Genomic DNA, 57671 nt, shown 5'->3' with positions numbered 1-57671 from the left:
TAGCCCTTGCCACCGCTCGGATTTCGCGTGTGGAAGGGATGGAGGGGCATGCACGGGCGGCCGATGTACGCCTCGCCAAGTATTTCCCGGATGAGGAATTTGATCTGCGTGCCGAGGGATGATCGGTCCAACCACCACCTGCCAAACTGTTCTCTGGCCTTGATACCGCACTGGGTACTATCCTTGGCTTGATAGGGCCGACCGGGCCGAAAGGAGTTTGACATGTACAAGAAAGTTCTCGTTCCAATGGCGCTGGATCACGATATCTCGCAACACACTCTGGAAGTGGCGCGTGCCTTGTCTCAGGGCGGCGGAGAGATCATTGCTCTGCATGTTTACGAAATGCCGCAGGGCTCGGTCAGTGCGTTTCTGGACAAGGATCTGGTGGCAGAAGGATATCGCCGCGCCCGACTGGAGCTGTCGCGCAAAGTCGAAGGGCTGGATGGGGTAAGTTCCGAACTCGTAAAGGGCCACACGGCGCGCACGATCATAGATTATGCGGCAGAGAAAGGTGTCGATTGCATCGTCATCGGGTCTCACAAGCCCGACCTCAGCGACTATTTCCTGGGCTCCACAGCGTCGCGCGTTGTGCGTCATGCCCCTTGCGCGGTGCATGTGTACCGCAGGTGATAACCGTCAATCACGCCCTTGGGCGACAACAATAGGACTGACAGCCGGAAGATGAATATAGACAAGAAGATCACTGACGATCTGGTGGCGAACGACATTTCGTTCGTGACCACCGTCCCCTGCAAGCAATTGGCCGGTGTCATTGATGAGATCGACCAGCGCGAAGGCATCTATCACATCCCTTCGAACAAAGAGGACGAGGGGATGGGCCTGTGCGCGGGGGCATGGATGGGTGGTAAGCGCCCGGCCATTATCATGCAGAACACAGCGATCGGTGTGACGATCAACACTTTGGCGACCCTGATCCAGTATTATCGGATGCCACTGCCGATGCTGATCTCGTACCGGGGTGAGCTGCGCGAGCCAATTGCCTGCCAGGTCGAGATGGCTGTTCACACCAAGGCGTTGTTGGCGCAGCTCAATATCCCGACTTACCATTTTCACCATCAGGCGGATGTGGCCGAGCTGGATGCGATCCTGAAATACACGTTCATGTGCAACAAGCCGGTCGCCATTCTGACCGATGCCAACTTCTGGGGAGGCTATGGCGACCAATGATCCGTTCTGAAATCCTGAAAGAAATCGCTCCGATCCTGCGGGATCAACTGGTGGTTTGCAACATCGGCATTCCCAGCCAAGAGCTGCACGCAATAGATGACCAGCCAACGAATTTCTACATGCTGGGCACGATGGGGTTGGCTTCATCCATAGGTCTGGGGTTGGCCCTGTCCCAGCCCAAGCCGGTGATCGTGATCGACGGGGACGGGTCCGTTCTGACCAATCTGGGAACGCTGCCGACCATCGCGAACAACGTGGCTGACAATTACATCCTGCTGATCGTCGACAATGGCTCATACGGATCCACCGGGGATCAGCCGACCTATGCCGGGTTGAAGACGTCATTGGCGAAAATGGCGGCTGCGGCAGGATGTGAGCACGTGATTGAATGCGCCGCCGAGGACACAGGTCGCGTGTTACAAGAGGCGTTGGACGCCCGGCAGATGACCATCATCGTCAGCAAATGCGAAAGCGGCAACGCCAAGATGCCGCCGATCACGATGGACCCAGTGGTGATCCGAGATCGGTTTATGAAGGCCGTACAGGCCTAAACACTTCTTCGGTTTTGCCGAATGCACTGATCAAAGCCGTCCTTTGCGGGCGGCTTTGGCACTAAATGTCTAGCGCGACAGAAGACGCCGTTTCTCGGCCATAACCTCGCGGCGCTGCTGTTCTATCCCCGTCCTGAACGAGCGCTCGACAAAGTCGATATGGTCCAGCGCGGCCTGTTCGGCGCGCTTTTCGTCTCCGTCAATCACCGCTTGACCCAGGGCAAGGTGCTGATCCAGCAACTGTTTGCCCGAACCGTCAATCGATTTCAGGAAACTGCGGTTATAGAAAACGCCGCGCTTGGTCAGTTCGTAGATCGAGGCCATCATATGGATCAAAGTGGCGTTCTGGCTGGCGTCGACAATGGCCGCATGCAGGGCGAAATCCGCCTCGCGTGAGGCTTGCGCATCGTTCGCCTCCCACGCCCGCACATTTTCGTCGAGGATTTCGGCGATCCTCTCCTTGTCGGCCTTGGTGGACCTACGGGCGGCAAGACGGGCGGCAAAGCCTTCTTGTTCGCGGCGGTATTCCAGGTGGTCGAAAAAGGCGGGCTCGTGCCGTTCGTAGAGCGCCAGAAGGGCCGGCAACATCGCTTGCCCGGTTAGGGCGGCGACAAAGGTCCCCTCACCATGCTGAGTGGTGACCAGCCCGCGCTCTTCCAGCACGGCCAGTGCTTCGCGCAGCTTCGGCCGTGAGACCCGAAGCATCTCGGCCAGATCCCTCTCGGACGGCAGCTTGCGGCCCTGTTTCAGAATACCCGACGCGATGAGGTCTTCGATTTGCGCCACCACGGCGTCGGCCAGCGATTCGTGTCCGACCGGTTCAAAAATCGCTTTGGTGTTCATGGGGTATACCTAAGTAAGATGCCGACGTGAGATATATTGGTAAATAAATGTAACCATATTGGTGCGTTTTTCAAGCATTCAGTCCGAGCATGGAAATGCATCTTAATGCGTTCAACCAAATAAGAATTTCCGAAAACACGTAGGTTTCCATCGAAACGGAGTGCACCCAGCCAGGAACACTTCTGCAGTTCCAGTGGTAAATAAAATTATTGACTGAGCAGCACTGGTAAAGTTAGTGAACCACTAATGCAAACCCGCAGGGGTCTGCGTTTGTGTTTGAGGCAGATGCCCGACCCACCCAGGAGGAGACATTATGAAAAAGACCCTGACGAGCCTTGCCGTAGCCGCCAGCCTGATGGCCGCACCTGCGGTTGCTAAAGACAAGCTGCTGTTGAAAACCCCGATTGCATTCTCGACCGAACTGCCCGGTCTTGGTTCGCCAATCCCGCGCGTTGCCGAGCAGTTGGACCTGATGTCGGGCGGTACGCTGAAGATGAAGGTGTATGAGCCGGGCAAACTGGTTCCTCCGTTCGAAATTCTGGACGCGGTTTCGACTGGCAAGATCAACTCGGGCTACACCACCGCGGGCTACTGGGCGGGTAAAATCCCGGCTGCTCCGCTGTTCTCTGCCGTTCCTTTCGGCCCTGAGGCGGGCGAATACATGGCCTGGCTCTACTACGGCAACGGCATGACGCTGTACCAAGAGATGTATGATCAGGCGGGCTACAACGTCCACGTGATCCCTTGCGCTGTCATTGCTCCCGAGACATCGGGCTGGTTCGCCACAGAAATCAACTCACCCGAAGACCTGAGCGGCCTGAAGATGCGTTTCTTCGGCCTGGGCGGCAAGGTTATGCAGAAACTGGGTGTTGCGACCTCGTTGCTGCCCGGTGGCGAGATCTTCCCGGCGCTGGAAAAAGGTGCGATCGACGCGACCGAATTCTCGATGCCCGCCATCGACGCGCGTCTGGGCTTCCACAAGCTGGTCAAGTTCAACTACTTCCCCGGCTGGCACCAGCAAGCGACCGTGTTCGAATTGATGATCAACAAAGACGTCTGGGCAGAGACCAGCGAGCAGCACAAGGCGATCATCGAAAACGCCTGTAAGGCTTCGATGGCCGACAGCTTTGCCGAAGGCGAAGCGATCCAGCACGCGGCTCTGATCGACAACGTTGAAAACAACGGCGTCACCCTCAAGCAGTGGTCACCCGAGATGCTGGATACCTTCCGCAGCACTTGGGAAGAGGTCGCCGCCGAAGAGGCCGCAAATGACGCTTTCTTTGCCAAGGTTCTGGCCGACATGACCGAGTTCCGTGACGGCTACAACCTCTGGAAGACCAACGCCTTCCTCCCACGTCAGTAACTTCCTCACTGACGTCTCTGGGGCAGCGGACACTGCTGCCCCAATCGATTTCTGATCTTCGGATTTTTCCAAACTTTCACCGCCCTTGCACAGGGCTGCCGGGCGAGGAATGACCATGAGCAATCCAAATACCACCAAAGATCCGGTTGAGGCCTATGAAGGCATCCTGGAGCATCCCGATACCGACCGCCAAAAGATCGCCGTAGCCATTGATGCCGGCGTCAAGGCTGTCGGCCATGTCGTCATGTGGGCGAACGTGCTGCTGATGGCGGCGATTTTTTCGCAGGTCGCGCTGCGCTATCTGCTCAGCCAGAACTACCCCAAACTGGATGAGATCCAGTGGCACTTCTACGGCATCGTTACGATGATCGGCATCTCATATGCCTTGATCACGGACAGCCACGTGCGCGTCGACGTGCTGCATATGCAATTGTCCCGCCGGGCGCAGCGGATCATCGAGGTGATCGGCATTCTGACCCTGCTGACCCCGTTCATCTATCTGATGATCGATCAGGGCTATGACTATTTCTACGAAAGCTTCCGCGTCAACGAACGCTCGGATAGCCCCACCGGTCTGCCTGCGCGTTGGGCCTTCAAGGCGGTCATTCCAATCAGCTTTGTTCTGTTGGCGTTGGCTGCGCTGGCGCGGCTGATCCACGACGGGCACGCACTGATGTACGGACCGGCCTCAGAACGCGAAGGGGCTCCGCTGCGTCGTATCCTGCTGGTGCTGGCTGTATTTGCCGCCGTCTGTGTGGGTCTGACCTTCCTGGTCGAAACGACCGAAGAAAAACTGGTCATTGCGATGTTCCTGACCTTCATCGCGCTGCTCTTCACCGGCTATCCGGTGGCCTGGGTGCTGGCTGGTGTAGGTGTTGCCTATTGCGGTCTTGCTTACCTGTTCGACAATGACCTGATGCTGTGGACCGGGTTGGAGAGCACCTTTACCGGGCTCGATTATTTGACCCTCGGCGCGGTGGTGAACCGGGTCTACGCGACCATGTCCAACGCGGTTTTGGTTGCCCTGCCGATGTTCATCTTCATGGGCCTGATGCTGGACGAATCCGGTGTGGCCGAACGTCTGATGACCTCGATGCAGCGCCTGTTCGGCACCGTGCGAGGTGGCCTCGCCATTACTGTGACCCTCATCGGGATCATTCTGGCGGCCTCGACCGGTATTATTGGGGCCTCCGTCGTGCTGCTGGGCGTGCTGTCTTTGCCGTCGATGATGCAGCAGAAATATCAGCCGACGCTGGCAGCGGGCGTGGTCTCTGCTTCGGGCACGCTGGGTATCCTGATCCCACCCTCGATCATGCTGGTGATTATGGCCGACCAGATGGCTCTGTCCGTCGGAGACCTGTTCATGGCCGCCGTCTTTCCCGGTGTGATCATCGGGGGGCTATACCTGACCTATATCTTCATCCTCGCACAGGTGAAGCGCGACGCGGCCCCCGTGCCCGAAGGGGCAAAGGCGCCCGACTGGGATGCTGTCAAAGACGTTCTGATCGCCGTCATTCCAACACTGCTGCTGATCCTCGCGGTTCTGGGCTCGATCTTCGGAGGTTTGACCACCCCGACCGAGGCCTCTGGCATCGGTGCATTGGGCGCGACGCTGTTGGCGCTGGGATATCGCAAGCTGACCTTCGCGAAACTGTGGAACGTGCTGGTTTCGACCTTCAACACCACCGCCTACATCTTTGCGATCTTCCTTGGCGCGACGGTATTCTCCTATGTTCTGCGGGAACTTGGCGGCGATGAACTGATCGAGCACGTGGTCCAATCCACCGGCTTCGGTGCCAATGGCACGATCCTGTTCATCCTGTTCATCGTATTCCTGCTGGGTTTCGTGTTGGACTGGATCGAGATCACCCTGATCGTGCTGCCTCTGATGCGTCCGATCGTGAACGGCTTGGGCATCGATATTCCGGGCTTCGGAGTGCTGGATGAACCCGCACTGGTCTGGTTCGTGATCTTGGTGGCGGTGACGCTTCAAACCAGCTTCCTGACACCGCCGGTTGGCTTCGCGCTCTTCTACCTGAAAGGCGTCTGCCCGCCCGAGATCAAGCTGATGCATATCTACAAAGGCATCATCCCCTTTGTGCTGCTACAACTGACCGGATTGGCGCTTGTCTTCCTTTGGCCGACACTCGCCACCTGGCTGCCCTCTGTGGCGTATTAAGGAGATCACGTTATGCGCCTGACAGATTGCCACAACTTTCACGACTTCCGGCAGCTGGCCAAGCGCCGCCTGCCGGGGCCGATTTTCAACTATATCGACGGCGGTGCGGATGATGAGGTGACATATCGCCAGAACACCGCCGCTTTTGACCGCTGCGATCTGCTACCTTCGGTGCTGCGCGGGGTGAAGGACGTGGACATGTCCGTCACCGTGATGGGCCAGAAGCTGGATATGCCGTTCTACTGCTCGCCCACCGCTCTGCAGCGGTTGTTCCACCATCAGGGCGAACGGGCTGTGGCGGCAGCGGCCGAGAAATATGGCACTATGTTCGGTGTGTCTTCGCTGGGCACCGTCTCGCTTGAAGAGCTACGCAAAAAACACAAGAACCCGCAGGTCTATCAGTTCTATTTCCACAAGGATCGCGGCCTGAACGCAGCGATGATGCAGCGTGCGAAAGAAGCCGGGGTTGAGGTCATGATGTTGACCGTCGACAGCATCACCGGCGGCAACCGGGAACGAGACCTGCGCACCGGTTTCTCGATCCCATTCCGCCTGACACTGGGCGGCATGATCCAGTTTGCGATCAAGCCGATGTGGGGGATCAACTACGTCACCCACGAAAAATTCCGCCTGCCGCAATTGGAAGAGCATGTGGATATGGGCGGCGGCGCCAGCTCGATCGGCGGCTATTTCACCGAGATGCTGGACCCGTCGATGAATTGGGATGACGTCGCGCAGATGGTGCGCGATTGGGATGGTCAGTTCTGCCTCAAGGGGATCATGACTGTTGAAGATGCCAAGCGCGCGGCTGAAATTGGCTGTACCGGGATCATTCTGTCGAACCATGGCGGGCGGCAGCTGGATGGCTCACGCACGCCGTTCGATCAACTGGCCGAGATCGTAGATGCGGTTGGCGACAAGCTGGACGTGATCATGGACAGCGGCATTCAGCGCGGTACTCATGTTTTGAAGGCGCTTTCGATCGGCGCGAAAGCGGTCGGTGTTGGACGTCAGTACCTGTATCCTCTGGCTGCCGCTGGTCAGCCGGGTGTCGAACGCGCGCTGGGTCTCATGCGGGCCGAGATCGAACGCGACATGAAGCTGATGGGTGTGACTAGAATCGACCAACTGAGCCGCGAGAATATCCGTTTCCGCGCCGCATAAAGACACGAGGAATGCCATGACCAATGACGCGTTGATTGAACATTTCCGCTTGGTCGTTGGTGCGCGGCATGTCCTGACTGGCGAACGCGCGACCGAACGGTTCCGGCGCGGTTTCCGCTCGGGCGAAGGCGAGGCGTTGTGCGTCATTCAGCCCGGCAGCCTTGTGGAGCAGTGGAAGGTTTTGCAGGCTTGCGTTGCAGCCGATAAGATTGTCATCATGCAGGCGGCCAACACCGGCCTGACCGAAGGGTCGACCCCCTCGGGCAGCTATGACCGGGACGTGGTACTGATCAACACGCGCCGCATGGACACTCTGGTACCGCTGAACGACGGCGAGCAGATCGTCAGCTTTCCCGGCGCCACTTTGTTTGCGCTGGAAAAACTGCTGGCCCCATTGGGGCGAGAACCGCATTCGGTGATCGGCTCCTCATGTATCGGCGCGTCGATAGTGGGCGGGGTCTGCAACAACTCGGGCGGGTCACTGGTGGAACGTGGCCCCGTTTACACCGAACTGTCCGTCCATGCGCGGATTTCCGAGAAGGGCGAGCTGGAGCTGGTCAACCATCTGGGAATTGATCTGGGCGACACGCCGGAAGAGATCCTGGCAAATCTCGATGCAGGTACGTTCGACCGGAACCCGGGGGCCACGAACAAACGCGCCTCGGCCAGTGACTACGCGCAGATCGTGCGTGATGTCGACGCAGAAACGCCAGCGCGGTTCAATGCGGACAAGGCGAAGCTGTTCGAATCCGCTGGCTCGGCTGGCAAGCTGGCCGTCTTTGCCGTTCGGCTTGATACGTTCCCCAAGAACGAGGCCGAGAAGGTCTTTTACATCGGAACCAACAGCCCCGATGATCTGGCCGCCCTGCGCCGTCATATCCTGTCGGAATTCAAGTCGCTGCCGGTGTCCGCTGAATACATGCAGCGCGAGGTGTTCGACATAACGGCGCGATACGGCAAGGATACGGTCGTGATGATCGACAAGCTGGGCACTGACCGGCTGCCGATGTTCTTTGCGCTCAAAGGCGCAGTCGATGCCCGCCTGCGCCGAATTCCCTTCCTGCGCAACTTTACCGACCGATTCATGCAGATGGCGGTCTCGGTCTGGCCGCGTGTCTTGCCGAAACGGATGTTTGCGTTTCGCGACCGTTACGAACACCATCTGATCCTGAAGATGAAGAACGAAGGGATTGCCGAGGCTGCCGAATGGCTGCCCATATTCCTGAAAGATCGTGACGGCGATGCTTTTGAGTGCACCCCGCGAGAGGCCAAGATCGCGGGCTTGCACCGCTTTGCCGCCGCCGGGGCTGCCGTCAGGTACATGGCGTTGCATGGCAATGAAGTCGAAGACATCATTGCGCTCGATGTGGCTTTGCGGCGTAACGATCAGGACTGGCTTGAGACGCTTCCGCCCGAGATTGAGGATCAACTGGTCCATAAGCTCTATTACGGGCATTTCATGTGCCATGTGATGCATCAGGACTACGTGGTCAAAAAAGGCGCCGACCCAAAGGCTTTGAAAGCCGCAATGCTGGAGTTGTTCGACACGCGAGGCGCGGAATATCCGGCTGAACATAATGTGGGGCATTTGTACAAGGCCAAACCCGATCTGGCCGCCCATTACAAATGCTGCGACCCGACCAATTCCTTCAATCCGGGGATCGGTAAAATGTCCAAAGCACGAAACTACGCCGAGCCCGAATAAATCGGACGCATGTTGCCTATGGTCAGGGCACCGATCGCCCCTCAAACCTGAGGTCAGGCGCAGGTTTCACTGCTGCGTTGAGGCAAAAAAATCCAGCCCTACGGGAATCCCCCAATTTCGCCATATGTCGCGGCCCGCTAAACAAGAGACAACAACTGGCCACGATGGGCCACACAGAGTTTCCCCGATGAGGGGCTGGTCCATACCCCCTCGGCCGGCCCCTCAATAATTTTCAGGGTATGCACTGAGGCCTATTTCACCTGAGCAGACATCTGCAGCATCTGCGCGACCAAGGACGGAATCTCGTCCGCCTTGTCATAGGCAATGTCATGCGGAATATCTGTCACGGGCGACTTCCGATAGCCCTGCGTGAACAGGAGAAACGGGATCTCGGCGCGCTCGGCTGTTTCTGCGTCCACCTCGCTGTCGCCCACGAAAACACGCGACCCATGAGCTGGCAATGCGTCGAAGCTTGCAAATAGATGCTGAGGGTCGGGTTTCCTGGTGGTAAGGCTATCGCCACCCAGAACCGCATCGAAGTATTGCGACAGGTCCAGTACGTCGAGAATATGCCGGGCAGGGGCCTCGGGCTTGTTGGTGCAGACGCCCAGTATGTGCCCCTGCGACTGCAAGCTGGCCAACGCCTGAGGAATGCCGGGATAGGGCACCGTCGTCTTGCTGGCCCCTGCCGTGTAATGCGCGAGCGTCACCTTCGTCAGTTCGCCAAGACGATCCAGAGGCAGCTCGCAGTGCCGGATCATGCGCTCGACCAGCTTGGGGAGACCGTTGCCTACGAATCGCCCGATCACTTCGCGCGGCAGGGGGGGCAGGTCGAGATCGCTCAGCGTCTGGTTCGCGGCTGCAACGATGTCACCTAGGCTGTCGACCAGAGTTCCGTCCAGATCAAATACAATTGCCGCGCCCATTGTGACCTCAGTGTTTTACCTATGCGTTCAGGCCTAACCTGCCCGTTAAGAAGGCGCAATATTGCATCTTTCGGCAACCGCAAATGCGCGGCTTGACAATCCTTACTAAAATAATAAGAATAAGAGCAGAAGCCGACAGCCACCCCAGACTCGGGTCAGCCAGGTCATTGAGAAAGCGAACAGTTCAGGTCCTTGCCTGAGATACTCCGGAGTTGTCAAATGAACGCGCAGACCCCTATCGCCACCCAGTCCTTTGCCGTATCCATGCTGCCTTCGCACAAGGCCGAAGAGCTGACCAAAGGGGGCAATCTCGCCCATATCGAACTGGGTGATCAGCTTTATACGCTGCGCATCACCCGCGCCGGCAAACTGATCCTGACAAAATGAGCAGCCCGTCGTCGCGGGGCGGCGCACCCGTCGGACGTCTGACGGACCTCGCCCCGATCGAGGCAGGCGCGGTGATGTATCTGCGCCTCTGGAGCGAAGGTGCCAGAGGCCGCGCCGACGCTGCCAGTGATTTTGATATCGCCTTTGGCGCGGATCAAGGGCGTGCCGCGATGCTGACCCTGGATCGTCTGTGCTCGCTCTGCGCCAACCACGGTCGCCGTCCCTTGATCCGCCATGGATTGGGATGTGCCTGTCTGGGCGCGGACGAAAACTGTTTCGCCCAGATGATTGCCGCCGCATCGGAAGGCGCGCGCGAAGACGCGATGATGATGGCCTCACTGATCGTGCGCCCGGATTTTGCGCCCGCCCTTGCCTCTTTATCAGAAGAGCTGGGGATGGCCCTGCGCCGCATGACAGCCGCCGTTCCAATGCCGACAACGGGTCATCAAACCCCCTCGGCCGTGTTGCATTGATCGGCAAATGAAACCCCGGCGGTTGCGCCGGGGTTTTTCACTAGCAGCAGCCACAACCTGCGTGATGGTGGTCGTGGTCGCAAACCGGGGCAGGGGCGTAATCGCCGACACCTTTCAAGACATCCCGCAGCGCCCAAAGGATCATGTCCACATCCTCGGCTTCGATGGTCAGGGGCGGGCGGATTTTCAGGATATTGTCTTTGGGACCTTCGCTGCCAATCAGGATGCGATGATCGCGCATCCGGTTCTTCACGAAGCTGCAGATCTCGGTCCCTTCCGAGCCATCCGGGTTGATCAGTTCAACCCCCAGAAACAGCCCCATCCCGCGCACGTCGCCGACGCAGCCAAACTCGGATTCGATCTGCCGCAGACCCGCCATCAGACGGTCGCCCATGACGCGGGCATTGTCCTGCAGGCCTTCGTCATCAACGATGTCCAGAACCTCTTTCCCAATGCGGCAGGACAGGGTGGAGCCGCCGAAGGTCGAGAAGAACTCGATCCCGTTGTCAAAGCTCTGGGCGATTTCCTTGGTTGTGGCCAGCACGCCCAGCGGGTGGCCGTTGCCAATCGGTTTACCCATGACAACGATATCGGGCAGCGCGCCTTGGTGTTCGAAACCGAAATAGTATTCGCCCAGTCGTCCAAGTCCGGTTTGCACCTCATCAGAGATGCAGACACCACCTGCGGCGCGGATTATCTCATAAACTGCAGGCAAATAGCCTTTCGGCGGAATAATCTGCCCGCCGACCGAAGGGAAGGTCTCGGCGATGAAACCAGCCACACCCTGACCTTTCTCTTGCAGAGCAGCAATCGCCGGGTCCACGAGATCTGCGTATTTTTGCGCGCGGTCGGCGTCATCACGTTTGAACGAGCCTCGGTAGTCATCCGCGACCTCAACCAACTCAACCCAATCAGCCTGACCGATCCCGCCGGGTTTGTTGAACTTATAGGCCGAGATCGCCACGGCCGCGTTCGTGTTGCCGTGATAGCCGTGATCCGGCGTCACGATCCCCTTGGCGCCGGTATGGGCGCGGGCCAGACGCAGGGCCAATTCGTTGGCTTCGGTGCCCGAGTTGACGAAAAAGCAGACCTCGAAATGATCCGGCAGTTTCGATAGCACCTTGTTGGCAAACGCGGTCTGCGCCGGGTGTAGATAGCGGGTGTTCGAGTTCATCCGCTTCAGCTGGTCCGCCGCAACGGCCTGAATGCGCGGGTGGGCGTGGCCCACATGCGGGACGTTGTTATAGGCGTCCAGATAGGGGCGGCCCCATTCGTCGAACAGGTGGTGTTTCCAACCGCGCACCAACATGACCGGGTCATTGTAGGTCAGGCTCAGGTTACCGCCGAAATGATCGTGACGCCCTTGCAGAACTGCCTGTTTGTCAGTCGGCTGATAGCAAACCTTGTCATCGGCGAGGTTCAGCAAGGCCGCCGGGTTCGGACAGACCGCGTTCCACAGCTCCAGCTCATCAGGGTCGGCGACACCGGGCCAGTCGGCCTCCATGCCATCGGTTGTCAGAGCGAGTTGGAAATGCACATGCGGGGCCCAACCACCGTTCTGCGTGGCATCCCCAAGGCGTACAAACGCAGCGCCTTGTGCCACCGGATCGCCCGGATTCAGACGATCGCAAACCTCTGGGTCCAGATGGCCGTAAAGCGTATAGAGCGGATCCCCTTCGGGCGTTTCATGGTGCAGGATCACCACGCCGCCATAGTCAAGATGGCTGTCGCGATTTTCGACCACTTCGACCCGACCGCTCATCGGGGCGTGCAAAACCGTGCCAGCGGGCGCAAAGACGTCCACGGCCAGATGCACCGTGCGCCGGTCCGAGGCTTTCCACCGCCCCTTGCGGAACCCGGGCTCCGCGTAGATTAGTCGGGGTTCGTTGTAATAGCCCAGCCACAGGCCCTCGCCGAATTCCTCACCCACCCGCGCGGCTTCTTCGAGAGGCATATGGAACGGGTTCTCTGGCCATGTGGAGTTCTCAACGGAAAGAGACCCCATGGGCACATCGCTCAGGTCCTGGCCAAACATCTCGGCAAAGTGGCCGCGATGGTCCGTGAGGTAAGCATGAATGCGCTCGGCCCCATCGACCACCGGGAAGCCGCAGGCGCTGCGTAAACGAGCGGACATCAGGCCGCCATTGACGGCCTCGTTCTCAAGGAACCGCCATGCCGGGGCCTGACTGATGGTCACATAAGGGTCGTCAGGGTTTTCCGCCGCCATCAGGGTCGAGTTCACTACGGACACCGCCAGCCGCAACCGCAACAGGGGCCAAATCAGATCGACCTCCTCAGCGCTCAGCCGATTGGCGGCGTGATAGCCTCGGACCAGAGCGGTCAGCGCGCGTTCGGGTTTCGGGTGATCCAGAACGACATAAGCCCCAGCAATGGCCACCTCACAAATACGCGGCGCGGCGCACATGTCGCCTAGGTCGATCAGGCCGGATACGGTGCGCCGTTCGTTCAGCTCACCTTCGACGAGAATGTTGTAGTCATTGGCGTCGTTGTGAATGGCTTGCGTGGGAAGACTTTGCAGCGCATCTGAGACGGCAGTGAAACCCTGCACAATTTCGCCCAATAGCGCGCGGCGGGCCGGGTCACTGACTGCATCCAGCTGATCCGCGATCCAGTCACCTTGCATCAGGTCCCATTTGAAATCGTCCCGCTGCAGGCTGTCATGCGCAAACCCGGCCAGAGCGCGATCGGTCGCGCCCAGTACACGCCCCAGCTTCAGGATCAAATCTTCGGATTTCGGCTCGACCTTGGCGTAACACTTACCCGGAAGGCGCTCCAACAACCAAGCCAAACGCAGGTGACCGTCCTGATCTTCGATCTCGGGCAGGACAGCACCATCCAACGAGGGGAATACCTTGGGGAAGGGCAGCCCCGGAGCCTCAGACGCGATATGTTCGAGCGCCTTGACTTGAAGGTCGACGAACTCTGGCTCGCACCCCGCGCGCATGACTTTCAGAACGTAGTCCTGTCCGTTCTTCGCTTCGACCAGAAAGTTCAGGTCATACTCTCCGTCCAGCCGTGTCAGACGGGCATCCAGCCCCCAATATTTGCGCAGGGCATCTGCCCAAAAATCACTCATGTCTTTCATTCCCATCCCTATCCGCCGCGCAACGCGGATCTCTTCATCTGGCTAAAAATATCTTCGGGGGTGAATTGACCAATAGGGCCAAGAGGGGGCAGACAGCCCCCTTAATCCAACGCCCGCAACCGCTTGATCAGCGACGAGGTATCCCACCGCCCACCACCAAGTTTTTGCACATCCTTATAAAATTGATCCACCAGCGCGGTGACGGGCAAAGATGCGCCCGTCTCATTAGCTGTGTCGAGACAGATGCCCAGATCCTTGCGCATCCAGTCTACCGCAAAGCCGTGGTCGAAATGGTCGTCCAGTATGGTCTCGTACCGGTTGGCCATCTGCCAGCTGCCCGCCGCACCCTGGCTGATCACCTCAACCACCGCGCGCCCGTCCAGACCAGCCTTTTCGGCGAAATGCAGCGCTTCGCTGAGGCCCTGCACCAGACCGGCAATCGCGATCTGGTTGCACATTTTGGTCATCTGACCGGCACCGCTGTCGCCAATCCGGCGGCAGATTTTCGAATAGACCTGCATGATCGGCTTTGCCGCATCAAACACCGCCTGATCACCGCCGCACATGATCGAAAGCACGCCATTCTCGGCCCCGGCTTGACCGCCGGAGATCGGCGCGTCAACAAAAGAGATCCCTTGCCCTTTGGCCGCCTCGTAAAGCTCGCGCGTCACCTTGGCCGAGACGGTCGTGTGATCCACAAAGGTCGCGCCTTCAGACATTCCGGCAAAGGCGCCATCCGTGCCGGTGCACACCATTCGCAGGTCGTCATCATTGCCAACACAGGACATGACGAATTCTGCCCCCTCCGCAGCTTCGTTGGGAGTTGTCGCCATTGCGCCGCCATGTTGGGCCACCCAGGCTTCGGCCTTGGAGGCGGTCCGATTGTAAACGGTAACCTGATGACCTGCAGCCTGAAGGTGCCCAGCCATGGGATAACCCATGACACCCAAACCAAGAAAAGCGACTTTTGCCATGGGATGATCCTCTCCGCTGACCGGCATTGCTTGATTGCCGGAGTGTTTGGCACTGACAAAGCAAAGCCTGCGCGAAAGGGCAACCCCGTGTTAGCTGTTCCCACCCAGATCCTTCAGGATCGGGCAGTCCGGTCGGTCGTCTCCGGCGCAGGCCTCGATCAAATGGCTCAGCGTGTCACGCATCGCCTTGAGGTCGGCGATTTTTGCGTCGATCTGCGCCAGATGATCCCGTGCAACTTGCTTTACATCCGCGCTCGCCCGGCTTTCATCTTCATAGAGCGCCAGCAGCGTGCGGCAGTCTTCGATGGTAAACCCCAAGGCGCGGGCGCGGCCCAGAAAGGTCAGCTTGTGGATGTCCTGTTCGCGAAACCGGCGATAGCCGTTGTCATCGCGCAGAGGTTTGATCAGCGCGATATCCTCATAGTAGCGGATCGTTTTCGCAGGCAGTCCGGTGCGGGTTGAGACATCACCGATATTCATGCGTGGGCCTCCTTCGCTGCTTTCTGCGCACCTTCCGCGACGTTGGAGCGGACCCATCGCAGACGCAGCGCATTGGTAACGACAAAGACGCTGGACAGGGCCATCGCGCCCGCCGCAAGCACCGGGGACAGCAATGGCCCGCCAAAGGGGTACAACATTCCGGCGGCCACCGGGATCAGCAATGTGTTGTAGCCAAACGCCCATCCGAGGTTCTGGCGGATGTTGCGCATGGTCCGGTGGCTGATATCGATTGCGTTCACGACGCCGCGCAGATCGCCGGACATCAGAACCACATCTGCGGCCTCGATCGCGACATCCGTTCCGGTGCCGATAGCGACGCCGACATCAGCTGCCGCCAGTGCCGGTGCGTCGTTTATCCCATCGCCCACAAAGGCGAGCGCGCCGAATTCGCGGCCCAAGCCCTCTAGCGTTTTCTGTTTGTCACCGGGCAGCAGGTCGGCGGCCACGTGATCAAGGCCCAGCCTGTCTGCCATCGCTTGCGCCGTTTGCGCGTTGTCTCCGGTTACCATGGCAAGCGTCAGGCCCATATCGTGTAGCTTGGCCAGCGCCTCGGCCGTGCCCGGCTTCACAGGGTCCGAGACAGCCAGACTGGCTGCCGCCACCCCATCAATGGCTAAGAACAGTGGGGTCGCCCCCTGCGCGGCCCGTGCATCGGCGTCTGGCTTCAGATCCGAGGTATCCACACCCTTCTGATGCATCAATTTGTATGAGCCAATCAGCAGGTCATGCCCCTCTGCGCGGCCCTGAAGGCCAAGACCGGTGAGGGACTGAACCTGAGAAACCTCGGGCAGATCAGAAGGCCCGGCGCGGGTGATAGCAGTGGCAATAGGGTGTTCCGACCGGGATTCGATCGCGGCCGCCAGCCGCAGCACCATATCCCGCTCAAACCCGTTGGTGGTTGTCACGTGGTCAAGTTCGGGTCGTCCAAGCGTCAGCGTACCGGTTTTGTCGAAGGCGATCACCTTGGTCTGCTGCAAGTGTTGCAGCGCATCGCCCTTGCGGAACAAAACACCTAGCTCCGCCGCACGGCCCGTCCCCACCATGATCGAGGTCGGCGTGGCCAGACCCATCGCGCAGGGGCAGGCGATGATCAAGACCGATACCCCGGCCACCAGTGCCAGCGGCAATGAGGGAGAAGGCCCGAAGATCAGCCAAGCAGTGATGGTCAAAGCCGCCACCAGCATCACTGCAGGAACAAAGCGATAGGTCAGCTGGTCGACAAGGCTTTGGATGGGCAGTTTGGCCCCCTGCGCCTGTTCCACCATCGAGATGACTTGGGCCAGAACCGTGTCCGCCCCAACGCGAGTCGCCTGCACACGCAGCGGGCCGGTTCCGTTCACGGTGCCGCCCACCACCGGGTCGCCAGCGGATTTGCCAACTGGTACCGGCTCTCCCGTGATCATGCTTTCATCGACGTAAGAGGTTCCGTCGAGGATATCTCCATCCACCGGAACGCGCTCTCCGGGACGAATTTGCAGCACGTCACCCACGGCTATTTCGGCAATGGGGCGATCCTCGGTTGCGCCATTTTGTTCGACGCGCGCGGTTTTGGGCTGAAGCCCGATCAGCGCGCGGATGGCCGCGCCGGTTTTGCCTTTGGCGCGCGCCTCCATCATGCGGCCCAGAAGGATCAGCACAATGATCACGGCTGCGGCCTCAAAATATACATTCGCTGTACCCTGTGGCAGCAGGCCGGGCGCGAAAGTCGAGATGATGGAGAACAGATAGGCCGCCCCCGTCCCCAAAGCGACCAGAGCATTCATGTCCGGCACCCCGCGCAGCAGGGACGGAATGCCCTTGGCGTAGAACACGCGTCCCGGGCCAATCAACAGGGCCGTTGTCAGGGCAAACTGGATCAGATAGCTGGTGTGCTGTCCGAGAGTTGCGTGAACCCAATGGTGGAATGGGGGAAGCATATGCCCGCCCATCTCGAGAACAAATACGGGCAGGGCCAAAATAGCGGCCAGCACTGTCGCACGCTTCAAGTTGCGCGCCTCATCCGGCGTATCATCGGATCGGGTTTCCGACCCCGGAGATGTCTTAAGCTGCGCGGGAAACCCAAGCTGAGTTGTGATCTGTGCCAGCGCCTGCGGCGTGGTCGCGCCCTCGATGTAGGTGACCGATGCGCTTTGGTTGGCAAGGTTCACACTCGCCTCAAGAACGCCGGGGCTGTCTTTCAGAGTGCGCTCGATCTTGGCCACGCAAGAGGCGCAATTCATCCCGGTGATCTGTAAAGCGGTCTGATGCATTGCCGCAGGATAGCCGGCGGCCTGCAATGCATCACTGAGGGCCGAGACCGGTCCGTCAAACGTAACCTGAGCCGTCTGGGTCGCAAAATTGACCGAGGCGTCCTGTACGCCGGGGACAGACTGCAAGGCAGCCTCGGCGCGCCCAACGCAAGAGGCACAGTTCATGCCCGTGATTTTCAATTGAGTGCTCTGGGTCATGCGACTCATCCCGACAGATATCTTACCGACCACATGGGGGTTCCAGTGACGGGAAGGTCAAGAGGTGTTGCGTGGTTTTTAGCGGCCCTCGCGCCGAAATAGGCTTTCAAGCAAGGTTTGGGCATTGGGGCTCTCGGGGGCCGACCGCACCGCATTGGGTGAGGCAAAGAAGCCAAACAGCACAACAAGGAACAAAAAGGCAGATCCGATGATCAACGCCGAGGCGATCTGCAAAGCTGAGCGTATCATACTATCGCCTGTTCATGTGGCCACCGCCGCAGTCAGCAAATCGAGCACCAAAATGATCGGCACATATCGCGGGGCAACAAAGCTGGAGTGGCGTTTCATCGTCAGATCCTTGGGTGTACAGATCGGTAACTCTTTAAAAAGTGTTCTCACTGGCTATGATTTGCAAGAGCTCGCGTTGCAAAAAAGTGAAGTCGTTGTGATGCTTTGGGTTCACGACGTTCAGTGACGTGAAGAAACCGCAATGGAAGTGGGATAAAAATGTACAGGCCGGTACACTCAGGTGTTTTCTGATGCGCCCTAACAAACGCGATGAACTGGTGCGCAAAGCGATGGAGGTCTTCTACCGAGACGGGTTCCACGCGACCGGCATGGATAAACTGGTGGTGGAAACCGGTGTGTCCAAGACCTCGATGTACAAACACTTTCGCACCAAAGAAGATCTGATCCTGGCCGTCCTGCGCCTGCGGGATGAGAGTTTTCGCAATCGGATCGTGCGACGGGTTGAGCAGATTGCAGACACGCCAGCCGGGCAATTGATTGCCACTTTCGACGCTTTTAAAGAGTGGTTCGAAGAGGACGACTTTCGCGGATGCATGTTCCTGAAAGCCGCGGCCGAGTATCAGGACGCCAGCCATCCGATTCATGTGCAGGCGGCAGAACATAAACGGGTTATGTTGGAACATCTGACCTCATTGGCCCACCAATCCGGCGCGCATGCGCCAGAGCTTCTGGCCCGTCAGATCGTTTTGCTGCAAGAGGGCGCGATCGTCTCGGCCGTTTTGTTGAAAAACGGCAATCCGGCTGAAGACGCAAAGGCCGCAGCGCAAATGCTGCTGGATGCTGCGCTGACCCGAAAGAACGCTGCGTTGCATTGACGGAACGCGGCGTTACGTGGATTGGCCTATCTACGGTGCCGCGATAGCCTTTCAGGTAACACCTGATCGGAGAATACCACATGTCGCTTTTTACCTCGACCGCAGCCTGGGTCACTGACGAACACCGGATGTTTGCCGAAATGGCGGGGCGGTTTCTGGATGATGAACTGGTCCCTAATGCGGAAACCTGGGCCGCGAATGGCATCGTAGACCGGGCATTCTGGCACAAAGCCGGGGAAACCGGTCTGATGGCGGGTGCGATCCCGGAAGAATATGGCGGCGTCGGTGGGGACATGGGGTTTGACTCGGTCACTCTGTACGAACAGACGGCGCGTGGGGACGCCGGATGGGGATATGGGATCCAGTCAATCGTGACGCACTATATCACGGCCTATGGCAGCGAAGACCAAAAGCAGCGTTGGTTGCCCAAGCTGGCCTCGGGCAAGATGGTAGGGGCTTTGGCCATGACCGAGCCGGGCACAGGTTCGGATGTGCAGGCGGTGCGAACCTCGGCTGAAAAGGACGGCAATTCCTACCGCCTGAACGGGTCTAAGATCTTCATTACCAACGGTCAGAGCGCGGATCTGATCATCGTTGCCGCCAAGACGGACAAGACCTTGGGTGCCAAGGGGGTATCTCTGATTGTGGTTGAGACGGACGGGGCCGAGGGTTTCCGGCGCGGGCGCAACCTCAAGAAGCTGGGTATGAAGGGCAATGACACCGCCGAGTTGTTTTTTGAAGATGTCAAAGTGCCGATGACCAATCTGCTCGGCCCAGATGAGGGGCAGGGGTTCTACCAGTTGATGAAACAGCTTCCGTGGGAGCGTTTGACCATCGGCATCATGGCACTGGGCGCGATTGATTTCGCCATCTCTGAGACAGTGAAATACGTGCAGGAGCGCAAGGCCTTTGGTCAGCGCGTCATGGATTTCCAAAACACGCGGTTCAAACTGGCCGAGTGCAAAACCAAGGCGGAAGTGCTGCGTAGTTTCGTGAATGATTGCATTGGCAAGTTGGATGCGGGCGAGTTGGATGCCGCCACCGCGTCCATGGTCAAATACTGGGGGTCTGAGGTCCAGAACGAGATCATGCACGAGTGTCTGCAACTTTTTGGCGGCTATGGCTTCATGATGGAATACCCGATCGCCCGCCTTTACGCCGATGCGCGCGTGCAGATGATCTATGGCGGCACCAACGAGGTCATGAAGGAACTCATCGCGCGTTCGATAGACGTCTGAGGCCCTCCCGCCCGTCGTCGAAGTTCCTGTCGGAACATCTCCTCCCGTTGGTTCGGGGAGGGGGGGGCTGCGCCCCCGCCTCCTCTCGCCCCCTGCCGTCCGCAAGACGCAAGGCCAAAGGCCGCGCAGTTTTTTACTTGGCGGCTTGTTCGGATATCTATGTGATTTCCGGGTCCAGCTGCCGTTCGAGCCATGCTCGAAATGACTTCAACGGTTCGGATTCGATCCTGTTCTTGGGCCATACCAGATAGTACGCGCCCAAGCTGACCTCTGGCCCGTCCCAAGCCAAGGCGAGGCGGCCGGTTTTGAGGTGCTCTTCGACCAAATAGCTGGGGAACAAGCCAACGCCCAACCCATGGATCGTGGCCTGTATCATCGTTGAAAACTGATCGAACAGCATCCCACGCGACCCGCTGACAGGATGGTCCTGCGCGGCAAACCAGCGCTCCCACCCGTCGGGGCGCGTTTCCATGTGCAAGAGGGGTGCCTGCTCCAGCCAGTCGATTTGATCGCTCTGGTCGGGCAGAAGGTCAGGGGCGCAGACGGGCACGACATACTCTGTCATGATCTTCAGGTAATTCACACCGCTCCAATTCTGGCGACCAAAGTGAAAACCCGCGTCGAAGGCCTCGGTCTCGAAATCGAAGGGTCGCAGCCTTGTGTTCAGGTTGACTGTGACTTCTGGGTGATTGCGGGCGAAGTCCTGAAGGCGCGGGGCCAGCCAATGCATCCCGAATGCCGGCAGAATGGAAAGGTTGAGGGAGCCGCCGGTTGGGTTGGCCTTCAGTTTCAACGAGGCCTGCGCCAGTTGATGCAGCGCTGTGCGGGCCGTCTGGACATACTCTTGCGCAGCCGGGGTCAGGTGCAACCTCATCTGAGTGCGTTGGATCAGTTCGATGCCCAACTGCTCCTCCATCGTTTTCAGTTGGCGGCTGATGGCGCTTTGGGTCAGCGATAGCTCCTCGGCCGCAGCCGAGGCGCTGCCCAACCTGTCCACAGCCTCAAGCGCGAGCAGGGATGAAATCGACGGAAGAAAGCGGCGGGGCGCGATCATATTACATTTCCTCATACCTTTGGGTTTGATTATCACTGGCTTTTTCCCGACACCAGCCGGATATACTGGCCTGTGACGCGCGCGCCCGCGCCGTTCGAAAACAAGACCCGCGGACAGCCCCGCACTATTTGAAAAGGCCGAGCTATGGATCGCGCGCAGATCGTCCATGAGAATTTCCTATCCCGCGTGGCAAACCGGGATTTCCCCGAGGGCGCGCCCCCGGTCGGTGGCTTGCGCCATGCAGATGCGGTGTCGCTGTATCGTTCGCAAGTTCTCAGCCGGGCGCTGGATCGCACGAGCCGGGCGATGCAGAAGGCAGGGCAGGGGTTCTATACCATTGGCTCATCGGGTCATGAGGGCATGGCTGCCGTGGCCCACGCTTTGCGCCCGACGGATATTGCCTTTTTGCACTACCGCGATGCGGCGTTCCAGATTGCCCGGGCCGAGCAGGTACCGGGCCAACAGATTGCCTGGGATATGCTGCTGAGCTTTGCCTGTTCGAAAGAGGATCCGACCTCGGGCGGGCGTCATAAGGTGCTTGGCTCGAAGGCTCTGACGATCCCGCCTCAGACCTCGACCATTGCCAGCCACCTGCCCAAGGCGGTCGGCGCGGCCTATGCGTTAGGGGCCGCGCGGCGGCATGACCCCGAGCATCGGGTGTTGCCCGAGGATGGCATCGCCATGTGTTCGTTCGGGGACGCCTCGGCCAACCATTCGACCGCGCAAGGGGCGATCAACACGGCGGGTTGGACAAGTGTCCAATCCACGCCGCTGCCCTTGCTGTTCGTATGCGAAGACAACGGTATCGGGATATCGGTGAAGACACCCAAAGGCTGGATCGAGGCGTCGATGGCGCATCGTCCGGGGATCAAGTATTTTCAAGCCAATGGGCTGGACATCTATGAGACCTACGCCGTGGCACAAGAAGCCGCGCATTATGTCCGCACGCGCCGTAAGCCCGCCTTCCTGCACCTGCGGACCGTACGCCTCTATGGCCATGCCGGGGCGGATGTGCCGACCACATATCTAAGCAAGGCCGAGGTCGAGGCGGATGAGGCAAATGATCCGCTTCTCCATTCCGTTCGCCTGTTGGATCAGGCGGGGGCGTTGGCTCCGGAAGAGGCGTTGAAAATCTATCAGGACAGCTGCGCCCGAACGGATCGTGTGGCTGCCGAGGCTGCTACGCGCCCGCATTTGTCGACCGCGCAGGATGTCATGGCAAGCCTGATCCCGCCCAAACGCACCTGCAAGCCGACAAACGGCCCCAGCGCGGATGCGCGCGCAAATGCGTTCGGGGGCGACATGCGCGCGATGGCTGACCCGCAGCCCATGAGCCGCCTGATCAACTGGGCGCTGACCGATCTGATGCTGGAACATGGCGAGATCGTCTGCATGGGCGAGGATGTGGGCCGCAAAGGTGGCGTTTATGGCGTGACGCAGAAACTGCAGCAGCGGTTCGGTCAGGACCGTGTGATCGACACTCTGCTGGACGAGCAGTCGATCCTCGGCCTCGCCATCGGCATGGGCCACAACGGGTTTGTGCCGATCCCCGAAATCCAGTTCCTCGCCTATCTGCACAACGCTGAGGACCAGATCCGCGGTGAAGCCGCAACCTTGCCCTTCTTCTCGAATGGGCAATTCACCAACCCGATGGTGCTGCGAATTGCTGGGCTTGGGTATCAGAAAGGCTTTGGAGGGCATTTCCACAACGACAACTCTCTGGCCGTTTTGCGCGACATTCCGGGTGTGATCATTGCCTGCCCCTCGACCGGGGAGGACGCGGCGCAGATGCTGCGTGAATGCGTGCGGCTGGCGCGGGAAGAGCAGCGGGTCGTCGTGTTCCTTGAACCGATTGCGCTCTATCCTATGCGGGATCTGAACGCGGCGCAGGATGGGGGCTGGATGACAACCTACCCCTCTCCTGACCGGCGGATTGCGCTGGGCGAGGTTGGGGTGCATGGGGACGGCTCTGATCTGGCCATCGTGACCTACGGAAACGGCCACTACCTGTCGCGTCAAGCGTTGCCTGAGTTGCAGGCGGCCGGGGTGAACGCTCGTATCGTCGATCTGCGCTGGTTGGCCCCACTACCGGCCGAGGCGCTGCTGAACGCGACCAAGGACTGCAAGCATGTCCTGATCGTGGATGAGTGTCGCCGCACAGGCAGCCAATCAGAGGGGCTGATGACCCTCTTCCGCGAAGAAAGCGCCCAGACGCGGGTCGCCCGCGTTGTGGCAGAGGATTGCCTTATCGCGACCGGCCCGGCCTATGCCGCGCCCCTGCCGTCCAAGGACGGTATCGTTGCTGCGGCCCTGACCCTGACCGGAGTGCGGAAATGACCCGAACAGCTGTCGTGATCTGCCCCGGTCGGGGCACCTATAACAAGCCCGAGCTGGGCTATCTGCACCGTCACCATGCGGACAAGATACCGATGTTCCAGCGCTTTGACGCCATGCGCGCCAAGGCCGGGCAAAAGGGGGTAACCGCGCTGGACGGGGCCGCGCGCTTTGCGGTCAGCACCTATTCGCGCGGCGATGTGGCCTCGCCACTGATCTATGCGGCCGCGCTCGCGGATGCGCAGTCGCTGGCGGATGATATCGAGGTGGTGGCCGTGACAGGCAACTCGATGGGTTGGTACATCGCACTCGCCGCCGCTGGCGCGCTGAGCGCTGAGAACGGGTTCCGCGTGGTGAACTCCATGGGCACTCTGATGCAGGACCATCTGATCGGGGGCCAGTTGGTCTATCCCTTCACCGATGACAGCTGGGTCGACAGTGCGAACCAGAAGCAAGCGCTGTTGCAGGATGTCTCTAAAATCAACGCGGCCGAGGGGCAGGATCTGGCGCTGTCGATTGATCTGGGCGGTATGCTGGTGCTGGCCGGGAATGAGGCCGGTCTCGCAGCGTTCGAGACATCTCATCCTACCGTTCAGGACCGCTTTCCCATGCGGCTGCCGAACCATGCGGCGTTCCATACCTCTCTGCAGGCCCCGATTGCCGCTGAAGGCCGGGCGCGGCTGAAACCCGATCTGTTCGGCCAACCCCTTCATCCGATGATCGACGGGCGCGGCAAGATCTGGTGGCCGGGCGCCACCGATACCGAGGCGCTGTGGGACTATACGCTGGGCCATCAGGTGACCGAGCCCTACGATTTCACCCACGCCATTCAAACCGCCGCGCGAGAGTTCGCACCCGACTTGTTCATCGTGACGGGGCCGGGGGCGACGCTTGGTGGTGCGGTGGCGCAGTCTCTGACCATGGCAGGGTGGAGCGGCATGATCGACAAGACCTCATTCGCGGCGCGGCAAGAGGGCTCGCCCATTCTTGTAGCCATGGGGCGCGAGGATCAAAGGTCTCTGGCGACGGGCTAGGCACTGCTTCAGGTCTTGGCCTGAATAACGTTGGCGATGGTTTCGATCCGATTGCGCAGCCAGCGATGGGCCGGGTCATTGGCCGAGCGCTGGTGCCAGACCATGTAGATAGAAACCGGCTCGCAGTCGAACGGCAAGGTCGCGCAATCCAGCGCTGCCAGTGGTCCGTTTTTCATCATCGCCGTGTCGGTGGAAATCAGCGGGCTGCCCGCTATGAAAGACGGGATGGCGTTGAAATGCGGCAGCACGACGGTTGGCGGACGGATCTGGCTTTGATCCACGCCGCGCATCACAGCGCGCGCATTCCGGCCGTCAGGAAAGCGAACCTCGACATGTTCGCTCTGGCAGTAGGCCTCCCACGTCTCGGGCGCGGTGCGTTGACTGCGGTCATAAAACACCTTCAACGGACTTGAGATCAGCCGCTTCTGAAAGATGTCTGGACCGTCCGGTGGCAGCGGCGTCAGCATAAGCTGGCACCGGTCGCTGCGCAGCAGGTCCGGCCCCGGTACGCCGGATGAGATGAATTCCAACTGCAGCCTGATCCCCTCGGCACGGGTCGCACGTAGAAGGTCGGGGAAGATCAGCTCTCGCGGCATATCGTTGGTGGCGATGCGGATTTCCATCTGCTCTGACAGGGGATCAAAAGGGCGCTCATCCGTCAGGGCGCGCATGCCGTCCAGAACGTTGCGGACCGGTTCTTGCAGGGCAATCGCGCGCTCGGTCGGTGTCAGGCCCTGGCCGGATCGTACGAATAGCGGTTCGCCCAACACCCGCCGTAGCTTAGCCAATGTGTGGCTAATGGCGGATTGTGTGACACCCAGCCGATCCGCCGCTTTCGAGACCGAGCTTTCCTCGAGTATCGTCAGAAATATGCGCAGGACCTTGCCGTCCAGATCAGTGAAATCGATTTTGCTCATACAATCTATGATTAAGTATGAATGGTTTTGCTGTCGAGAGGGCGCTAGGTCAGTCGCAAACAAGGGGCACGCATATGGGACTTCGCTTTTTCTCGGACAAGAACCGACCGGTTCACATGGGGTCGTACCCGTTGGAGCGTCTGGCGCGTCAGCAGGCGATGCCCGACCTGTCCCAACTGCCCCCGATGCCAGAGCTTAGCTTTCATCGGCCTGACCGGCCCGAGAGCATCGTGAACGCGATGGGTGAGTTTCAGGCTATGCTGGACACGATCCGGGATGGGCTGGTGAACCCTGTCGCTTCGGACATCCCGCAGGGCCCGCAGGCACGGGCAGATCACCTCAAGGCTTTTGGGTATTTCAACGATGCCTCGATGATGGGATGCGGGCCGCTGCCGCCCGAGGCGCTGTTGGACCAGCCGCGCCGCAACCCAGATATCGACCGCCTGGCCCATGCATTGAAAACCCGCCAGACCAAAACGCTGGCCTCGGGGATCGACGTTATCATGGCCGACCTCAAGGAAAGCATGGAGGCCGCGCCGCGTCCGATGGCCTCGCATCGTCATGTTCTGGTATTCCTGTATGAACATAACCGTGATCCGAACCCGGACGAGCCGGGGTCTGAATGGATCATAGATGCGCAGGACCACCGGGCCTGCCTGCTGGCGACCGAGAATGCCGTTGTGATCGCCAATTACATCCGCCTGCTTGGGTTGGATGCGCGGGCACACACGGCGATGTCGTCCGAAGTGGATCTGGGCAAGCTTGCGGTCGCGGCGGGTTTGGCCTCGGTCGAAGACGGCACGCTTGTTGCCCCATGGCTGGGGCGTCGTTTTGGTCTGGCCGCTGTCACGACCGAGATGGAGATTGCCCACGATCAGCCCCTGCAACCGATGGCGCAACAACCGTGGTTCCGGACCCAAGGTCCTGCGTGGTGGCTGGGCACCGGGTTCGCCAAGAACGCTCTGAACCGCGACGCCTATGCCAAACGCCGCTATGTGGACGGGGCGCACCCGTTTGAGCGGCTCAAGCGGGTCGAGACGCCCACCACCTATATTGATGAGGCGAACGTCGCGCGCGTTCCCAAGCGCGCTGACATGTTCGCGCGGGCGCAGTTCGGCGATATGGGCAAACACCTGCAGGATGCCGCCAAGGGCGGATATTACGTGCGCAAATCGGCCCCCAGTTTCGCGCAACGCCGGGCGCTGGGCGCGTTTGTTCTGTTGCAGGATGGCGAAAGCGCAAAGGTCTCGCCGCCGACAGATGCTCAGCGCAATGCCGCCAATATTAAGGCCGCCAGTTACTTCCTTGGGGTGGATGCAGTCGGCCTCAGCCGTTGTCCGGACTGGGCGTGGTATTCCCACGATGCGACGGGGGAAGAGATCACGCCGCCGCATGATCAGGCCATCAGCATGATCATCGACCAGGGCTATGAGACGATGGAGGGCGCAAGTGGTGATGATTGGATCAGCGTCGCGCAATCCATGCGCGCCTATCTGCGGTTTTCACTGTTGGGTGGCGTGATCGCGCAGCAGATCCGCAACCTCGGCTACAAAGCCAAGGCCCATACGGTGATGGATGGTGAGGTGCTGCAGCCACCGTTGTTGCTGCTATCGGGATTGGGCGAGGTCAGCCGGATCGGTGAGGTCATCCTGAACCCCTATCTCGGCCCGCGTCTGAAATCCGGCGCGGTGACGACTGATATGCCGATGTCGCATGACAAGCCGATAGACTTCGGCCTGCAGAGTTTCTGCGAAAGCTGTAACAAATGTGCCCGCGAATGCCCTTCGGGGGCGATCACCGCCGGACCGAAGTTGATGTTCAACGGCTATGAAATCTGGAAGTCTGACAGCCAGAAATGCGCGACCTATCGCGTAACAACGCCCGGAGGGTCGATGTGCGGGCGCTGCATGAAGACCTGCCCGTGGAACCTTGAAGGGATTTTCAAAGAACGCCCCTTCCGTTGGGCTGCGATGAATATCCCTCAGGCCGCCCCGGCATTGGCGAAACTGGATGATGCGGTAGGCAATGGTGGCCTGAACGATGTCAAAAAATGGTGGTGGGATATCGAGCTGCAGTCGGATGGCGCCTATCGCCCTTCGGTGCATCCGCTGAACAGGCGCGACCTGCAGCCTGATCTGGATCTGAAATACGAAGATCAGACACTGGCCGTTTACCCCGCCTATCTGGCCCCGCACCCGTGGCCCTATCCCTTTGCCATGGACCGCGAGGCAGGGATTGCCGCCTATGAGGCGATGGTGAGCGCTGAAGAATACAAGGCACGCAAGGTGGCTGGCGATATGTCGGTTGTCCATCGCTACGAGATCGCCGGCGATGCGCCCGTCATGCGGGTCGAATTGACCAAGGTCGACAAGATGACGGCGGATGTGACCAAATATGAGTTCTCGACACTGGACGGTTCTCCTCTGCCCGAATGGACAGCGGGCGCGCATTTGGATGTGTTGGTCGCGCCCGAGTTTCTGCGCCAGTATTCGATGTCCGGTGACCCCTCGGACCGGGCGAGCTATCAGATCGGTGTCTTGCGTGAGGATGAGGGGCGCGGTGGTTCGGCTCTGCTGCATCGCATCTTCAACGAAGGCCGCAAGGTTTTCATCTCGAAGCCGATCAATTATTTCGAACTGGATGAAACAGCGACAAAAACCTTCCTGATGGGTGGAGGGATCGGCATCACCCCAATGATCGCCTTTGCCCATCGCCTGCACGCGCTGGGCAAACCGTTCGAGATGCACTACTCTGCCAGTACCCGTGCCAGCGCCGGGTATCTGCATGACCTTGCCGCGATGCCGTGGGCAGATCACGTTCACTACCATTTCTCGGATGAAGGCGCGCGAGCCGATCTGGATGCGGTCCTGTCAGGCTATCAGGACGGCTGGCACGTCTATACCTGCGGGCCCGATCGCTTCATGGACGGCGTCATGCAAGCGGCCGAACGGCAGGGTTTCCCGGACGAAGCGCGGCATTTGGAGTATTTCTCGGTCCCCGAGCAACCGGACTATGAAAACTACCCATTCACCTTGAAGCTGGCGAAGTCAGGCCAGGAACTGACCGTGCCAGAAGACAAGGACGCCGCGCAGGTGCTGAATGAGGCGGGCATTCACGTGGATGTGAAATGCGCTGATGGCATCTGCGGCGTCTGCAAATGCGGTGTTGTTTCGGGCGAAATCGAACATCGCGATTTCGTCCTGTCTAACAAACAACGCGAGAGCGCTATCATTTTGTGCCAAAGCCGAGCCGCGCAATCAGATGGCGTGATCGAGATCGACCTCTGACCCGAGGTCGAAAAACGACATGAAGTTGTAGAAAAATTGGTCGCTCCGGCCATGGACGCCGGGGGGCTGCTGCACTAACGTCCCCTCTGAACCCAGTGAATCCTGATTGACAGGTGCGAGGTATTTTCATGGATTATCACAGCCCCGCCAGCTTTGCCGAGGCGTCGGCTCTGGCTGCAAACGCGACGGGCACGACACGGTTTCTGGCAGGCGGCACCGATGTGTTGGTGCAGCTGCGCTCGGAATTGGTGACGCCCGATACGTTGATCGACATCAAGAAAATCAACGGTGTGGATCAGATCACGCAAAACACCGATGGTAGCTGGACGCTTGGCGTCGCTGTCACCGGCGCTGAAATGAGCGAGCATCCCGAGCTCGGCTGCGACTGGCCCGGTGTGGTCGAGGCGATGGATCTGATCGGATCGACTCAGGTGCAGGGCCGCGCGACGTTGACAGGCAACCTGTGCAACGGCTCTCCGGCGGCGGATTCGGTGCCCGCGATGGTTGCAGCGGGCGTGACGGTTACTGTGACCGGCCCGGATGGCGCGAGAGAGGTTGCTGTTGAGAACATCCCCACCGGACCGGGCAAGACCTCGCTGGCGAAGGGTGAAGTGATCTCGGCCGTCAATATCCCCGCACGGGGAGACAACGCGGGCGACGCCTATCTGCGCTTCATTCCGCGCACCGAAATGGACATCGCTGTGGTCGGCGTGGGTGTCAGCCTGCGTCTGGACGGCGACGTGATCACCGAGGCGCGGGTTTCCTTGGGCGCTGTCGCCCCGACCGTTTTGCTGGTTGAAGACTGTGCTAACGCCATCATCGGTAGCGCGTTGGATGACACCGCTCTGGACGCGTTGGCCGCGGCCGCTTCGGCAGCCTGTAACCCGATTGACGACAAACGCGGCACGATCGAATTCCGCACGGAGGTCGCTGGTGTTCTGGCCAAGCGCGCCGCGAAAATCGCCTATGCCCGCGCGAAGGGAGAAGACGCATGAGCAAGCTCCACGTATCCACCACCGTGAACGGGGACACGGTCGAATACCTGTGCGACCCGCGCGAAACGCTGTTGGACTGTCTGCGCGACAAATTGAATCTGACCGGCGCGAAAGAAGGTTGCGGCACCGGCGATTGCGGCGCGTGCTCCGTCACCGTAGATGGCCGTCTGGTCTGTTCCTGCCTGATGCTGGGTGTTGAGGCCGATTGCAAGACCATCGAAACCGTCGAAGGCATCGCCGATGGCGACGTTCTGCACCCGCTGCAGAGGAAGTTCATCGAACATGCGGCGCTTCAGTGCGGCATCTGCACCCCGGGCATTCTGGTGGCGGCCAAGTCGCTGCTCGAGAAGAACCCAAACCCGACTGAAGAGGAAACCCGGTATTGGCTGGCAGGCAATCTCTGCCGCTGCACCGGCTATGACAAGATCATTCGCGCCGTGATGGAAACGGCGGAAGAGCTGCGGGAGGCTTCGTAATGGCACTCGACGATCGTAAATCTGTATTCACTTTCGTTGGCACGCGTCCGGATCGCCCGGATGGCTTGGACAAGGTCACGGGCCGCGCCAAATTCGGGGCTGATGCCTATGCGCCCGGCATGTTGCACGGAGCGGTTCTGCGCTCGCCCCATGCCCACGCACGGATCGTGAAGATCGACACCTCAAAGGCCGAGGCGCATAAGGACGTCAAAGCCGTCGTCACCCGCGCGGACTTTGCCGATGTCCCGTTCAAACCCGGTCTCGAGGGCGAGTTCTGGAACGTTTTGGAAAACGTCATGGCAGGCGAAAAGGCCCTCTATGACGGTCATGCCGTGGCAGCGGTTGCCGCGACTTCGGCGCTGGCAGCCCGCGATGCGCTCAAGCTGATCGAGGTCGAATACGAAGTGCTGCCCCATGTGACCGACGTGGACAAAGCGATGGCGTCGGATGCGCCTGTTATTCGGGAAGGCGCGGCGGACTATTCGGTGCCCGAAGGCATGCACCCGAACGTCGTGCGCTACCACGAAAGCGGTCACGGAGATGTTGAGGCCGGGTTTGCCGAAGCGGATCTGGTCATCAAAGACAGCTTTGTTACCGAAGCGACCCATCAGGGCTATATCGAACCGCACGCCTGTCTGGGCATATTGGGCAATGACGGCAAGGGTGAGCTGTGGTGCACCACGCAAGGCCACTGGATCGCGCAAAAGACATGCGCCGCGCTGCTTGGCATTGAGACCTCGCAACTTCGCGTCACCGCGTCCGAGATTGGCGGCGGCTTCGGCGGAAAGACCACGGTTTTCATCGAACCCGTTGCACTGGCGCTGAGCCGCAAAGCCAACCGTCCGGTCAAGGTCGTAATGACCCGGTCTGAAGTTTTCCGGGCGACCGGCCCAACGGCGTCGGCGTCGATGGACGTCAAGATCGGCATGAAGAAGGACGGGACCATCTCGGCAGCACAAGGCGTGTTCCGCCTCCAGGGCGGGGCCTTCCCCGGTGCGCCGGGCGATATGACTGCCATGTGCGCCTTCGCGCCGTACAACCTGACCAACGTCAAGCAGATCGGCTATGACGTGATGTCGAACCGTCCGAAACAGGCCGCTTACCGCGCGCCAGGCGCACCCATGGGTGCCTTTGCGGTTGAGTCGGTGATTGATGAGCTGTGCAACAAGTTGGGTCTCGACCCCGTTGATGTCCGCCTGAAAAACGCCGCTCATGAAGGGACCAAGGCCAGCTATGGCCCGACATACGAACGCATTGGTCTGGTCGAAACGCTGGAGGCTGCCAAGGCGCACCCGCACTATTCGGCCCCGCTGAAGCCGGGGCAGGGGCGCGGTATTTCCTGCGGGTTCTGGTTCAACCACGGCGGTGAGACCTCAGTGTCCCTGGCCTTGTCCGAAGATGGCTCGGCCCAGCTGATGGTGGGAACACCCGATATCGGCGGTTCTCGCGCGTCTATGGCGCTGATGGCGGCCGAGGTTCTGGGCATCCCATACGAGAACATCCGCGTCACCATCGCGGATACGGCGACGCTGGGTTATAACGACGTCTCACATGGCTCGCGCGTGACCTACGCGTCGGGTCTGGCGACCATCAAAGCGGCCAAACACGCGGTTGAGAAACTGTGCGAGCGCGCGGCGGCCAAGTGGGGTATCCCGGTCGAGGCCGTGAAATGGGAGGACGGCTGCGCCGTGCCCTCAGGCCCCAATGCAGGTGACTTCGACCCGCTGGCCCTGTCCGACATCACGGCAGATATGGGGCGCACCGGCGGCCCGATCTCGGGCCATTTCGAGGCAACTCCGGAAGGCGCAGGCGTGTCCTTTGGCACCCATATTGTCGATGCCGAGGTCGACCCGGAAACCGGCAAGACCAGCGTGACTCGCTACACGGTCATTCAGGATGCCGGCAAGGCGATCCACCCGACCTACGTGGAAGGCCAGTTCCAGGGCGGTGCTGCTCAAGGCATCGGCTGGGCGCTGAACGAGGAATATATCTACGGCGAGGACGGGCGGTTGCAGAACTCAATCTTCCTCGACTACCGGATCCCCGTCGCCAGTGACCTGCCGATGATCGACACGGTGATTGTCGAAGTGCCCAACCCCGGCCACCCGTTTGGGGTACGCGGTGTGGGCGAGACCGGCATCGTGCCGCCGCTTGCCGCCATCGCAAACGCGGTTTCCAACGCGGCGGGTGTGCGGATGAAGCAACTGCCGATGTCGCCTCCGCGCATTCTGGCCGCGCTCAAGGACAATGGTTGAGGTTCACCTCTGGTCCGGCCTCCGGTCTCTGACCGGGGGTTTGGCCGTTGTCGAGGTCGAGGCCAAAACAACCGGAGAGTTGCTGCGCGCCTTGGTGCGCGCGCATCCACAATTGCAGGCCCCTATTGATGCGGGCGTCTCAATCGCGATCGACGGGCGCGTGATTGCAACGGGCCTGACGGAACCAATCCCGGAAGGTAGCGAAATCTATCTAATGCAGAGGCTGCGCGGCGGTTAAGGTTTAGGCGACCACGGTTCGCGCCCGACCATCCGGTCGGCCTCGGCTGTGATATCGTTCATGTGCTGCTCAAGGTTTTGGCGCAGGGTTTCGATCTGCTCTTCACTGGCTTTGCGTGGGACAGTCTCGGTCCATTCGCGGCATAAAAATACACCTTCGTTGCGCCAGGGGCGGGGCATCAACAAGCGGTCCCATGTACCTGCCTCTCTGCCATGGCGGGCCGAGAAGGTGATTCCGAACACCCGTTTGCCGGATGTGCGCGCCCAGACCAAAGGCACGGTCGACAGCACCCGTTCCGGTCCGCGGGGTCCGTCGGCGGCAATACCAATGGATATCCCCTGCTTCATTTTGCCCAGAACTTCACGCGACACGGCGACGTTGCTTTTGTGTTTGCTGGCCATAGCGATCGTGTCCATGCCGAACAGCTTTTGCACGCGACCCACCATGCTGCCCGCCCGCGCCGAGGACGTGATCGAGCAGATCTGCGCCTTGTCCAGCGGGAAGAAATAGGGGGACTGCGCCAGCCGCTGATGCCACAGAACAACGATGACCGGTTCGCCCTGTTCGGCCAGCTGGTCCAGTTCTTCATAGCCGATGCGCTGCCATTTGGTGTTGCGGTTGACCATCCGAATATAGCTCGCAATACGGCGCGCCGCCCAGTTTAACACGGCTTCGCTGTCGGCGATCTTTTTGCGGATACTCACGGATGGGTCCCTCTTACTGACCAAAACGTGTCTTATAGAACTCAACGCCGCGTGCAACTTGTTTGTCTTGTCGAGAAGTGGTCGAGAAACTGAAAAAGCCTCTTGAGTCCGCCGCGCGGCTGGCATATCTGAGGCTCAGCCTAGGGGTATAGCTCAGTTGGTAGAGCGACGGTCTCCAAAACCGTAGGTCGCGGGTTCGAACCCTGCTGCCCCTGCCATTCAAAACTTCTCAAAACTTGAATGTTCGCTTTTGCGGCTGCGTCTAATCCTATTTTCGCCGCGCGAAATTCTCTTCGAGGTTCCTCAGGGGCAGTTTGAGCGGCGGCCACATTGCGCAGTGGGTAGAGATTTGACGTAGCGTCCCGAAATTTCTTCCGCTTCGGCGTAGTTGACGTAAACGTAAGATGCTGCTCAATTTTTTATTTTGCATGCACAAAAGTGACGAAAACCGGGGTTTTCTTCCCCCTTACGTCTCAAAATGAAATCCCTAAATGCACCTCGTCGCTGCGGGGTGCCACTCACGGACTGTGATCCTTGAGCTTCGGCCAACCACTGAGGTTCGGATCGGCCCCGCAGTGACAAGACTTGCGCAGTTCATTGGGAGGGAAGGAATTTGATACAGAGTTTTTGGTCGATCTTTCGCGACTCCCGCTGGCCAGCGGCACAACTGACGCAGCCTCGGTCCGAAGAGGCCTGTGCTGCAGATGAAGAAACAAGCGAACCCACGGTGAGAGAGGCCGAGTTCCGGAGCCTGTTTCAAACGACATTGCTGGAAATGAAACAGCCGCAAGCAGGCGATGAAGGCTCTGACACTTGGCGAGTGTAAGCCTGCCGAAAACCTGCCTAGCCCGATAGGGCGCAAATGCACCATGTTTCGTATCAAATCGATGCCTGTGTTGCTGAACGGCGAACGCAGAGATATGCACTAAAGGCAATATTTGATTTGCATTCAAGGGTGTTGAATGGGATTGCGAAGCCTGATTCCCGAAAAGATTGCCTCACGTGTTCTTGGCAGCGGCAAAACCCGGCGCGCGGTCATGAATCAGCTGCTTGATCAGGATACTTTGTTGTTTAGGGACTTGGGCGATCATGCTTTTGCCTTCTTTCCAACGGATGCAATCTGACGTTCCCTTTGCCAGAACGGTGAATTCGCCCGCGGCTCGGTCACGAATCTGCGGGCGTTTCTTGAACAAAACAATGCCTTTAAACCCGGAATGTCTGTTCTGGAAGTTGGAGCCAATATTGGCACCCAAACCGTCTATTTCTTCCTAGACCTGCAGTGTGACGCCGTCGTGTCGATCGAGCCGGACCCGGACAACATGAACCTGTTGCGTCACAATCTTGCGTTGAACGGGCTGACAGAAAAAGTGACGATCTTGGGTGTCGCAGCTTCGGACACGAATGGAACGGCTGAATTTACCCGTAATCTGTTCAACCGGGGCGGCTCGCGTCTGGGCGCCAGGCGAAAAAGCGGCAAGACCCGAGAGAGTTTTTCAGTCGAGATCGTTCGGATTGACGACCTGGTGCAGTCAGGCACCCTTGAGGCTGATCAAATTGGGCTGGTCTGGATGGATGTTGAGGGCCATGAGCTATCTGCCCTGACGGGTATGAAGCAGTTGATCGCCGATTTCCGACCGCCGATATTTTTGGAATTTACCCCGGACGGACAGTACAGCACCCAGCAAGAGCTGTGTGACCTGCTATTTGACAACTATCAGGGCGTTTATCGTCATGCTGGGGGCTTTCATCCCGTGTCACGTGAAGCGTTCGCGCAGATCAAACATCAGGTCGATCTTCTGGTCATCTGAAACCCCACCCGATCTCAAAGCAGGGCGGTGACCGTCTTTCCTCTGCTTGCGGGATAGCCTAAAGTCCCCGCAAATCGCAGACACCGGGAATGAGGGTACATGTCGCGTTTCGATGGTTACTTCCTGCGGCAGTTGCTGGTGCTGTTTGGCTTTTTCACTCTGGTCCTGGTCGGTGTTTTCTGGATCACGCGGTCTGTCAGCCTGTTTGACAGGGTGATCAGCGGCGGCCAGTCGGCGGTTGTTTTCCTCGAATTCACTGCTCTGACGCTTCCGACCCTGATCCGAACAGTGATGCCGATGGCTGTGTTCGCTGCGGCCGTCTACGCCACGAACCGCCTCAGCCGGGAAAGTGAGATGACGGTCATGCTGGCGACCGGCTCTAGCCCTTGGCGGCTGGCCCGGGCTGTGGTGCTGTTCGGTCTTGTTACAGGGATGATGATGGCGGCGATCAGCGTTTTCCTGCGCCCTGCCTCGGTCGAGCAGCTCGAGATCCGGCAGGCCGAAGTTGCAGGTGACGTGACCGCCCAATTGCTGAATGAGGGTGAGTTTCTGCACCCGGCCGACGGTGTCACGGTCTATATCGGTCGGATTGATCTGGACGGGACTTTGCACGAGGTCTTTGTCTCAGACCGGCGAGACCCAGCGAATTCTGTCAGCTATTCAAGTTCAACAGCGTATCTGGTGAACAATGCGGCCGGCATCAACCTTGTCATGCTGGATGGGGTGGCGCTGCGTCTGGACAAGGACGGGCGCACCCTGTCATCGACCCTGTTTCAGGACGCCTCATACGATATCTCGGCGCTGACCAGTACCGGAGGGATGAGCGCCCGCAGCCTTGAAGCGATCCCCACGATGGAATTGATCCGGGACCGCGAGGCTATCGCCAGCGCAGAAGGGTTCAGCCCGGGTGAACTGACTGATGAGTTGCACCAACGGTTCTCGTGGATCGCGATTTGCGTGGCGGTTGGGCTGGTCGGATATGCCACCCTGATGCTGGGAAGCTTCTCGCGGTTCGGGTTGTGGCCGCAGATTCTGGGGGCGTTTACCATTCTGGTTCTGCTTGAAGGCGTTCGGGGGTTTGTTTCTCCGATCGTGATAGATGAGCCGGGTCTTTGGATCGTTCTCTATGCACCGGCGGTCATTGGTATCCTGATCTCGTGCCTGTTCTTGGCGGTTGCAGGGCGTCCAATTTGGCGCCGTTCCAGGGCCGAGGTCGCTGTCTAGGCAGGGTCTCGCAAACCCTGCAGGCAGTCTAGAATATCCTCGAACGCAGCGCTGTCTGGGCGAGTTACGAGATAGAGCGGCAACATCAGGTCCGGGCTCTGTTCAACCCGTACCAGCGCGCCAGAGCAAATGTGCTCTGCCGCCAAATAGGCGGGAAAAAACCCACGTCCCCCTCGTTTGAGGACATAGCGCAGGGCCATCATGCAATTGCCCAGAAAGACCGTCTGCCCCTCCGCCTGGCGGGCCGTAGTCCGCACATGGTCCTGATAAGCGGTGCCAAGTTCGAGATTGACGAATACCGAGTTGTCGACCATTGCCTCAGCGGTTTCGAGAAGAACCAACCGCTCTGGCGGCAAGGTTTCAAACATCACCCGCCTGTCTGATGGCTTTTCGTGGGTCAGCGCGGCGTCCAGCACATGTGTTGCGACCGCGTCCACCATATCCAGATCATGATCGTAGTTCAGCGTCAGCAGCAATTGGCCAAGATGCTGTTCGAAACGTATGGCGAGATCGACCAGCAAGGGGTCCCAAACGCTGAGCTGCGCCCCCAGCCTTAGCGCCGGGCGATTTTGGTTTTGCGTGGGCAAATCAGTCGAAGCATAGGACCAGAGCGAGAGCATCTGCTCGGCGTAAGGACGAAATTGGCGTCCAAAATCTGTGAGTGCCGTGCCTCCGGCCCCGCGGGTGAAAAGAGGCTTTCCGGTGGCGTCCTCGATCTGTCTTATGCGCGCGCTGACAGCCGTTTGGGTCACATTCAGCTTGCGCGCTGCTGCGTGAAACCCTCCGGTCTCAGCAACGCATAGAAACGTTTCGAAAGCTTTGATTTGCATAGTGGCAGTATTTTTTGATCATCATGATAAAATCAATTCATTTTTTTCAGCAGGTAAGTCGAGATATCCTGTTCCCGATCAGGACAAAGGACATGCCATGCTGGACAAAAGCCACAAGCCGACCTGGACCAGTTTTGAAGAGGCCACAAAGGCCGACTGGGACGCCGTTATGGACTACGAAGAGACCTATAACGCCGCCCTGCCAGACCGAATTTTGGACGCGATCCGATCGTTGGATGAGGAATGGACGCCGTATCCGGTAAACCGCTACCAACACTCACTGCAGGCCGCGACGCGGGCTTATGAGGATGGCGCGGATGAGGAACTTGTGGTCGCCGCGCTGATCCATGATACGGGCGATATCCTGTCGCCCTACAACCATGGTGAGCTGTCAGCGGCGATGATGAAGCCCTATGTCAGCGAAAAAACCCATTGGATCCTCAAGCATCACTGCGTGTTCCAGGGCTATTACTACAACCACCATCTTGGCGGAGACCGAAATGCACGCGATAAGTATCGCGACAGCCCCTATTGGGAGGACTGCCGCTATTTCTGCCATGAATACGATCAGAAGGCGTTCGACCCGGACTACCCGACCAAACCACTGGAGTTCTTCGAGCCCATGCTGCGCCGCGTGTTGAACAAGGGCGAAGGGCATATGGAGCTGAACGAAACCTCTGAGGGTTAACAGGCCGCCATCAGACGGTAGACGATATGAGCTGCGGTGAAGTCCCAGGCGGCATTGCCGTCGGGGGCCAGTTCGACAACGTCGAAGCCTACGCATTTGCGGCCTTTGAGGGCATGTTCGACTAACCGCAGCGCCTGATAGTACCCCAAACCGCCTGGTACGGGTGTTCCTGTGGCGGGCATTTGGGAGGGGTCCAGACCGTCCACGTCGAAGGTGACATAGACCAGCTCGGGGAAATCCTCGGGCAGGTCGACGGCGTGGATGTTGCCGGTGACCAGCTCTTCGGCGTCGACGTGGAAGACATGGTTTTTTAGACGGCTTTTGGCCTCTTCGGTTGAGAATGCACGCACGCCGAATTGCGCCAGACGGACGCCCTCTTCGGCCAGCAGGTGCATGACCGAGGCGTGGGAGTGTTTCTCGCCCTGATACGCGTTGCGCAAATCGGCATGGGCGTCGATCTGCACGATCCCAACAGGCTGGTTCAGCGCCCGCGCCACGCCCATCACCGCGCCGTAGCTGAGGGAATGCTCTCCACCTAGGGTCACGGGCACCTTGCCCGCACGAATGGCGGCTTCGGTCCGTTGGGCGAGGCGTTCCATCACCTCGGGCAAGGGGCCGTCACAATCCAGCGGGGCTTCGGTATAGATTCCCTCGACGCAGGGTTCTGCATGGCCGGTGATGCGCTCCAGCTCATTGCTGGCCTCGATTATGGCTTCGGGGCCTTTGGCGGTGCCAGAGCCGTAAGAAACCGTGCGTTCCAGCGGAACCGGGATCACGCGAAAGCGCGCGTCTTCAGATCGCTCAGCGGCGGTCAGTTCACTGTCGAGGAAAATGCTCATGAGAGGCGGTCCTTAAAGTCGTGATAACCGAACTGTTTGATGATCTTCAGCTCGTCCGTTTCGCTGTTCCACAGGGCGATGGTCGGCAGGGGAACACCGTTGAAGGTATTTGTCTTGACCATCGAGTAATGCGCCTGATCGAGGAAGGCAAAGCGTTGCCCGATCTCCAGCGGCTGATCCCAAGTGTAGTCGCCGATCACGTCACCTGCGAGGCAAGACGGCCCGCCAAGACGGTAAGTGTGGCCCGCCTCGGCCTCGTCCATCAGGGCGGGGCGATAGGGGGCCTCGATCACGTCGGGCATGTGGCAGGTTGCCGAGATATCGGTGATCGCAAGATCCATGCCATTGGTGGGCAGGTCGAGGATTTCTCCGACCAGAATACCCGCGTCCAACGCGACGGCCTCGCCGGGTTCGAGGTAGATGGTGACATCGTATTTCGCGCGGATGGACTTGATGAATCCCACCAGCCCGTCACGGTCGTAGTCATCGCGGGTGATGTGGTGACCGCCACCGAAATTCAGCCATTTGAGCTGACCGAGGAAAGGTTTGAGTTTCGGCTCGACGGCAGCCCATGTGCGTTGCAGGGGTTCGAATCCCTTTTCGCAGAGCGTGTGCATGTGCAATCCGTCCACGCCGGTCAGGGTCTCGGCAGTTAGTTGGCTGACAGGAGTGCCGAGGCGCGAGCAGGGTGCGCACGGGTCGTATTTCGGAATCTCGCCTTCGGAATGTTCGGGGTTGATGCGCAGGCCGATCTGCACATTGGCCGCTTGGGCTTTGGCGAGGAACCGGTCTTTTTGAGCGGGCGAGTTGAAGATGACGTGGTCGGACAGCGACAGGATTTCATCGATATCCGTATCCTTGTACCCGGCGCAGAAGGTTGCGACCTCGCCGCCATATTCCTCGCGGCCCAGACGTGCCTCATAGATGCCAGAGGCGCAGGTGCCTCCGAGGTGTTGGCGCACCAGCGGGGCCAGTGAGAACATGGAAAACGCCTTGAGCGCGCTCAGGACATTTGCGCCGGACCGGGTGCCGATATCTGATAAAATTGTCAGGTTCCGCTCGACAGCTTTTTCGTCCACCACGAAGCAGGGGCTGGGGACGCGGCTGAAGTCGAATTTGCGGAAGGCGCCGGCGTCACCGGCTTGGGTCGTCATCATGTCGGACATGTCGGGCGTCTCCGATTGTGGAGAGGCCGGGGGACCAGCCCCCCGGACCCCCCGGGATATTTATAGCCAGATGAAGTTCTGGATCTAGAACTCGACCGGGCCGTCGAGTTCGTGGACTTGCCAAGGCAGGCCGTGATTGTTCAGCATGTTCATGAAGTCGTCCGGATCCAGCTGTTCCATGTTCCAGACGCCCGGTTCGCGCCAGTTGCCTTTCAGAACCTGTGCCGCGCCGATCATGGCGGGTACGCCGGTGGTGTAGCTGACGGCCTGAGAACCGACCTCGGCGTAGCATTCTTCGTGGTCGCAGATATTGTAGATGTAGTAGGTTTTCTCGCCCGAGCCGTACTTGGCCTGACCCGTGGCGATGTCGCCGATGCAGGCCTTGCCTTTGGTTTCCGCACCCAGATCGCCGGGATCGGGCAGCAGGGTTTTCAGGAACTGGATCGGGATGATCTCCTTGCCGTCATGCATCACCGGGTCGATGCGGGTCATGCCGACGTTTTCCAGCACTTTGGCGTGGGTGATGTAGGCGTCGCCGAAGGTCATCCAGAAGCGGGCGCGCTCGATCTCGGGGAAGTGGGTCGAGAGCGACTCCAATTCCTCGTGATACATCAGGTACATGTTCTTGGGGCCAATGGCGGGGAAGTCGAACTCGACCTTGTGGGTCATGGGGGGGCTGTGCTGCCACGCACCATTTTCCCAGTGGCGGACCTCGGCTAGCACTTCGCGCAGGTTGATTTCCGGGTTGAAATTCGTCGCGAATTCCTGATCGTTGCTGCCGCCATTGGCGTCCAACACGTCGATCTGTCGGATCGTGTCCAGCTTGTGCTTCTTCAGCCATTTCGCGAAGACGCTGGTCACGCCCGGATCGAAGCCCGAGCCGAGGATGGCGGTCAGGCCTGCCTCTTTGAAGCGCTCTTGGTAGGCCCATTGCCAGTGGTATTCGAACTTGGCCTCATCCTCGGGCTCATAGTTCGCGGTGTCGAGATAATGGATGCCGGCCTCAAGACAGGCTTCCATCAGCACCAGATCCTGATAGGGCAGGGCGAGGTTCACGAGGATCTCGGCCCCGGTTTCCTTTATCAGCTTGACTGTGTCTTCGACCTTATAGGCATCCAGCTCAGCGGTTTTGATCTCGACTCCGACGCGGTCCTTAACGGCCGCTGCGATGGCATCGCATTTCGATTTCGTGCGGCTGGCCAAAGTGATCTCGGTAAAGATATCTGAATTCATCGCCATCTTGTGCACGGCTGCGTGGGATACGCCGCCCGCGCCGACAACCAGTGTTTTGCCCATGGTGTGTCTCCTTCTTATTCGTAATAGGTGTAGCCGTTGATGGAGTCGCGATAGGCGCTCATCAGGGTTTTGCGGTCCTTGGCTTGCAGAGTACCGGTCGAGATCGCCTCGTCCACCATTTTGCGGAAGGCGGCGACGCAGTCCTGGGGGTCGAATTCAACGTAAGACAGGACCTGACTGATCGTGTCGCCCTCTTGCTCGTGCAGCAGGTCAAAGCCGCCATCGGCGCGCAGGTCGATTGTGACGACGTTGGTGTCACCGAACAGGTTGTGCAGGTCGCCTAGCGTTTCCTGATAGGCGCCGACGAAGAAGACGCCCATGAAGTATTCGTCGTCTTCGGGGAGGGAATGCACCGGCAGGCTGGGTGAGACGCCGTCGGCCAGAATGAACTGGTCGATCTTGCCGTCACTGTCGCAGGTGATGTCGGACAGCACTGCGCGGCGGTCCGGGGCTTCGTTCAGTCCTTGCAATGGTACGATCGGATGCAACTGGTCGATGGCCCAGACGTCCGGGAGCGACTGGAACAGCGAGAAGTTGCAGTGGTAGATATCGGCCACTTTCTCAAGCTGGTCGTCCACGTCCGTTTCCAGATCGTCGCTGGCCGCCAGCGCCTTGAGGCGGGCCATCAGCGACAGGTAGATACGTTCCGCCCGCGCCATCTGGCGCAGATCCACGTATCCACGGCGGAACAGGGCGCGCAATTCGTTGCGGTAGAAGGTGGCATCGTTCCAGCATTCTTGCAGGCGGTCGCTGGAAAGGTATCCTTGCACGGCGGCCAGATCAGAAACAAGGTGGTGGTCGTCCGGTTCGACATCCGGGCGGGTCGGCGCATCATACAGCGTGCTTTCCAGCACGTTGAACACCAGCATCGAAGAGGTCGCCACAACTGCGCGACCGCTTTCGGTGACCAGAGTAGGGTGGGCGATCTCGGCCTCATCCATCGCATAGGCCACGGTTTCGACTACGTTGGCGCAGTATTCCTCGACCGTGTAGTTGATCGAGTTCTCGGCCGCCTTTTTCTCGCCCGTATAGTCCACGCCCATGCCGCCGCCGAGGTCCAGATGGGTCAGCGGCACGCCTTCGTGCGTGAGTTCGGTGTAGTAGCGACAGGCCTCGCCCACGGCGCGGCGGACGTCGTTCACGTCCTGCACCTGGCTGCCAAGATGCGAGTGCTGCAGCTTGAGGCAATGCAACAGACCCGCCTCGCGCAGTTTGTCCACAGTGGCGACCAACTGATCGGTGTTCATACCAAAGGCCGAGCGGTCGCCGGAGCTTTCTTCCCACTTGCCGCTGATCTGGTTGGTCAGTTTCACGCGCACGCCGATCAGAGGTTCGATGCCGAGCTCCTTGTAGACCTCGATCACCGTATCCGCCTCTTTTGGGCTTTCCAGCACGATGACGGTATTGAACCCGATTTTGCGGGACAGGATCGCCAGCTGGATGAACTCGGCATCCTTGACGCCGTTGCAGACGATCAACGCCTCAGGGGCCAGACGATGCGCAAGAGCCACGACCAATTCGGGCTTTGATCCGGCCTCGAGGCCATAGTTGTATTTCTTGCCGAACTCCACGATGCGGTCGACCACCTGCGCCTGCTGGTTCACCTTGATCGGAAACACGCCGCGATAGGGGCCTTTGTAGCCCACCCGCGCGATGGCGTCGGCAAAGCTCTCGTTCAGATGCGCGATTTCATGTTCCAGATACGAACTGACTCGCAGCAGCATCGGTGCCTTAATCCCCCGGTCATCCAGATCGCTTAGGATACCGGGTAGGCTGATCGCCGCCGTGTCCGGAGACATCGGATTGCGCAGACCGATCTCGCCCTGCTCCGTCACCTCGATGAGGCCTTTGCCCCATTTCTCAACCCCGTAGATGGTATGCGGTGCGTCGGGCGTGTGTTTCAATCAAGTCAGTCCTTAACTCAGAGGTGCCGGTTTCGCGCCCGCCATTACGGCAGCATTTTGATTCGTCCAAGTGTAAACTATGTGACAGGGATTGCCGAACGTTACGCGTAAGTGCGGATCGGGATCAGGTGGTTGTCCCATTGGCACTCGGGGCGGGCCAGCACCCGCGCGCGTTGCTCGTTTACAGCGCCAAACGTGCCCGTGCCGGTGGTGAAGACCAGCCCGTCCGGACCTGCGCCCAGACCGCAGACATCCTCCAGTTCGAAAGCTCTCGTGAAGCTGCGACCTGCTACATCGAACAGATGCAGCGCATTTCCGCGTGGGCAGGTTATGGCGACCTCGGCCCCGCTGGCCGAGAAGGCGATGCTGCCAGCATAGCCCTGCAGGGTGATTTGCAGGTCTTCTGGTGCCGATAGAAGCTGCGGAGGCGCGCCCCGACGGTGCAGGCCCAACAGGGGCGGGTGCTTGGTCTGGCTGCCCTGCCACTGCATCGCGAACCCGACCAGCCCGTCGTTGCGCACGCTCAGATGGCGGATGGAGTTCTTGTGCAAGTCGCCCGGCAACTCGACCCGTTCAAGCAGGTTCCCGGACAGGTCCAGATAGGTCAGGTTCGGCTGCATGACGGGTAGGTTCAGCTTGGTCCGCCCGGTCTCGGGGTGGGTTTCGATCCCGCCATTTGCGATCACAAGGCTTTGTCCATCCGGCATCAGGCGCATGTCATGCGGACCAACACCGCCCGACGACACCTCTCCCAACCGTTCAAAACGCGTGGCATCCCATACGCTGATGCGGCCTTCGCCAGCCTCATAGTCGTTTTCGGTAGAAAAGAACCGGGTGCCGTCCGATGTGAAAGTACCATGACCATAGAAATGTCGCCCCTCGGGGGTCCGTAGCCGTGCAAGCTCCTGCCCGGTGGTGCAGTCGATGACCAGAGCAAACGTGCCGGGGCGGCGGGCAAAGGCCACGGCCTGCGCCTTGCGGGGGTGTGCGGCGGCGGCGTGGCCTCTTGCGGGCAGGGGCAGCGAGAACAGGATGTCTCCGCCCACATCCAAACCGGCCAGACGGAACGCGCCATCCGGAAACAGCCCGGCGACCAGATAGGCGGGCGCCCCAACCGAGGCCCACCCCGTTGCGGGCGCAAGGCTTGCAGCCGCAAGACCAGCCAGAAAATGGCGGCGGTTGGTCATGGTTCAATCCCCGTCCAGAGAGTTGAACCCGGCACTGATGCCGAGGGTTGGGCCAAGCTCGGTCGTGGCAATGGTGCGGATGTCATTCACCGCCTGTTGCAGCGCTTCGACCCGGAACCGGCCTGCGGGATCAGCTACGCCAGCGAAGGCTGGGTCGTCGATGGACCGGGCGCTTTTGATTGCGCGGTTGAAGGCCACGTCCAGATCCTGCGCGATCTCGGGATGGTCGGCAGACAGCCGCGCTGCAAGGTCCTGAAGCGCAATCAGAGACAGCTCGACATGACGCAAGGCGCGTTCCGAGCGGCGGGCTTCGGCCCTGTTGGGGCGAGGGCGGTCGAAGGTTCCGAGCGGTCGTCCCAGTCGGGTCTCGGCGGTGAATTGCAGCCCGGTCGAGAGCGCTTTGAACAGCTCCTGCATCGCCTCATCCTGCGTGCGGTACGGGCTGTCGCCCCCCGGCTGTTCCAGCTTCACTGCATAGCTTTGCCATTCTTCCGCCATCGCGTCGGCATTTGCGTCGAGATCCGCCGTGATGGCCCGGATCAGAGCGCATCGGTATTCGGCACTGCCCTGATCGGCGAATTTGGGATCGTAGAGCATCTGCTCAAGCGCAAAGAACCCACGCCCCGCGACCGAGGTCTCGGCATAGGCGGCCGTGTCGTTCACCGCAGGGTCCTCGGCTGCGATATGCTGCGAAAGGGCCTTGGGCGTGAAACCTTTGGTGTCTGGCCAAAAGGCCATGGCAAAGGCGCGGTCGTCGGCCTCGGTAGGGCCAAAGCGCAGATGGCTGGCCGATATCCACGCGTCAAAGGCGGTGCCATAGGCCGTGCGCAGAGCCTCTGATTGAGGGGCGCAATCGGATTGGGATGCGGCGGACAAAGCCTCGGTCGCGTCTGCCAATTCAGCAAAGCGCGGCAGAATATGCGCGGCAGGTACGTCTGTCAGGATCGCTGCTCGGTCTTGGGCTGACGCCGCCAAAGGGACAGTGAGGGCAATGGCAAAAGTAAATAGGCGCATGATTCAAAGACTTTCGAGAAAACGGATAAGGGCGTCGCGGTCGGCTTTGGGCATGGTGACGACGGTATCACGGGCGGATTGCGCCTCGCCCCCGTGCCAAAGCACGGCCTCCAGCAGGGTGCGGGCACGCCCGTCATGCAGGAATTCGGTATGGCCGGACACACGCTGGGTCAGGCCGATTCCCCATAGGGGTGGCGTGCGCCATTCGCGGCCTGTGGCGCGGGCCTCAGGGCTGTTGTCGGCCAGACCGTCGCCCATGTCATGCAGCAGCAGGTCGGTATAGGGCCAGATCAGTTGAAAACTATGCTCGGGCCGGTCTTCCATGCGATGAGTAACATGGGTCGGGGTATGGCAGGCGGCGCAGCCTGTGGTGTGGAACACTTCTTTCCCGTGCAGCACTTGCGGGTCATCCACATCCCGGCGACCCGGGACGCCCAGATTGCGGCTGTAGAAGGCCACGAGGTCGATTCCGACCTGATCAACCTCGAAGACGCGCACATCGCCGTCGCCATGCGGGGCCTTTACGCAATTGTCCTGCGCATCGGTGCAATCTCCGTAAGGGGCCGGAAACAGCGGGGTCGAGATGCCGATATCACCTGCAAAAGCCGCAGCCGATTGCTCCATGACTGTGGGCATGCCGGCCTTGTGGCCAAAACGGCCCATAGTCGGGGCGTCGTATTCGACCGACCATACGATGTTAGCCCGGCCCGAGATACCATCGCCATCCGTATCGTCCGGGTCGGCTTTGGCCAGCAGGTCCTCGACCGGGATCGCCTCAAGCAGCCCGAGGCCAATCATCTGCGGCGCAACGCGGGGGCTGAGCATGGCGTCGGGGTGTAGCGCGCCGTATCCCAGATCGGCAGCCGTGTAGGTGGGACGGCGGAGCGAGGCGCTCTCGCCCTCGGACAGTGCAACCGGGATTTCTTCGTAGGTGATCTCCAACCGGTATTCCGCCGGATGTCCGGCCAGGGCGAAGTCCTGCATCTGGCCGCCGTAGTTGGGCTCGGGCAGGGTAGCGAGATAGTCTTCGATCCCTTCCGGCGCGTCCTGAGGGCTGCCGGGAATGGACACGCGCAGGAACATCGAGATGGCGTTGTCATCCGGCCCGTTCGGTGTATGCCCGCGCCCATCCTTGATGTGACAGCGCTGGCATGAACGCGCGTTGTACAGCGGCCCAAGACCATCAGACGCGAGAGTCGAAGAGGGCGACGAGACCCAGATTTTCTTGAACAATCCGTTGCCGACCTTGAAGTCCAGCTCTTGTTCAAAGCTCAGGTTCTTGGACGGTTGCGAGAACGCATCCGCGTTGTTGCGCACACGCACGGTTGCGGCCCCGGCAGGCAACTCTTCGAACCTTTGCGGCGCGCTGAAATCCTGCGGCAGTGCGGTGACACCGGCAATGCGCGCGCGTTCGTCTTCGGTGCGTGGGGTGAAGTTGAGGTGAAGGTCCTGCAGCTCGGCTGACAGGGAAGGGGTGGCCGCAGTTGCGACCACCAAGAGGGCGAGAATACTATTCTTCGGCGTCCATTTTCGCGGCGTTGAGTTGCGCATAATTGGCGTCGCCAATCCTTTCATACAGATCGAGCTGTGTTTCGAGGAAGTCGATATGACCTTCTTCATCGCTGATCAATTCCTCGAAGAGCGACATAGAGACATAGTCGCCCGCCTCGCGGCAATATTCCCGCGCTTCGACATACAATGTGCGGGCATCGTGTTCGGCGGCCAGATCGCATTCCAGCGTTTCCTTGGGGTTCTGCCCGATCCGTAGAGGGTCGAGCTTTTGCAGGTTCGGGTGGCCTTCCAGAAAGATGATCCGTTCGATCAGCTTGTCCGCATGCCCCATCTCTTCGATGCTTTCTTCGCGGCTTTTCTTGGCCATATGGACCAAGCCCCAGTCCTCCTGAAGCCGGTAGTGCAGCCAATACTGGCTGACGGCTGTCAGCTCATGCCGCAGGGATTTGTTGAGATACTCTATGACCTTGGGATCGCCCTTCATCTGCCTTCTCCTGTGATAGGCCGGTGCGTAACGCACGCAGCTGCATGGGGACTTCCAGATTATCGTCGGTTCGCATCGTGTCTAGGAAAAGCGGCATGCACCCGCCACAGTCGGCAGATTTCCCGAGCGCGTGGTAGATCTTGCCCGGGGTAATGATTGCTTGCGGGTCAGAGGTCCGCATCCAGTCGATAGCGGCCCGGATGTCGTGGTCGGAGATGTTTGTGCAGTGGCAGACGATCATGGCGAATCGAGGCTCGTTGATTTTCTTACTTATTTAGTAAGGTAATGCCTTCAAGTCCAGCCACCTTGTGGTGGCTAGGTTGCCGGAGGCGTCGTTTTGCCGGCGCCTCCAGCCCTTTTACGTGTTTAGTGGAAAACCGCGTCAGGGTTGTCCAAGCTGTCCGATCCTTCGAACTCGATGCCATCGAGGTCGAGGGTCGATACGATACGCTCGATGGTCTTGGTCTGGTCAACCAGACCGTTGACGCCGCCCATGATCAGGGCCTCGCCACCGGCATTGCCGCGTTCCAGCATCTGGTCATAGGCGAAACCGGCCTCGGCGGTCGATTTGATCCGGCCCAGAGCCTGCATTGTTGTCGATAGCTTGGCCTTCATCTCGGTGTCCAAAGCGGGGTCAGCGGCGATCACCAGATCCGACAGAGACGCGCCCGAGATCGGGGTGCCATCGATCCGGGTGTAGTTGCCCAGATAGACGTTCTGGATGCCAAGGCCATCGTAGTAGTGGCTGTTGTGCGTGTTATCGGCAAAGCAATCATGCTCTTCCTCGGGGTCGTTCAGCATCAGTCCCAGGCGCATACGCTCACCAGCCTGTTCGCCATAGGACAGTGAGCCCATGCCGGTCAGAATGGCGCTGATGCCCGCGGATTCGTTCTCGGACAGGGCGGCGCGTGCATCACCATCTTCGGCCCATTGTGCCGTCATCCATTCCAGATCGCTGATCAGCAGGTCGGTTGCGGCGCTCAGGTATTGCGCGCGGCGGTCGCAGTTGCCGTTGGTGCAGTCGTCGCCTTTCGCGTAATCGGTGGCCGGGCGGTTGCCCGCGCCTGCACCGTGACCGTTCAGGTCCTGACCCCACAGCAGGAATTCGATGGCGTGGTATCCGGTGGCGACGTTGGCCTCGATCCCGTCGGCCTCGTGTAGGGTCTCTGCCAGTAGTTCAGGAGTGATCTCGGTCGCGTCAATCGCGGTTCCCGAAAGCTCGAAGCTCGGGTTTGCGATGACATTAAGAACGGCGAATTCGTTCTCATCCGTGGCGCCACCGTAGGAGGCGTCGACATAGTCGATGAGGCCTTCGTCCAGTGGCCACGCGTTCACTTTGCCTTCCCAATCATCGACGATGGCGTTGCCAAAGCGGTAAACCTCGGTCTGCTGATAAGGGACGCGGGCGGCAATCCAGGCCGCACGCGCGGCGTTCAACGTAGCGTCCGACGGGTCGGCGATCAGCGCGTTGACGGCGTCTTGCAGCGCTTTGGCGGCGATCAGACTGTCATCATATTTGGCTTCTGCAATATTGGCGTAAGTTGTCAGCACGTCCGCTTTTGCAGGTGCGTCACCGGCCGATGCAGCGGTGGCCACGCATAGTGTCAGAGTGCTGGCGGCAGCAAAGAATTTCGTCATTGGGTTCAGGTCTTTCATGTCAGAAATCTCGTACAGGTGCGTCCAAAAGGGGCTGCACTTGCACGCACATAGCTGAGTGAAATAGTCGACAATGTCAACCTGAGTTTTATTGTCGGATTTACTGCAGGGGAGCTACATCCCCATATCTGGTGGGTCTGATACACGCCGTCGCGATTGCGCCATGTTCGTATAAAGTTAAACTAATCCATGTGATTCTATTGCGAGTGGTGTGAGTTCATGAAGTGGTTGAGTGCTTCGATCGGTTTGTGTGCAGTAACCGTCCAGGCATGGGCAGGGGATCAGGTTCCCGCGCAGAGTGCTGTTGCGGGGTCATTGGATATTTCCTTTGAGGAAACTCAGTTCAGCGTGTCGTTAGCGGTCCCGAGCGAGGATATTTTGGAGTTCGACCATCGCGCAGCAGATGACGCGGATCGGTCCGCGATCGCGGATGCCATTTCGTCCTTGTCAAAGCCGTTAACCCTTTTTCTTGTCCCTGAACAGGCTGGGTGCGCCACGGCATCGGCCAATGTGTCTTTGACGGGCGAAGGGCTGGGGTCGGATGCAGACGCGGTGGGCGCGCCCGAGTTTCTGGCCGAGTATGTTATTCAGTGTTCGGACATGGCCGCTCTGGATATAATCGAATTCGCGTATTTTGAGCGTTTTGATCAAGTTTCGACGCTCGATATCACCGCATCGTCGCAGGGTGTTACGCGGCGCGTCCATGTTACCTCGCAGTCGCCGGTCCTTGATGTCTCGGCTTTGCAAGACTCGGACTAATACTGCCTCCATGCTTAGTGAAAAGGGTTTCGGCAGGGTGGATCGACGAGCAAAGTAGACAAGCTCGAAAGTCGGACCGGAATCAGCTGGGGTCTGAGCGGGTGCGTGGGTGCTTATGCGTGCACAAAACACTCAACTCTAACCTGAATTCTGATCAAATTCCGCAAAATTAATGTTTGTGTCGGAAAGAAACCAAGATCTGACACGAATTGGCAATAGTTGTGCCAACATTCGTCGGTACTACCACACTATCCTACCGAGGTGTTGACTAGTCCGATTTTAATGAGGGGGTTCTCGAAGGGATCGGGGGATGAGCGTGGATGTGCCCAGTATCGGGCGGATCAGGACGCTCTCCCCCAGTGGTGGGTTTGCTTGATTTCAGTCAATCTTGTTGCGCTGTGCGTGAGGTGTGACGCCAAAACTCAGGCGAAACACGCGTGAGAAATGGCCCGGATTCTCGAATCCACAGGCCATGGCGACCTCGGTCACAGAAGCCTCGGTTTGCAACAGTAGCTTTTGCGCGCGTTCCAGACGCATCTCCATAAAGTACTTTTTGGGCGAGGTATTCAGGTATTTCCCAAAAAGCCGTTCGAGCTGCCGTGTCGAAATACCGAGCTCATCTGCAATCGCAGAGGGCGAGACTGGCGTTTCGATGTTGTTTCGCATGACCTCAATCGCTTTGGACAGATGGATGTTGCGCATTCCGTTTCGCGATTGCAGGGACACGCGCTGTTTGGCTGTGGCGTTGCGTACGGCGTTGTAAACCATCTGATCAGCCACATCCATGGCCAGCTCGACCCCATGGTCTCGTTCGATTAAGTGCAACATCAGGTCGGCGGTCGCTGTACCGCCAGAGGCGGTGATGTGCTTCTCGTCGACCACAAACACGCTGCGCACTAGGTTCACATCGGGAAATGCCTCGGTGAAGGCGTCATGGTATTCCCAGTGAATGGCGGCCTGCATTTCGTTGAGAAAACCGGCCTCTGCCAAAAGCCAAGCGCCCGAACATAGTGCGCCGATCGCTGTCCCTCGTGCCCGTTCACGGCGCAGCAAAGCTAGCAGAGGTTTGGAGGCGTGGTTCCGCATGTGGATACCAGACAGCACGAAAATCTGATCAGATTTGGGCAGGCTATCGAATCCCCCATGGACCAGAGTCACCGAGCCGTTGGAGCAGACAGCGTGTTCGCCATGCTCAGACACAAAAGACCAGCTGTAGAGATCCTGCCCGCTGACGAGGTTGGCAATCCGTAAAGGCTCGACCGCGCAGGAAAACGCGAGGTGCGAGAACTCCTCGATCAGAATGAAGGTGATGTGGCTGGGATCGGGCATGGCGGTCTTTGCGCTTCCGGGCTGCTGGGTGGTTTCGACATTATTCGCAGGTTGCCTATGCTGCACGAAAATTAATTGTATACAAGTTGTATTTTAATCGCATACAACACCCTTAGCTGGGCGATCTCGATTCGCCAAGCGGCTGCGACAAAGGGATAGGCGGATGAAGGACGAAGCGCGTTCGCGCAAATCTGATCTTGCAGAACACCTCAAGGTCTCGATTCTGACCTTGCGGCTAAAACCCGGTGCGGATCTGGATGAGGCGCATCTGTCCGAAGCTTTCGGCCTGTCGCGAACCCCGCTGCGCGAAGTGTTCCGGCAACTGGCCGGTGAGGGGTATCTGGACCAGCGCGCCAATCGCAGCACGCGCGTCTCTGAGATGTCGCATACCACGCTGCGGGATTTCTTTCTGGCGGCTCCGATGGTGTATGGCGCCATCCTGCGGCTGGCCGCGCGCAACGCTCTGCCAGATCAGATTGAGGCATTGAAGGATGCCCAGCGATCCTTTTGTTCGGCTTTGCAGTCGGGCTCGGCCGAGGATCGTGCGCTAGCAAACAATCGGTTTCACGATGTCACGGGGCAGATGTCCGGCAATGTATATCTGTTGCCGTCGTTCAATCGTCTTTTGATCGACCATGCCCGGATCGGGATGACCTTTTACAGACCGCGCAACGCGGGTCTGACCGAAAACCTGTCTGAGGCCAGCCGTCAGCACGACGCCATCATCGCCGCCATCGAGGCGGGCGATGAGACGGCTGCTGCGCAGCTGGCCGAGGACCACTGGAACCTGTCTCGCGATCAGATTGAGCTGTTCGTGATGCCTGATGCGCTGGATGTCCCGATGGGCATCCCGCCTCTTTCGAAACCTGCATGAGGACGGAATGAACCCGATTTTCAAGTTTGAGGGAATCTATACCCCTGTGGTCACGCCCTATCACGAGGATGCCAGCGTGAATTGGGACGCTTTGTCCGATGTGATCGAATTCCTGATCGCCAGTGGCGTTCACGGGCTGATCTCGGGCGGCTCGACCGGCGAAAACTATGCCCAGACCGTGGCAGAGCGGCTGGAACTGGCCAAGTTCACGCATGCGCAGTTGAAAGGTCGTCTGCCTCTGGTCGTCGGGACCGGAGCGATGCTGACACCAGACTCGATTGCGCTGGCCTCGGGTGCGCGTGAGATCGGAGCAGACTCGATCCTGTTGGCAAGCCCGCCCTATTCGGTGCCCACCGACCGGGAAAACGCGCTGAACGCATTGGCCATCGACAAGGCCGCTGACCTGCCGGTGATGCTGTACAACTACCCGCACCGCACCGGAACGATGATGGGCGAGGAATTCCTCGACCGTGTGGGCCGCAGCCGGAATTTCTGTGGCATCAAGGAAAGCTCGGGCGATATCAACCGGGTCCATCTGCTGGCGCGCGACTACCCGCATATCCAGCTGGGTTGTGGCATGGACGATCAGGCGCTGGAGTTCTTCGCCTGGGGCGCGCCGTTTTGGGTGTGCGGCGGGTCGAACTTCCTGCCGGAAGAGCATGTGGCGCTGTACAACGCCTGTGTGATCGAAGGTGATTTCGCCAAAGGCCGCCGGATCATGAGCGCGATGATGCCGCTGATGCGGGTGTTGGAGCAGGGCGGCAAGTTCATCCAGACCATTAAACATGGCGTCACCATGAACGGCCTTGAGGCGGGCGCAATGCGGGCTCCGCTGAAGGGGCTGAACAAGGATGACAAGCGGGCGCTGGAACAGGTGACGCGCGTGTTGAAGAAAACAATCGCTGATATCGTAGCTGAAAAGAAGATTGGGGGCTAAGGCATGGAATTGCTGACACAGGACGAATACAAATCCATCGCCGCAGACCTGACTCTGCCGACCGGAGCATTCATTGACGGCGCGTACCGCCCGGCGATCTCGGGCGAGACGTTCGAAACGGTGAACCCCGCCACCGGTGAGAAGCTGGCCGATATCGCCTCTTGTGGTGCTGCGGACGTTGATTTCGCAGTTGAGAAAGCGCGCGAAGCCTTTGACGATGGGCGGTGGTCGAAACTGCACCCCTCGGACCGCAAGGACGTTTTGATCCGGCTCTGCAAATTGATGACCCGCAACGCCCGCGAACTGGCGGTGATGGAGAGCATCGACAGCGGCAAGACCATCTATGACTGTGAAACGGTGGACGTGCCGGAAACGATCCACTGCCTGAAATGGCACGCGGAAGCGATCGACAAGATCTACGATCAGGTCTCACCCGCCAGCGATGACCATATCGCCATGGTCGTGCGTGAGCCAATTGGCGTGGTGGGTCTGGTGCTGCCGTGGAACTTCCCGTTGCTCATGCTGGCCTGGAAAATCGGACCGGCTCTGGCGGCGGGTTGCTCGGTCGTTGTGAAGCCCGCAGCCGAGACCACGCTGACCGCGCTGCGTCTTGCCGAACTGGCAATGGAGGCGGGTCTGCCACGCGGTGTCCTGAACATTGTCCCCGGCGGCGGTGCCGCTGTCGGTGAGCCGATCGGACGGCAAATGGATGTCGACATGGTCTCGTTCACCGGTTCGACGGTGACCGGCAAGCGGTTCCTGACCTACTCCGCTGAAAGCAACGCCAAAGAGGTCGTGCTGGAGATGGGCGGCAAGAACCCCGCCATCGTGATGGATGACGCCGAAAACCTGGATCGCGTGGCCGCGCATATCGTAAATGGTGCGTTCTGGAACATGGGCGAGAACTGCTCGGCCTCGTCGCGGTTGATCGTGCACAAGGATGTAAAGGCCGAGTTGCTGGAGCGCATCGCCCATCACGCCAAACAGTGGAACATTGGCGATCCACTGGACCCGGAAACCCGCATGGGCGCGCTGGTCAGCGAAGGGCACTACAACAAAGTGTGTGGCTATTTGGATCAGGCCGAGAACGTGGTGATTGGCGGCAAGGCCGAAAAAGGGTTTGTCGAGGCCACCGTCGTCGAAGTCTCGGGCAATGACGCCACTCTGGCGCGCGAGGAGATCTTTGGCCCCGTCCTGTCGGTGATTGAGGTCTCGGGCTTTGATGAGGCGATCAAAATCGCCAACGATACGGAGTATGGCCTTTGCGCTTCGATCTTCACGGCCAACGCGAAACGTGCGATCCGAGGCGCTCGGGCGATCCGGGCAGGGACCGTGACCGTGAACAGCTTTGGCGAAGGGGATATCACCACGCCCTTTGGCGGCTACAAGCAGTCCGGCTTCGGCGGGCGGGATAACTCCGTCCATGCGCATGATCAGTACACCCAGTTGAAAACCATCTGGATTGATCTGGCCGATGACGCGGATGAGGCCGTCGATTGAGCGCATACTCAGCACGCAAACTGCCAACCCATCGCGGCCCTGCGGCCTGGAGCGTCATCCTCGGCGCCCAGCCGCCCGCGGTGGAGTTAGATAAGGATCTGACCGCTGATGTCGTGGTCGTCGGCGCCGGCTTTGCCGGTTTGTCGGCGGCGCGGCGTCTGACGCAATTGGATCCCAAGGCGCGTGTGATTGTGCTTGAGGCCGGTCGCGTGGCCGAAGGGGCCGCGGGGCGAAACTCGGGCTTCATGATCGATCTGCCGCACGACCTAGCATCGGATGACTATGCCGGAGCGGGCGATGACAAGACCATGATCGCGCTCAACCGGCAGGCCATCGCATTCGCGCGGTCCGCCGTTGAGCAATACCAGATCGACCGCAACTTTTTCGACGAAGTGGGCAAGGTCAACGGAGCGTCAGGCGACACGGGCCATGCCCACAATGTCAGCTATGCGCGGCATCTGGAAACCCTGGGCGAAAACAGCGAGATGCTGGACCCCGCGCAGATGCATGAACTCACCGGATCGCGGCACTATCAATCGGGCCTCTTCACACCCGGAACGGTCATGCTGCAACCGGCGGGTTATGTTCGGGGGGTGGCTGCAGGGCTGGCCGGGGATGGGGTCACCATTTTCGAAAACTCGCCCGTTCTTGGGTTTGAAAAACGCGGCAGCGATTGGGTGGTGCGGACTGGGAAAGGCACCGTAAGCACAGGCAAGATCATCCTGACGGTCAATGGTCATCTGGAAAGCTTCGGGATTGAACGGGACCGGTTGATGCAGCTGTTCCTCTTTGCCTCGATGACGCCCGTGTTGGACGCCGATGCGCTGACCCGTTTGGGAGGGCAGCCGCGCTGGGGCGTGACGCCCTCGGACCCGATGGGAACGACCATGCGTAGGATCGACACCGGGCAGGGCGGCAATCGCATTGTCACCCGGACCTGTGCCGCGTTGCGGCCAGGCATGGCAGCAACCTCGAGCGATCTGGCACGCGCCGCCAAAGTGATGCAGCGCAAGTTCGATCAGCGGTTTCCGCAACTGGCGGGGCTGAGGATGGAGCATCAGTGGGCCGGTCACCTGTGCCTCAGCCTCAATGGTGTCTCTGTCGCAAGAGAGATCGAGCCGGGCGTTTATTCTGGCTGCGTCCAAAACGGACTGGGCACAGCGCGCGGGACCCTGACCGGGATCGCCGCAGCCGAGAGGGCCTGCGGCCACAGTTCCGACATCAAAGATTTTTTCGAGGCCGAAGGTGCCCCCAAACGCCTGCCGCCCCAGCCGTTTCGGGAAATCGGAGCGAATGCCGTCTTGCGTTGGAAAGAATGGCGCGCGCGGGATGAATAGGCTTGGTGGGCTCAACTGAGCCTGCCGACACCCAGCGGCCTGAGACATGCACGTTCTCTCGCCTGTTGCAGCACTAGCGAATTTGCAAAAAAAGGCCCGCCCTGAATGGTGGGCGGGCCAGTAGGGGAGTTGGTATCAGTAGGTCTGGTTCAACTCATCCGCTGCCGGAATTTCCCGTTCCCGACGCGCGATATAGTCCAGAAGCTCTTCGTTCTTGGCCTCGTCCAGCTTTGGTTCCTGATACTCGGCCAGCAGTTTCTTGGCGTGTTTGAGGGCGCGTTCCGTGATCTCAACGCTGCCTTCGGCCTGCCACTGCTCGATCGAGTTGTTGTCGAACAGCTCGGGCATGAAGAACGCCGTCTGGAAGTTGTCCTGCGTATGCGGATGGCCCAGATAGTGGCCACCCGGGCCGACATCCGGAACGGCGGCAAGTGCCTGATCGAAGTCGCCCCATTTGGGACCTTCCGCCATGCGATAGGCCATCGCGCATTGTTCCGAATCCACAATGAACTTGGCGACCGAGCAATGCATGCCGGCCTCGTTCCAGCCCGCCGAGTGCCAGATGTAATTGGCCCCGGCATGCAGAACCGCGCTGAGCGTCGTGGCAGATTCGTAGCCAGCCTGTGCGTCAAAGGTCTTGGCACCGCCCAGCGTGTTCGAGGTGCGCCAGGGAACATCATAGAACCGCGCCATCTGACCGATCATGAAGTTCATCAAGCTGATCTCGGGCGTACCCGCCATCGGCGCGCCGGATTTCATCGACACGGTCGACAGGTAGTGACCCCAGATCGCGGGCGCCCCTTTGCGAACCACCTGCGTATAGGCCAGCGCAGACAGCGCCTCGGCTGTCAATTGGGCCACAGTGGCAGGCACAGAGGCAGGCGTGTTCGCGCCACCCAGAACGAAGGGTGAGCAGAGGACTGGCTGATTGCGGCGGCAGAAGGCACGCATCGCACCCAGCATCGTCTCATCCCAGACCAGAGGGCTGTTGCCGTTGCAGTTGCCGGTGGTCACGGGGTGGCTATCGATGAACTCATCCCCAAACAGGATCGCGCACATGTCCATCACGTCCTCGGCATTCTTGGGCGAGGTGGTCATGCCCATGAACATCTTGTCCGAGTATTTCATCGACGAGTAGGTGATGCGCAGGTGGCGTTGGCTGATCGGATGATCATAAGGCTCGACGATATGGTGGGCCGAGCTGTGCAGCGCGGGCATCATATGGCTGAGCTTGTGGAACATCGCCAGATCTTCCAGCAGCGGGTTACGGCGCACATCGTCCAGATCGCGCAGGAAAGGCGCGCCGGTCATCGGCACAAAGACCGAATGCTTGCCGCCCAGCTTGACGTTATTGGCCGGGTTACGCGCGTGATAGGTGAACTGTGCCGGAATAGTCGAGATCAGCTCGCGCACCATGTTGCGGTCAAGATAGACCAGCTCTCCGTCTACCTTGGCACCGGCCTTCTTCCAGTCTTCCAACGCGATCGGGTCGCGGAACTGAACGCCGACATTTTCCAGAATGTCCATGGCGGCATTGTCGATCATCTCGACCTGGCTGCCGTCCATCACCTCGCATTCGGGGATGGCGCGGGTCAGGCCGGGCAGCATTTCAAAGTTCGGGGCTGTGCGTTTTGCACGCCGCGCAGCGCGGCCTCCGGAACGTGATTGGGTTCGAATATTCAAAGGGCAATCCTCCATCTTGGAACGAAAATGACGGATTCGCGGCGCGCCAACCTCTCTGATAGCGATATGTGTTTGCAGGATGCGACACGCAAAAGCGCCGCCCTTTTGGGGCGGCGCTTGGATTGTTTGTGTTTTGGTGGGTTTATTCTGCGGCCTGTGGTGCCTCGGCGTGTTTGTCACG

At 59.6% G+C, this 57671-nt stretch carries 50 protein-coding genes, 1 tRNA gene and 1 pseudogene (1 of these 52 running past the window's edge); 29 read left to right on the top strand and 23 right to left on the bottom strand.

The window, feature by feature from the left end; translation table 11 throughout:
- The 4 genes from hisD to comE form a co-directional block, all read left to right on the top strand.
- A protein-coding gene (hisD, locus tag ACR0J4_RS20990) for a histidinol dehydrogenase (protein ID WP_170643911.1) crosses the window boundary here: on the top strand, positions 1–122 show its 3' portion. 1186 nt of this gene lie to the left of the window's left edge; only the last 122 of its 1308 coding nucleotides appear in the window; its start codon lies off the left edge, out of view; its stop codon occupies positions 120–122.
- Between the two features lie 100 nt (positions 123–222).
- Positions 223–630 (top strand): universal stress protein, encoded by a 408-nt coding sequence (locus ACR0J4_RS20985; protein WP_170468584.1) that lies wholly within the window; start codon positions 223–225, stop codon positions 628–630.
- Between the two features lie 51 nt (positions 631–681).
- Complete coding sequence (locus tag ACR0J4_RS20980) at positions 682–1188, top strand: sulfopyruvate decarboxylase subunit alpha (RefSeq protein WP_170468582.1); 507 nt, start codon at positions 682–684, stop codon at positions 1186–1188.
- Positions 1185–1739, top strand: coding sequence for a sulfopyruvate decarboxylase subunit beta (comE, locus tag ACR0J4_RS20975; RefSeq protein WP_170468580.1), 555 nt, complete (start codon positions 1185–1187; stop codon positions 1737–1739). The genes ACR0J4_RS20980 and comE overlap by 4 nt, the downstream gene beginning before the upstream one ends.
- Positions 1740–1808: 69 nt before the next feature.
- Here the strand turns inward: comE and ACR0J4_RS20970 are convergent, their stop codons facing one another.
- Positions 1809–2582, bottom strand: coding sequence for a FadR/GntR family transcriptional regulator (locus ACR0J4_RS20970; RefSeq protein ID WP_170468578.1), 774 nt, complete (start codon positions 2580–2582; stop codon positions 1809–1811).
- 313 nt (positions 2583–2895) lie between these two features.
- On the opposite strand from ACR0J4_RS20970, the gene ACR0J4_RS20965 reads away from it, so the two are divergent.
- The 4 genes from ACR0J4_RS20965 (at position 2896) to dld (ending at position 8993) form a co-directional block, all read left to right on the top strand.
- A complete protein-coding gene (locus tag ACR0J4_RS20965; protein ID WP_170380531.1) occupies positions 2896–3945 on the top strand; it encodes a TRAP transporter substrate-binding protein in 1050 nt (349 codons plus the stop codon).
- A gap of 115 nt (positions 3946–4060) precedes the next feature.
- Positions 4061–6124, top strand: a complete 2064-nt coding sequence (locus ACR0J4_RS20960) for a TRAP transporter large permease subunit (protein WP_170643909.1) — start codon at positions 4061–4063, stop codon at positions 6122–6124.
- A gap of 12 nt (positions 6125–6136) precedes the next feature.
- Complete coding sequence (locus ACR0J4_RS20955) at positions 6137–7288, top strand: alpha-hydroxy acid oxidase (RefSeq protein WP_170556428.1); 1152 nt, start codon at positions 6137–6139, stop codon at positions 7286–7288.
- Positions 7289–7304: 16 nt separating this feature from the next.
- Positions 7305–8993: a D-lactate dehydrogenase gene (dld, locus tag ACR0J4_RS20950; protein WP_170643907.1), complete on the top strand. Its 1689-nt coding sequence runs from the start codon at positions 7305–7307 to the stop codon at positions 8991–8993.
- Positions 8994–9244: 251 nt separating this feature from the next.
- On the opposite strand, the gene gph is transcribed toward dld, so the two are convergent.
- Complete coding sequence (gene gph, locus ACR0J4_RS20945; protein WP_170643905.1) at positions 9245–9919, bottom strand: phosphoglycolate phosphatase; 675 nt, start codon at positions 9917–9919, stop codon at positions 9245–9247.
- Positions 9920–10138: 219 nt separating this feature from the next.
- On the opposite strand from gph, the gene hemP reads away from it, so the two are divergent.
- Positions 10139–10306 (top strand): hemin uptake protein HemP, encoded by a 168-nt coding sequence (gene hemP, locus ACR0J4_RS20940; RefSeq protein WP_170484503.1) that lies wholly within the window; start codon positions 10139–10141, stop codon positions 10304–10306.
- Positions 10303–10779: a hypothetical protein gene (locus ACR0J4_RS20935; protein WP_170643903.1), complete on the top strand. Its 477-nt coding sequence runs from the start codon at positions 10303–10305 to the stop codon at positions 10777–10779. The genes hemP and ACR0J4_RS20935 overlap by 4 nt, the downstream gene beginning before the upstream one ends.
- 40 nt (positions 10780–10819) lie before the next feature.
- On the opposite strand, the gene ACR0J4_RS20930 is transcribed toward ACR0J4_RS20935, so the two are convergent.
- The 5 genes and pseudogenes from ACR0J4_RS20930 to ACR0J4_RS20910 form a co-directional block, all read right to left on the bottom strand.
- Entirely contained in the window at positions 10820–13885 is a 3066-nt protein-coding gene (locus ACR0J4_RS20930) for an aminotransferase class III-fold pyridoxal phosphate-dependent enzyme (RefSeq protein ID WP_170643901.1), read from the bottom strand.
- Positions 13886–13986: 101 nt separating this feature from the next.
- Positions 13987–14925, bottom strand: a pseudogene (locus ACR0J4_RS20925) (NAD(P)-dependent oxidoreductase); the annotation flags it as partial.
- A gap of 24 nt (positions 14926–14949) precedes the next feature.
- On the bottom strand, positions 14950–15339 hold the full coding sequence (cueR, locus tag ACR0J4_RS20920) for a Cu(I)-responsive transcriptional regulator (RefSeq protein WP_170484511.1): 390 nt from the start codon (positions 15337–15339) through the stop codon (positions 14950–14952).
- Entirely contained in the window at positions 15336–17807 is a 2472-nt protein-coding gene (locus tag ACR0J4_RS20915; RefSeq protein WP_170643897.1) for a heavy metal translocating P-type ATPase, read from the bottom strand. The genes cueR and ACR0J4_RS20915 overlap by 4 nt, the downstream gene beginning before the upstream one ends.
- A gap of 78 nt (positions 17808–17885) precedes the next feature.
- Positions 17886–18056: a hypothetical protein gene (locus ACR0J4_RS20910; RefSeq protein WP_170643895.1), complete on the bottom strand. Its 171-nt coding sequence runs from the start codon at positions 18054–18056 to the stop codon at positions 17886–17888.
- A gap of 52 nt (positions 18057–18108) precedes the next feature.
- On the opposite strand from ACR0J4_RS20910, the gene ACR0J4_RS20905 reads away from it, so the two are divergent.
- The 3 genes from ACR0J4_RS20905 (at position 18109) to ACR0J4_RS20895 (ending at position 20169) form a co-directional block, all read left to right on the top strand.
- Complete coding sequence (locus tag ACR0J4_RS20905; RefSeq protein WP_170643894.1) at positions 18109–18282, top strand: hypothetical protein; 174 nt, start codon at positions 18109–18111, stop codon at positions 18280–18282.
- Positions 18283–18346: 64 nt separating this feature from the next.
- Positions 18347–18931 (top strand): TetR family transcriptional regulator, encoded by a 585-nt coding sequence (locus ACR0J4_RS20900; protein WP_170643893.1) that lies wholly within the window; start codon positions 18347–18349, stop codon positions 18929–18931.
- Positions 18932–19011: 80 nt separating this feature from the next.
- A complete protein-coding gene (locus tag ACR0J4_RS20895) occupies positions 19012–20169 on the top strand; it encodes an acyl-CoA dehydrogenase family protein (protein WP_170643891.1) in 1158 nt (385 codons plus the stop codon).
- A gap of 157 nt (positions 20170–20326) precedes the next feature.
- Here ACR0J4_RS20895 and ACR0J4_RS20890 read toward each other — a convergent pair whose 3' ends face one another.
- Entirely contained in the window at positions 20327–21223 is an 897-nt protein-coding gene (locus ACR0J4_RS20890; protein WP_170643889.1) for a LysR substrate-binding domain-containing protein, read from the bottom strand.
- Between the two features lie 144 nt (positions 21224–21367).
- On the opposite strand from ACR0J4_RS20890, the gene ACR0J4_RS20885 reads away from it, so the two are divergent.
- A complete protein-coding gene (locus tag ACR0J4_RS20885; protein WP_170643887.1) occupies positions 21368–23560 on the top strand; it encodes a thiamine pyrophosphate-dependent enzyme in 2193 nt (730 codons plus the stop codon).
- Entirely contained in the window at positions 23557–24591 is a 1035-nt protein-coding gene (locus ACR0J4_RS20880) for an ACP S-malonyltransferase (RefSeq protein ID WP_170643886.1), read from the top strand. Before ACR0J4_RS20885 ends, ACR0J4_RS20880 begins: the two co-directional genes overlap by 4 nt.
- A gap of 8 nt (positions 24592–24599) precedes the next feature.
- Here ACR0J4_RS20880 and ACR0J4_RS20875 read toward each other — a convergent pair whose 3' ends face one another.
- Positions 24600–25508, bottom strand: a complete 909-nt coding sequence (locus ACR0J4_RS20875; protein ID WP_170643884.1) for a LysR family transcriptional regulator — start codon at positions 25506–25508, stop codon at positions 24600–24602.
- A 74-nt stretch (positions 25509–25582) separates the two neighbouring features.
- Between ACR0J4_RS20875 and ACR0J4_RS20870 the strand changes: the two genes are divergently transcribed.
- From ACR0J4_RS20870 to ACR0J4_RS20850, 5 genes are all read left to right on the top strand, one after another.
- Positions 25583–28795: a reductive dehalogenase gene (locus ACR0J4_RS20870; RefSeq protein ID WP_170643882.1), complete on the top strand. Its 3213-nt coding sequence runs from the start codon at positions 25583–25585 to the stop codon at positions 28793–28795.
- A gap of 128 nt (positions 28796–28923) precedes the next feature.
- The gene (locus tag ACR0J4_RS20865; protein ID WP_170643881.1) at positions 28924–29790 is read left to right on the top strand and encodes an FAD binding domain-containing protein; all 867 of its coding nucleotides are present in this window, start codon (positions 28924–28926) and stop codon (positions 29788–29790) included.
- Positions 29787–30266, top strand: a complete 480-nt coding sequence (locus ACR0J4_RS20860) for a (2Fe-2S)-binding protein (protein ID WP_170643879.1) — start codon at positions 29787–29789, stop codon at positions 30264–30266. The genes ACR0J4_RS20865 and ACR0J4_RS20860 overlap by 4 nt, the downstream gene beginning before the upstream one ends.
- Entirely contained in the window at positions 30266–32521 is a 2256-nt protein-coding gene (locus ACR0J4_RS20855; protein WP_170643877.1) for a xanthine dehydrogenase family protein molybdopterin-binding subunit, read from the top strand. The genes ACR0J4_RS20860 and ACR0J4_RS20855 overlap by 1 nt, the downstream gene beginning before the upstream one ends.
- Complete coding sequence (locus tag ACR0J4_RS20850) at positions 32514–32759, top strand: MoaD/ThiS family protein (protein ID WP_170380552.1); 246 nt, start codon at positions 32514–32516, stop codon at positions 32757–32759. The genes ACR0J4_RS20855 and ACR0J4_RS20850 overlap by 8 nt, the downstream gene beginning before the upstream one ends.
- Here ACR0J4_RS20850 and ACR0J4_RS20845 read toward each other — a convergent pair.
- Positions 32756–33463: a DUF374 domain-containing protein gene (locus ACR0J4_RS20845; RefSeq protein ID WP_170556445.1), complete on the bottom strand. Its 708-nt coding sequence runs from the start codon at positions 33461–33463 to the stop codon at positions 32756–32758. The genes ACR0J4_RS20850 and ACR0J4_RS20845 overlap by 4 nt on opposite strands.
- A 142-nt stretch (positions 33464–33605) precedes the next feature.
- Between ACR0J4_RS20845 and ACR0J4_RS20840 the strand changes: the two genes are divergently transcribed.
- The 3 genes from ACR0J4_RS20840 (at position 33606) to lptF (ending at position 36495) form a co-directional block, all read left to right on the top strand.
- Positions 33606–33681 (top strand) — tRNA-Trp (locus tag ACR0J4_RS20840).
- A 996-nt stretch (positions 33682–34677) separates the two neighbouring features.
- Positions 34678–35271 carry an FkbM family methyltransferase gene (locus ACR0J4_RS20835; RefSeq protein ID WP_170643874.1) on the top strand — a complete coding sequence of 198 codons (594 nt, stop codon included), beginning with the start codon at positions 34678–34680 and terminating at the stop codon, positions 35269–35271.
- A gap of 99 nt (positions 35272–35370) precedes the next feature.
- A complete protein-coding gene (gene lptF / locus ACR0J4_RS20830) occupies positions 35371–36495 on the top strand; it encodes an LPS export ABC transporter permease LptF (RefSeq protein WP_170380555.1) in 1125 nt (374 codons plus the stop codon).
- Here lptF and ACR0J4_RS20825 read toward each other — a convergent pair.
- Positions 36492–37325, bottom strand: coding sequence for a LysR family transcriptional regulator (locus ACR0J4_RS20825; RefSeq protein WP_170643872.1), 834 nt, complete (start codon positions 37323–37325; stop codon positions 36492–36494). The genes lptF and ACR0J4_RS20825 overlap by 4 nt on opposite strands.
- Positions 37326–37422: 97 nt before the next feature.
- Between ACR0J4_RS20825 and ACR0J4_RS20820 the strand changes: the two genes are divergently transcribed.
- Entirely contained in the window at positions 37423–38013 is a 591-nt protein-coding gene (locus tag ACR0J4_RS20820) for an HD domain-containing protein (RefSeq protein ID WP_170643871.1), read from the top strand.
- On the opposite strand, the gene speB is transcribed toward ACR0J4_RS20820, so the two are convergent.
- The 10 genes from speB to ACR0J4_RS20770 form a co-directional block, all read right to left on the bottom strand.
- Complete coding sequence (gene speB / locus ACR0J4_RS20815) at positions 38010–38852, bottom strand: agmatinase (protein WP_170643869.1); 843 nt, start codon at positions 38850–38852, stop codon at positions 38010–38012. The two genes, ACR0J4_RS20820 and speB, sit on opposite strands and share 4 nt — an antisense overlap.
- Complete coding sequence (gene nspC / locus ACR0J4_RS20810; protein ID WP_170643867.1) at positions 38849–40018, bottom strand: carboxynorspermidine decarboxylase; 1170 nt, start codon at positions 40016–40018, stop codon at positions 38849–38851. Before nspC ends, speB begins: the two co-directional genes overlap by 4 nt.
- 84 nt (positions 40019–40102) lie before the next feature.
- Positions 40103–41314 carry a saccharopine dehydrogenase family protein gene (locus ACR0J4_RS20805; RefSeq protein ID WP_170643865.1) on the bottom strand — a complete coding sequence of 404 codons (1212 nt, stop codon included), beginning with the start codon at positions 41312–41314 and terminating at the stop codon, positions 40103–40105.
- A gap of 14 nt (positions 41315–41328) precedes the next feature.
- Positions 41329–43218, bottom strand: coding sequence for a biosynthetic arginine decarboxylase (gene speA, locus ACR0J4_RS20800; RefSeq protein WP_170643864.1), 1890 nt, complete (start codon positions 43216–43218; stop codon positions 41329–41331).
- 101 nt (positions 43219–43319) lie between these two features.
- Positions 43320–44405: a DUF1513 domain-containing protein gene (locus ACR0J4_RS20795; RefSeq protein WP_170643862.1), complete on the bottom strand. Its 1086-nt coding sequence runs from the start codon at positions 44403–44405 to the stop codon at positions 43320–43322.
- A gap of 3 nt (positions 44406–44408) precedes the next feature.
- Positions 44409–45419 (bottom strand): imelysin family protein, encoded by a 1011-nt coding sequence (locus tag ACR0J4_RS20790; RefSeq protein WP_170643860.1) that lies wholly within the window; start codon positions 45417–45419, stop codon positions 44409–44411.
- A gap of 3 nt (positions 45420–45422) precedes the next feature.
- Positions 45423–46970, bottom strand: a complete 1548-nt coding sequence (locus tag ACR0J4_RS20785; protein WP_170643859.1) for a di-heme oxidoredictase family protein — start codon at positions 46968–46970, stop codon at positions 45423–45425.
- Entirely contained in the window at positions 46930–47415 is a 486-nt protein-coding gene (bfr, locus tag ACR0J4_RS20780) for a bacterioferritin (protein WP_170642156.1), read from the bottom strand. The genes ACR0J4_RS20785 and bfr overlap by 41 nt, the downstream gene beginning before the upstream one ends.
- Complete coding sequence (locus ACR0J4_RS20775; protein ID WP_170468500.1) at positions 47363–47656, bottom strand: (2Fe-2S)-binding protein; 294 nt, start codon at positions 47654–47656, stop codon at positions 47363–47365. Before ACR0J4_RS20775 ends, bfr begins: the two co-directional genes overlap by 53 nt.
- Before the next feature lie 125 nt (positions 47657–47781).
- Positions 47782–49053: an imelysin family protein gene (locus tag ACR0J4_RS20770; RefSeq protein ID WP_170643925.1), complete on the bottom strand. Its 1272-nt coding sequence runs from the start codon at positions 49051–49053 to the stop codon at positions 47782–47784.
- Between the two features lie 237 nt (positions 49054–49290).
- Here ACR0J4_RS20770 and ACR0J4_RS20765 point away from each other — a divergent pair, with 237 nt between their 5' ends.
- Positions 49291–49830 carry a ZrgA family zinc uptake protein gene (locus ACR0J4_RS20765; protein WP_170643858.1) on the top strand — a complete coding sequence of 180 codons (540 nt, stop codon included), beginning with the start codon at positions 49291–49293 and terminating at the stop codon, positions 49828–49830.
- Between the two features lie 378 nt (positions 49831–50208).
- Here ACR0J4_RS20765 and ACR0J4_RS20760 read toward each other — a convergent pair whose 3' ends face one another.
- Positions 50209–51159 carry a GlxA family transcriptional regulator gene (locus tag ACR0J4_RS20760; protein ID WP_170556459.1) on the bottom strand — a complete coding sequence of 317 codons (951 nt, stop codon included), beginning with the start codon at positions 51157–51159 and terminating at the stop codon, positions 50209–50211.
- Positions 51160–51322: 163 nt separating this feature from the next.
- Between ACR0J4_RS20760 and ACR0J4_RS20755 the strand changes: the two genes are divergently transcribed.
- From ACR0J4_RS20755 to ACR0J4_RS20740, 4 genes are read left to right on the top strand one after another with little or no spacing between them, the layout of a single operon-like run.
- Positions 51323–52033: a GntR family transcriptional regulator gene (locus tag ACR0J4_RS20755; protein WP_170643856.1), complete on the top strand. Its 711-nt coding sequence runs from the start codon at positions 51323–51325 to the stop codon at positions 52031–52033.
- Between the two features lie 7 nt (positions 52034–52040).
- Positions 52041–52970 (top strand): dihydrodipicolinate synthase family protein, encoded by a 930-nt coding sequence (locus ACR0J4_RS20750; RefSeq protein WP_170643854.1) that lies wholly within the window; start codon positions 52041–52043, stop codon positions 52968–52970.
- Between the two features lie 3 nt (positions 52971–52973).
- Entirely contained in the window at positions 52974–54470 is a 1497-nt protein-coding gene (locus ACR0J4_RS20745; protein WP_170643852.1) for an aldehyde dehydrogenase, read from the top strand.
- The gene (locus ACR0J4_RS20740; protein WP_170643850.1) at positions 54467–55807 is read left to right on the top strand and encodes an NAD(P)/FAD-dependent oxidoreductase; all 1341 of its coding nucleotides are present in this window, start codon (positions 54467–54469) and stop codon (positions 55805–55807) included. Before ACR0J4_RS20745 ends, ACR0J4_RS20740 begins: the two co-directional genes overlap by 4 nt.
- Before the next feature lie 135 nt (positions 55808–55942).
- Here ACR0J4_RS20740 and ACR0J4_RS20735 read toward each other — a convergent pair whose 3' ends face one another.
- A complete protein-coding gene (locus tag ACR0J4_RS20735) occupies positions 55943–57490 on the bottom strand; it encodes a trimethylamine methyltransferase family protein (RefSeq protein ID WP_480668810.1) in 1548 nt (515 codons plus the stop codon).
- Positions 57491–57671: the final 181 nt, after the last annotated feature.

The organism is Ruegeria sp. B10 (genome assembly GCF_056539825.1).
Note: the sequence above shows the minus strand (reverse complement) of the source record. Positions and strands in the feature narration are given on the sequence as shown.

Excerpts from the sequence above, each read along its gene's own strand:
- speB (WP_170643869.1), bottom strand. The coding sequence starts at position 38,852 with ATGAGCATTTTCCTCGACAGTGAACTGACCGCCGCTGAGCGATCTGAA.
- ACR0J4_RS20855 (WP_170643877.1), top strand. The coding sequence starts at position 30,266 with ATGGCACTCGACGATCGTAAATCTGTATTCACTTTCGTTGGCACGCGT.
- ACR0J4_RS20955 (WP_170556428.1), top strand. The coding sequence starts at position 6,137 with ATGCGCCTGACAGATTGCCACAACTTTCACGACTTCCGGCAGCTGGCC.
- ACR0J4_RS20895 (WP_170643891.1), top strand. The coding sequence starts at position 19,012 with ATGTCGCTTTTTACCTCGACCGCAGCCTGGGTCACTGACGAACACCGG.
- bfr (WP_170642156.1), bottom strand. The coding sequence starts at position 47,415 with ATGAAGGGCGATCCCAAGGTCATAGAGTATCTCAACAAATCCCTGCGG.
- ACR0J4_RS20775 (WP_170468500.1), bottom strand. The coding sequence starts at position 47,656 with ATGATCGTCTGCCACTGCACAAACATCTCCGACCACGACATCCGGGCC.
- cueR (WP_170484511.1), bottom strand. The coding sequence starts at position 15,339 with ATGAATATCGGTGATGTCTCAACCCGCACCGGACTGCCTGCGAAAACG.
- ACR0J4_RS20985 (WP_170468584.1), top strand. The coding sequence starts at position 223 with ATGTACAAGAAAGTTCTCGTTCCAATGGCGCTGGATCACGATATCTCG.
- hemP (WP_170484503.1), top strand. The coding sequence starts at position 10,139 with ATGAACGCGCAGACCCCTATCGCCACCCAGTCCTTTGCCGTATCCATG.
- ACR0J4_RS20960 (WP_170643909.1), top strand. The coding sequence starts at position 4,061 with ATGAGCAATCCAAATACCACCAAAGATCCGGTTGAGGCCTATGAAGGC.
- ACR0J4_RS20750 (WP_170643854.1), top strand. The coding sequence starts at position 52,041 with ATGAACCCGATTTTCAAGTTTGAGGGAATCTATACCCCTGTGGTCACG.
- dld (WP_170643907.1), top strand. The coding sequence starts at position 7,305 with ATGACCAATGACGCGTTGATTGAACATTTCCGCTTGGTCGTTGGTGCG.
- ACR0J4_RS20785 (WP_170643859.1), bottom strand. The coding sequence starts at position 46,970 with ATGCGCAACTCAACGCCGCGAAAATGGACGCCGAAGAATAGTATTCTC.
- ACR0J4_RS20795 (WP_170643862.1), bottom strand. The coding sequence starts at position 44,405 with ATGACCAACCGCCGCCATTTTCTGGCTGGTCTTGCGGCTGCAAGCCTT.
- lptF (WP_170380555.1), top strand. The coding sequence starts at position 35,371 with ATGTCGCGTTTCGATGGTTACTTCCTGCGGCAGTTGCTGGTGCTGTTT.
- ACR0J4_RS20900 (WP_170643893.1), top strand. The coding sequence starts at position 18,347 with ATGCGCCCTAACAAACGCGATGAACTGGTGCGCAAAGCGATGGAGGTC.
- ACR0J4_RS20825 (WP_170643872.1), bottom strand. The coding sequence starts at position 37,325 with ATGCAAATCAAAGCTTTCGAAACGTTTCTATGCGTTGCTGAGACCGGA.
- ACR0J4_RS20805 (WP_170643865.1), bottom strand. The coding sequence starts at position 41,314 with ATGGGCAAAACACTGGTTGTCGGCGCGGGCGGCGTATCCCACGCAGCC.
- ACR0J4_RS20930 (WP_170643901.1), bottom strand. The coding sequence starts at position 13,885 with ATGAAAGACATGAGTGATTTTTGGGCAGATGCCCTGCGCAAATATTGG.
- ACR0J4_RS20885 (WP_170643887.1), top strand. The coding sequence starts at position 21,368 with ATGGATCGCGCGCAGATCGTCCATGAGAATTTCCTATCCCGCGTGGCA.
- ACR0J4_RS20870 (WP_170643882.1), top strand. The coding sequence starts at position 25,583 with ATGGGACTTCGCTTTTTCTCGGACAAGAACCGACCGGTTCACATGGGG.
- ACR0J4_RS20905 (WP_170643894.1), top strand. The coding sequence starts at position 18,109 with ATGATCGGCACATATCGCGGGGCAACAAAGCTGGAGTGGCGTTTCATC.
- ACR0J4_RS20980 (WP_170468582.1), top strand. The coding sequence starts at position 682 with ATGAATATAGACAAGAAGATCACTGACGATCTGGTGGCGAACGACATT.
- ACR0J4_RS20755 (WP_170643856.1), top strand. The coding sequence starts at position 51,323 with ATGAAGGACGAAGCGCGTTCGCGCAAATCTGATCTTGCAGAACACCTC.
- ACR0J4_RS20965 (WP_170380531.1), top strand. The coding sequence starts at position 2,896 with ATGAAAAAGACCCTGACGAGCCTTGCCGTAGCCGCCAGCCTGATGGCC.
- ACR0J4_RS20835 (WP_170643874.1), top strand. The coding sequence starts at position 34,678 with ATGTCTGTTCTGGAAGTTGGAGCCAATATTGGCACCCAAACCGTCTAT.
- ACR0J4_RS20860 (WP_170643879.1), top strand. The coding sequence starts at position 29,787 with ATGAGCAAGCTCCACGTATCCACCACCGTGAACGGGGACACGGTCGAA.
- ACR0J4_RS20880 (WP_170643886.1), top strand. The coding sequence starts at position 23,557 with ATGACCCGAACAGCTGTCGTGATCTGCCCCGGTCGGGGCACCTATAAC.
- gph (WP_170643905.1), bottom strand. The coding sequence starts at position 9,919 with ATGGGCGCGGCAATTGTATTTGATCTGGACGGAACTCTGGTCGACAGC.
- ACR0J4_RS20890 (WP_170643889.1), bottom strand. The coding sequence starts at position 21,223 with ATGATCGCGCCCCGCCGCTTTCTTCCGTCGATTTCATCCCTGCTCGCG.
- ACR0J4_RS20760 (WP_170556459.1), bottom strand. The coding sequence starts at position 51,159 with ATGCCCGATCCCAGCCACATCACCTTCATTCTGATCGAGGAGTTCTCG.
- ACR0J4_RS20820 (WP_170643871.1), top strand. The coding sequence starts at position 37,423 with ATGCTGGACAAAAGCCACAAGCCGACCTGGACCAGTTTTGAAGAGGCC.
- ACR0J4_RS20790 (WP_170643860.1), bottom strand. The coding sequence starts at position 45,419 with ATGCGCCTATTTACTTTTGCCATTGCCCTCACTGTCCCTTTGGCGGCG.
- ACR0J4_RS20915 (WP_170643897.1), bottom strand. The coding sequence starts at position 17,807 with ATGACCCAGAGCACTCAATTGAAAATCACGGGCATGAACTGTGCCTCT.
- ACR0J4_RS20935 (WP_170643903.1), top strand. The coding sequence starts at position 10,303 with ATGAGCAGCCCGTCGTCGCGGGGCGGCGCACCCGTCGGACGTCTGACG.
- comE (WP_170468580.1), top strand. The coding sequence starts at position 1,185 with ATGATCCGTTCTGAAATCCTGAAAGAAATCGCTCCGATCCTGCGGGAT.
- ACR0J4_RS20765 (WP_170643858.1), top strand. The coding sequence starts at position 49,291 with ATGAAGTGGTTGAGTGCTTCGATCGGTTTGTGTGCAGTAACCGTCCAG.
- ACR0J4_RS20770 (WP_170643925.1), bottom strand. The coding sequence starts at position 49,053 with ATGACGAAATTCTTTGCTGCCGCCAGCACTCTGACACTATGCGTGGCC.
- ACR0J4_RS20970 (WP_170468578.1), bottom strand. The coding sequence starts at position 2,582 with ATGAACACCAAAGCGATTTTTGAACCGGTCGGACACGAATCGCTGGCC.
- ACR0J4_RS20865 (WP_170643881.1), top strand. The coding sequence starts at position 28,924 with ATGGATTATCACAGCCCCGCCAGCTTTGCCGAGGCGTCGGCTCTGGCT.
- ACR0J4_RS20850 (WP_170380552.1), top strand. The coding sequence starts at position 32,514 with ATGGTTGAGGTTCACCTCTGGTCCGGCCTCCGGTCTCTGACCGGGGGT.
- ACR0J4_RS20910 (WP_170643895.1), bottom strand. The coding sequence starts at position 18,056 with ATGATACGCTCAGCTTTGCAGATCGCCTCGGCGTTGATCATCGGATCT.
- ACR0J4_RS20875 (WP_170643884.1), bottom strand. The coding sequence starts at position 25,508 with ATGAGCAAAATCGATTTCACTGATCTGGACGGCAAGGTCCTGCGCATA.
- ACR0J4_RS20745 (WP_170643852.1), top strand. The coding sequence starts at position 52,974 with ATGGAATTGCTGACACAGGACGAATACAAATCCATCGCCGCAGACCTG.
- nspC (WP_170643867.1), bottom strand. The coding sequence starts at position 40,018 with ATGTCCGACATGATGACGACCCAAGCCGGTGACGCCGGCGCCTTCCGC.